Annotated in this window: 55 protein-coding genes (2 of these 55 cut by a window edge); 31 read left to right on the forward strand and 24 right to left on the reverse strand. The window is 38.4% G+C overall.

Annotation, left to right across the window (positions count from 1 at the left end; genetic code table 11):
- Both AC2INI_RS15060 and yddG read right to left on the reverse strand, forming a co-directional pair.
- Positions 1 to 704, reverse strand: the 5' portion of a protein-coding gene (locus AC2INI_RS15060) for an AI-2E family transporter (RefSeq protein WP_486306285.1). The gene continues 370 nt to the left of window position 1, outside the view; the window shows 704 of its 1,074 coding nt (coding positions 1–704); it begins with the start codon at positions 702 to 704; its stop codon lies off the left edge, out of view.
- Between the two features lie 62 nt (positions 705 to 766).
- Positions 767 to 1,654: an aromatic amino acid DMT transporter YddG gene (gene yddG, locus AC2INI_RS15065; protein ID WP_486306286.1), complete on the reverse strand. Its 888-nt coding sequence runs from the start codon at positions 1,652 to 1,654 to the stop codon at positions 767 to 769.
- A gap of 251 nt (positions 1,655 to 1,905) precedes the next feature.
- Here yddG and AC2INI_RS15070 point away from each other — a divergent pair, with 251 nt between their 5' ends.
- Positions 1,906 to 3,792 carry a methyl-accepting chemotaxis protein gene (locus AC2INI_RS15070; protein ID WP_486306287.1) on the forward strand — a complete coding sequence of 629 codons (1,887 nt, stop codon included), beginning with the start codon at positions 1,906 to 1,908 and terminating at the stop codon, positions 3,790 to 3,792.
- Between the two features lie 28 nt (positions 3,793 to 3,820).
- Here AC2INI_RS15070 and AC2INI_RS15075 read toward each other — a convergent pair whose 3' ends face one another.
- Positions 3,821 to 3,991: a hypothetical protein gene (locus AC2INI_RS15075; RefSeq protein WP_151653347.1), complete on the reverse strand. Its 171-nt coding sequence runs from the start codon at positions 3,989 to 3,991 to the stop codon at positions 3,821 to 3,823.
- 370 nt (positions 3,992 to 4,361) lie between these two features.
- On the opposite strand from AC2INI_RS15075, the gene AC2INI_RS15080 reads away from it, so the two are divergent.
- Positions 4,362 to 5,249: a LysR family transcriptional regulator gene (locus tag AC2INI_RS15080; protein WP_486306288.1), complete on the forward strand. Its 888-nt coding sequence runs from the start codon at positions 4,362 to 4,364 to the stop codon at positions 5,247 to 5,249.
- Positions 5,250 to 5,255: 6 nt separating this feature from the next.
- Here AC2INI_RS15080 and AC2INI_RS15085 read toward each other — a convergent pair whose 3' ends face one another.
- On the reverse strand, positions 5,256 to 6,152 hold the full coding sequence (locus AC2INI_RS15085) for a LysR family transcriptional regulator (RefSeq protein ID WP_122032266.1): 897 nt from the start codon (positions 6,150 to 6,152) through the stop codon (positions 5,256 to 5,258).
- A gap of 126 nt (positions 6,153 to 6,278) precedes the next feature.
- On the opposite strand from AC2INI_RS15085, the gene AC2INI_RS15090 reads away from it, so the two are divergent.
- From AC2INI_RS15090 to AC2INI_RS15130, 9 genes are all read left to right on the forward strand, one after another.
- Positions 6,279 to 6,713, forward strand: a complete 435-nt coding sequence (locus AC2INI_RS15090; protein WP_486306289.1) for a carboxymuconolactone decarboxylase family protein — start codon at positions 6,279 to 6,281, stop codon at positions 6,711 to 6,713.
- An 85-nt stretch (positions 6,714 to 6,798) separates the two neighbouring features.
- Positions 6,799 to 7,338, forward strand: a complete 540-nt coding sequence (locus AC2INI_RS15095) for an NAD(P)H-dependent oxidoreductase (RefSeq protein WP_486306290.1) — start codon at positions 6,799 to 6,801, stop codon at positions 7,336 to 7,338.
- Between the two features lie 470 nt (positions 7,339 to 7,808).
- Positions 7,809 to 9,047: a ferredoxin reductase family protein gene (locus tag AC2INI_RS15100; RefSeq protein WP_486306291.1), complete on the forward strand. Its 1,239-nt coding sequence runs from the start codon at positions 7,809 to 7,811 to the stop codon at positions 9,045 to 9,047.
- A gap of 216 nt (positions 9,048 to 9,263) precedes the next feature.
- Positions 9,264 to 10,316, forward strand: a complete 1,053-nt coding sequence (locus tag AC2INI_RS15105; RefSeq protein WP_486306292.1) for an ABC transporter substrate-binding protein — start codon at positions 9,264 to 9,266, stop codon at positions 10,314 to 10,316.
- Positions 10,317 to 10,325: 9 nt separating this feature from the next.
- Positions 10,326 to 11,144, forward strand: coding sequence for an alkaline phosphatase family protein (locus tag AC2INI_RS15110; protein ID WP_045104438.1), 819 nt, complete (start codon positions 10,326 to 10,328; stop codon positions 11,142 to 11,144).
- Positions 11,144 to 12,031, forward strand: a complete 888-nt coding sequence (locus AC2INI_RS15115) for an ABC transporter permease (RefSeq protein ID WP_486306449.1) — start codon at positions 11,144 to 11,146, stop codon at positions 12,029 to 12,031. The genes AC2INI_RS15110 and AC2INI_RS15115 overlap by 1 nt, the downstream gene beginning before the upstream one ends.
- Entirely contained in the window at positions 12,018 to 12,803 is a 786-nt protein-coding gene (locus AC2INI_RS15120) for an ABC transporter permease (protein WP_045104439.1), read from the forward strand. Before AC2INI_RS15115 ends, AC2INI_RS15120 begins: the two co-directional genes overlap by 14 nt.
- Positions 12,803 to 13,822: an ABC transporter ATP-binding protein gene (locus tag AC2INI_RS15125; RefSeq protein WP_486306293.1), complete on the forward strand. Its 1,020-nt coding sequence runs from the start codon at positions 12,803 to 12,805 to the stop codon at positions 13,820 to 13,822. Before AC2INI_RS15120 ends, AC2INI_RS15125 begins: the two co-directional genes overlap by 1 nt.
- 1 nt (position 13,823) lies before the next feature.
- Positions 13,824 to 14,486 carry an HAD family hydrolase gene (locus AC2INI_RS15130; protein WP_486306294.1) on the forward strand — a complete coding sequence of 221 codons (663 nt, stop codon included), beginning with the start codon at positions 13,824 to 13,826 and terminating at the stop codon, positions 14,484 to 14,486.
- A gap of 38 nt (positions 14,487 to 14,524) precedes the next feature.
- Here AC2INI_RS15130 and AC2INI_RS15135 read toward each other — a convergent pair whose 3' ends face one another.
- From AC2INI_RS15135 to AC2INI_RS15145, 3 genes are all read right to left on the reverse strand, one after another.
- Entirely contained in the window at positions 14,525 to 14,734 is a 210-nt protein-coding gene (locus AC2INI_RS15135) for a hypothetical protein (RefSeq protein ID WP_045104442.1), read from the reverse strand.
- A gap of 291 nt (positions 14,735 to 15,025) precedes the next feature.
- A complete protein-coding gene (cspE, locus tag AC2INI_RS15140) occupies positions 15,026 to 15,235 on the reverse strand; it encodes a transcription antiterminator/RNA stability regulator CspE (RefSeq protein ID WP_012552262.1) in 210 nt (69 codons plus the stop codon).
- A 345-nt stretch (positions 15,236 to 15,580) separates the two neighbouring features.
- Positions 15,581 to 17,098 (reverse strand): DUF1254 domain-containing protein, encoded by a 1,518-nt coding sequence (locus tag AC2INI_RS15145; protein ID WP_486306295.1) that lies wholly within the window; start codon positions 17,096 to 17,098, stop codon positions 15,581 to 15,583.
- A gap of 231 nt (positions 17,099 to 17,329) precedes the next feature.
- On the opposite strand from AC2INI_RS15145, the gene AC2INI_RS15150 reads away from it, so the two are divergent.
- Positions 17,330 to 18,256 (forward strand): LysR family transcriptional regulator, encoded by a 927-nt coding sequence (locus AC2INI_RS15150; RefSeq protein ID WP_122032275.1) that lies wholly within the window; start codon positions 17,330 to 17,332, stop codon positions 18,254 to 18,256.
- Between the two features lie 120 nt (positions 18,257 to 18,376).
- Positions 18,377 to 18,592, forward strand: coding sequence for a hypothetical protein (locus AC2INI_RS15155; protein WP_122032276.1), 216 nt, complete (start codon positions 18,377 to 18,379; stop codon positions 18,590 to 18,592).
- 61 nt (positions 18,593 to 18,653) lie between these two features.
- Here AC2INI_RS15155 and AC2INI_RS15160 read toward each other — a convergent pair whose 3' ends face one another.
- Together AC2INI_RS15160 and AC2INI_RS15165 are read right to left on the reverse strand one after the other, a co-directional pair.
- Positions 18,654 to 20,258, reverse strand: a complete 1,605-nt coding sequence (locus AC2INI_RS15160) for a mechanosensitive ion channel family protein (protein ID WP_486306296.1) — start codon at positions 20,256 to 20,258, stop codon at positions 18,654 to 18,656.
- Positions 20,259 to 20,554: 296 nt separating this feature from the next.
- The gene (locus AC2INI_RS15165) at positions 20,555 to 21,076 is read right to left on the reverse strand and encodes an NADPH-dependent FMN reductase (RefSeq protein WP_486306297.1); all 522 of its coding nucleotides are present in this window, start codon (positions 21,074 to 21,076) and stop codon (positions 20,555 to 20,557) included.
- Between the two features lie 177 nt (positions 21,077 to 21,253).
- On the opposite strand from AC2INI_RS15165, the gene AC2INI_RS15170 reads away from it, so the two are divergent.
- Entirely contained in the window at positions 21,254 to 22,156 is a 903-nt protein-coding gene (locus tag AC2INI_RS15170) for a LysR family transcriptional regulator (RefSeq protein ID WP_122032279.1), read from the forward strand.
- Between the two features lie 9 nt (positions 22,157 to 22,165).
- Here AC2INI_RS15170 and AC2INI_RS15175 read toward each other — a convergent pair whose 3' ends face one another.
- Together AC2INI_RS15175 and AC2INI_RS15180 are read right to left on the reverse strand one after the other, a co-directional pair.
- Complete coding sequence (locus AC2INI_RS15175) at positions 22,166 to 23,005, reverse strand: TPR end-of-group domain-containing protein (protein WP_122032280.1); 840 nt, start codon at positions 23,003 to 23,005, stop codon at positions 22,166 to 22,168.
- Between the two features lie 101 nt (positions 23,006 to 23,106).
- Positions 23,107 to 23,694, reverse strand: a complete 588-nt coding sequence (locus AC2INI_RS15180) for a LysE family translocator (protein WP_122032281.1) — start codon at positions 23,692 to 23,694, stop codon at positions 23,107 to 23,109.
- Between the two features lie 108 nt (positions 23,695 to 23,802).
- Here AC2INI_RS15180 and AC2INI_RS15185 point away from each other — a divergent pair, with 108 nt between their 5' ends.
- Positions 23,803 to 24,246 carry an Lrp/AsnC family transcriptional regulator gene (locus tag AC2INI_RS15185; protein WP_122032282.1) on the forward strand — a complete coding sequence of 148 codons (444 nt, stop codon included), beginning with the start codon at positions 23,803 to 23,805 and terminating at the stop codon, positions 24,244 to 24,246.
- On the opposite strand, the gene AC2INI_RS15190 is transcribed toward AC2INI_RS15185, so the two are convergent.
- Entirely contained in the window at positions 24,227 to 24,913 is a 687-nt protein-coding gene (locus AC2INI_RS15190; RefSeq protein WP_486306298.1) for a cation efflux transmembrane domain-containing protein, read from the reverse strand. The two genes, AC2INI_RS15185 and AC2INI_RS15190, sit on opposite strands and share 20 nt — an antisense overlap.
- Positions 24,914 to 25,062: 149 nt before the next feature.
- Between AC2INI_RS15190 and AC2INI_RS15195 the strand changes: the two genes are divergently transcribed.
- Both AC2INI_RS15195 and AC2INI_RS15200 read left to right on the forward strand, forming a co-directional pair.
- On the forward strand, positions 25,063 to 25,947 hold the full coding sequence (locus tag AC2INI_RS15195) for a LysR family transcriptional regulator (RefSeq protein WP_122032284.1): 885 nt from the start codon (positions 25,063 to 25,065) through the stop codon (positions 25,945 to 25,947).
- A gap of 104 nt (positions 25,948 to 26,051) precedes the next feature.
- Positions 26,052 to 26,669 (forward strand): LysE family translocator, encoded by a 618-nt coding sequence (locus tag AC2INI_RS15200; protein ID WP_122032285.1) that lies wholly within the window; start codon positions 26,052 to 26,054, stop codon positions 26,667 to 26,669.
- An 88-nt stretch (positions 26,670 to 26,757) separates the two neighbouring features.
- On the opposite strand, the gene AC2INI_RS15205 is transcribed toward AC2INI_RS15200, so the two are convergent.
- Together AC2INI_RS15205 and AC2INI_RS15210 are read right to left on the reverse strand one after the other, a co-directional pair.
- A complete protein-coding gene (locus AC2INI_RS15205) occupies positions 26,758 to 27,432 on the reverse strand; it encodes a hypothetical protein (RefSeq protein WP_486306299.1) in 675 nt (224 codons plus the stop codon).
- Between the two features lie 53 nt (positions 27,433 to 27,485).
- Positions 27,486 to 27,917: a c-type cytochrome gene (locus tag AC2INI_RS15210; protein ID WP_486306300.1), complete on the reverse strand. Its 432-nt coding sequence runs from the start codon at positions 27,915 to 27,917 to the stop codon at positions 27,486 to 27,488.
- A gap of 132 nt (positions 27,918 to 28,049) precedes the next feature.
- Here AC2INI_RS15210 and AC2INI_RS15215 point away from each other — a divergent pair, with 132 nt between their 5' ends.
- From AC2INI_RS15215 to AC2INI_RS15240, 6 genes are all read left to right on the forward strand, one after another.
- Positions 28,050 to 28,688: a cytochrome b/b6 domain-containing protein gene (locus tag AC2INI_RS15215; protein ID WP_486306301.1), complete on the forward strand. Its 639-nt coding sequence runs from the start codon at positions 28,050 to 28,052 to the stop codon at positions 28,686 to 28,688.
- 5 nt (positions 28,689 to 28,693) lie between these two features.
- Positions 28,694 to 29,119, forward strand: a complete 426-nt coding sequence (locus tag AC2INI_RS15220) for a MarR family winged helix-turn-helix transcriptional regulator (RefSeq protein WP_486306302.1) — start codon at positions 28,694 to 28,696, stop codon at positions 29,117 to 29,119.
- A 252-nt stretch (positions 29,120 to 29,371) separates the two neighbouring features.
- Positions 29,372 to 29,905: a diaminobutyrate acetyltransferase gene (gene ectA, locus AC2INI_RS15225; RefSeq protein ID WP_045104461.1), complete on the forward strand. Its 534-nt coding sequence runs from the start codon at positions 29,372 to 29,374 to the stop codon at positions 29,903 to 29,905.
- A gap of 25 nt (positions 29,906 to 29,930) precedes the next feature.
- Positions 29,931 to 31,196, forward strand: coding sequence for a diaminobutyrate--2-oxoglutarate transaminase (ectB, locus tag AC2INI_RS15230; RefSeq protein ID WP_486306303.1), 1,266 nt, complete (start codon positions 29,931 to 29,933; stop codon positions 31,194 to 31,196).
- 14 nt (positions 31,197 to 31,210) lie between these two features.
- Entirely contained in the window at positions 31,211 to 31,597 is a 387-nt protein-coding gene (locus tag AC2INI_RS15235; protein ID WP_486306304.1) for an ectoine synthase, read from the forward strand.
- 102 nt (positions 31,598 to 31,699) lie between these two features.
- Positions 31,700 to 33,127, forward strand: coding sequence for an aspartate kinase (locus tag AC2INI_RS15240; protein WP_486306305.1), 1,428 nt, complete (start codon positions 31,700 to 31,702; stop codon positions 33,125 to 33,127).
- Between the two features lie 42 nt (positions 33,128 to 33,169).
- Here AC2INI_RS15240 and AC2INI_RS15245 read toward each other — a convergent pair whose 3' ends face one another.
- Positions 33,170 to 34,069, reverse strand: a complete 900-nt coding sequence (locus tag AC2INI_RS15245; RefSeq protein ID WP_486306306.1) for a LysR family transcriptional regulator — start codon at positions 34,067 to 34,069, stop codon at positions 33,170 to 33,172.
- A gap of 139 nt (positions 34,070 to 34,208) precedes the next feature.
- Between AC2INI_RS15245 and AC2INI_RS15250 the strand changes: the two genes are divergently transcribed.
- Positions 34,209 to 34,646 (forward strand): PACE efflux transporter, encoded by a 438-nt coding sequence (locus AC2INI_RS15250; RefSeq protein ID WP_486306307.1) that lies wholly within the window; start codon positions 34,209 to 34,211, stop codon positions 34,644 to 34,646.
- 210 nt (positions 34,647 to 34,856) lie between these two features.
- Entirely contained in the window at positions 34,857 to 35,180 is a 324-nt protein-coding gene (locus AC2INI_RS15255; RefSeq protein WP_486306308.1) for a Fis family transcriptional regulator, read from the forward strand.
- 121 nt (positions 35,181 to 35,301) lie between these two features.
- Here the strand turns inward: AC2INI_RS15255 and AC2INI_RS15260 are convergent, their stop codons facing one another.
- Entirely contained in the window at positions 35,302 to 35,640 is a 339-nt protein-coding gene (locus AC2INI_RS15260) for a cytosolic protein (RefSeq protein ID WP_486306309.1), read from the reverse strand.
- A gap of 812 nt (positions 35,641 to 36,452) precedes the next feature.
- Here AC2INI_RS15260 and AC2INI_RS15265 point away from each other — a divergent pair.
- The gene (locus tag AC2INI_RS15265; RefSeq protein WP_486306310.1) at positions 36,453 to 37,472 is read left to right on the forward strand and encodes an HlyD family secretion protein; all 1,020 of its coding nucleotides are present in this window, start codon (positions 36,453 to 36,455) and stop codon (positions 37,470 to 37,472) included.
- Positions 37,473 to 37,491: 19 nt separating this feature from the next.
- Positions 37,492 to 39,042, forward strand: coding sequence for a DHA2 family efflux MFS transporter permease subunit (locus tag AC2INI_RS15270; protein ID WP_486306311.1), 1,551 nt, complete (start codon positions 37,492 to 37,494; stop codon positions 39,040 to 39,042).
- An 81-nt stretch (positions 39,043 to 39,123) separates the two neighbouring features.
- Here the strand turns inward: AC2INI_RS15270 and AC2INI_RS15275 are convergent, their stop codons facing one another.
- The 5 genes from AC2INI_RS15275 to AC2INI_RS15295 form a co-directional block, all read right to left on the reverse strand.
- A complete protein-coding gene (locus AC2INI_RS15275; protein ID WP_486306312.1) occupies positions 39,124 to 39,921 on the reverse strand; it encodes a Cof-type HAD-IIB family hydrolase in 798 nt (265 codons plus the stop codon).
- 204 nt (positions 39,922 to 40,125) lie between these two features.
- The gene (locus AC2INI_RS15280; protein WP_486306313.1) at positions 40,126 to 43,278 is read right to left on the reverse strand and encodes an efflux RND transporter permease subunit; all 3,153 of its coding nucleotides are present in this window, start codon (positions 43,276 to 43,278) and stop codon (positions 40,126 to 40,128) included.
- Between the two features lies 1 nt (position 43,279).
- Positions 43,280 to 44,398, reverse strand: coding sequence for an efflux RND transporter periplasmic adaptor subunit (locus tag AC2INI_RS15285; RefSeq protein ID WP_486306314.1), 1,119 nt, complete (start codon positions 44,396 to 44,398; stop codon positions 43,280 to 43,282).
- A 177-nt stretch (positions 44,399 to 44,575) separates the two neighbouring features.
- Positions 44,576 to 45,538 (reverse strand): 23S rRNA (adenine(1618)-N(6))-methyltransferase RlmF, encoded by a 963-nt coding sequence (gene rlmF, locus AC2INI_RS15290; protein WP_122032301.1) that lies wholly within the window; start codon positions 45,536 to 45,538, stop codon positions 44,576 to 44,578.
- Between the two features lie 144 nt (positions 45,539 to 45,682).
- The gene (locus tag AC2INI_RS15295) at positions 45,683 to 46,039 is read right to left on the reverse strand and encodes a YibL family ribosome-associated protein (protein WP_122032302.1); all 357 of its coding nucleotides are present in this window, start codon (positions 46,037 to 46,039) and stop codon (positions 45,683 to 45,685) included.
- 86 nt (positions 46,040 to 46,125) lie between these two features.
- Here AC2INI_RS15295 and arfB point away from each other — a divergent pair, with 86 nt between their 5' ends.
- The 3 genes from arfB (at position 46,126) to AC2INI_RS15310 (ending at position 50,208) form a co-directional block, all read left to right on the forward strand.
- Positions 46,126 to 46,539, forward strand: coding sequence for an alternative ribosome rescue aminoacyl-tRNA hydrolase ArfB (arfB, locus tag AC2INI_RS15300; protein ID WP_122032303.1), 414 nt, complete (start codon positions 46,126 to 46,128; stop codon positions 46,537 to 46,539).
- A complete protein-coding gene (locus tag AC2INI_RS15305) occupies positions 46,539 to 48,458 on the forward strand; it encodes a RecQ family ATP-dependent DNA helicase (RefSeq protein ID WP_486306315.1) in 1,920 nt (639 codons plus the stop codon). The genes arfB and AC2INI_RS15305 overlap by 1 nt, the downstream gene beginning before the upstream one ends.
- A 109-nt stretch (positions 48,459 to 48,567) precedes the next feature.
- Positions 48,568 to 50,208, forward strand: a complete 1,641-nt coding sequence (locus tag AC2INI_RS15310; RefSeq protein WP_486306316.1) for a DUF342 domain-containing protein — start codon at positions 48,568 to 48,570, stop codon at positions 50,206 to 50,208.
- 95 nt (positions 50,209 to 50,303) lie between these two features.
- Here AC2INI_RS15310 and punC read toward each other — a convergent pair whose 3' ends face one another.
- Positions 50,304 to 51,497 carry a purine nucleoside transporter PunC gene (punC, locus tag AC2INI_RS15315; protein WP_122032306.1) on the reverse strand — a complete coding sequence of 398 codons (1,194 nt, stop codon included), beginning with the start codon at positions 51,495 to 51,497 and terminating at the stop codon, positions 50,304 to 50,306.
- Positions 51,498 to 51,627: 130 nt separating this feature from the next.
- On the opposite strand from punC, the gene punR reads away from it, so the two are divergent.
- Positions 51,628 to 52,536: a DNA-binding transcriptional activator PunR gene (punR, locus tag AC2INI_RS15320; RefSeq protein ID WP_122032307.1), complete on the forward strand. Its 909-nt coding sequence runs from the start codon at positions 51,628 to 51,630 to the stop codon at positions 52,534 to 52,536.
- A 60-nt stretch (positions 52,537 to 52,596) separates the two neighbouring features.
- On the opposite strand, the gene pdxH is transcribed toward punR, so the two are convergent.
- Positions 52,597 to 53,232 (reverse strand): pyridoxamine 5'-phosphate oxidase, encoded by a 636-nt coding sequence (pdxH, locus tag AC2INI_RS15325; protein WP_122032308.1) that lies wholly within the window; start codon positions 53,230 to 53,232, stop codon positions 52,597 to 52,599.
- 114 nt (positions 53,233 to 53,346) lie between these two features.
- Positions 53,347 to 57,671, reverse strand: the final stretch of a protein-coding gene (locus AC2INI_RS15330) for a hypothetical protein (protein WP_486317280.1). 14,218 nt of this gene lie beyond the right edge of the window; 4,325 of the gene's 18,543 nt are visible here — the last part of the coding sequence; its start codon lies beyond the right edge, outside the window — the gene reads right to left on this strand; the stop codon is at positions 53,347 to 53,349.

Raw genomic sequence — 57,671 nt, forward strand, 5'->3', positions numbered from 1 at the left:
GCCATACCAAGTCCGGCCATAGTCGTTTGTATCACGGCAACACCAATAACCCCTTGAACGACACTTCTCACCGTCGTTTTCGATAGTTTAGTTAGCGCTTCACCATGCTCTCCGGTTAAGCGATTTGAAATAAGAATGAAGGCACGCTCGCATTTAGCGGCATTTGCCATGAAAACACCCGCAATGATGGTTGAGATAATAAACTGAATAAAACCACCACCAAGAGAGCCGACTAAAGAAGCAGCCTTACTCGCAACGACTTTCACTTCTGCGCTGTATTTAAATAACAGGCTTTCAAGATTTGAAGACGCAAGAGACATAAACGAATACGCCTCGTGCCCAATAATTGGCCACTCTTGCATGCTCTCTTTTGGTTTAGGTATCGCAATAGTCCCATCCTGATATCCTAAAAATAACTCCGTTCCACTGGTATAAATTCCCGTAGATAGCGCGACTAAAGGAATAAGCAGTAATGCGACACCAATAATGGTTAAGAGTATGCTCAACTTACTTTCACTGATTGGCGTTTTTTTACCAAGATAAGCAACAATTGGGTAGAGAGCAGTCGCAATAATACCGCCCCACACCATCAATAATAAGAAAGGCTTAAGAATAGAAAAGCACCATAAGACCAGAACAGAAAGAGCGCTGATCTTAATAAACGCATCAATAGCTTGGTTGGAGAAATTGTGTCCGAGTTTCATAAACATTCCTTGTTGCAAATAAAGGGCTTCACTTACTATGTATAGCTTATATTTACCAATAATTACTTTTGTTCTCGAGTAAACCACCAACATATTAATGACGCTAATGTCACCATTATAACGCCTTGCCAAAACTGCATTGTTAGCTCAATGTCTAGAATCCACGCAGAAAAGAACGTTGAAAAGATAGGAGTAAAATATGAGAACGTTGCTAACAGTACCATGTTGCCGCCAATAATCCCGATATTCCATAACGCATAGCCACTGCCCATCACTATTCCAGCGAGCAATAAATCAATTATGGCATCACTCGTCATCACGATTGCACCTTCATCACTGATTGCGTATTTGCACCACAAGGAAACTGCCGTTGCGATAAAAAACCAAGTAATTGCATTTTTTCCATTAGCTAGTTTTTTAGTGACATTACAATAAATGGCCCAAAGAAATGCGCCCGTAAATGCCAACATATAGCTGATAGGATTGGTTGCTGCATTAGCCATTAGTTGAGAAGCAGATAAACCTTTATCGCCACTCAATGTCCATGCAACCCCAAAAAAAGACAATAATATTGCAGGATAAATCACCTTACTTACGGGTTTATTGCTCACAAGCACAGCAAAGAGCACCGTTAATGAAGGCCATAAATAATTAATAATGCTCATCTCAACGGCTTGATTACGACTGTTTGCCATACCAAGCGCTAGCGATAAACACATTTCATAACTAACAAATAGACCACCACCAATCAGCAAATAACGCGGTGAAAACAAACTAAGTTTTGGTAACCCAATAACAATCATTAAAAACAGCGAGCCAACACTGTATATCATTGCGGCACCGCCAATCGGCCCTAATTGCTCGGTCACATTACGAATTAACCCAACAATTAAACTCCATAATAAAATGGCAGAGCAACCTGCTACGGTGTATTTATATGAAGTATTCAACTTAACAATATCCTAATGAACAAAGAGAGAAACTATATTTTACCATTGAAGTCATCCATATATTCAAAATAAAAATGGAAACGGTATGAACAATGCTTAATGATTCACAATAGAAATACTTCTTTCGCCACTAATATTATCTTCAATATACTATTTGTGTCATTATTTATTTCGAAGCTAAAAATTATTACTAAAATATTAAATACACATTATTTATATAATTATCATTACAACAAAAGATGAAACACATTATGCTAAAAAATTTATCGCTAAAAAATAAACTCGCAATTTCAGCCAGTGCGGCCATTATACTTGGGGGAGTATTAGTTGAAGCTTTATCATTTAAAGCCTCTTTAGATCGTTTAGATATCGAAGTAGAACAACGCTTAGAAAGTACAACTGCATCATATAATCAATACGTCACTGATTGGATTTTATCAAAAGAACGAGCCATCACAGCACTTCCTCAAGAAGCCAATGCTGACACTATTGAAGTGCATTTAAAACAAGTCCGCGACTCGGCAAAATTTGATAACGTTTTTCTTGCGTACCCAAATGGTTCTCAAGCTAATGCGAATGGGGTGATCCTACCTCCTGGTAATGATGACCCAAGAAAGTGGGGGTGGTACACAAACGCAGTTGCCACACCGTCAAAAGTATTTATGGATAATCCAACCATTGCTGCTGCAACTGGAGCAAATGTTGTTTCTTTAGGGAAGGCATTAAGCCTTCACGGTCAGCAAGTGGTTCTTGGCGCAGACGTTGAGATTACTGATATCTTAAACAGCATGGAAAAAGTAATTATTCCTGGTTCTGGGTTTATGTTCATTGCTAATGATAAAGGTAATATTTTTACACACCCGAACACAAAATTACTAAATAAATCAGTTTCTACTTTAGGCTTGGATTTCTCCACCATTCAAAAAGCAACAAATAGTCACTCTAATATCTCTATTGAGATAGATGGTGATGAATACATTATGTATGCTCAAAAAATTGAAGGCACAAGTTTAATCACTATTAGTGTAATTAATTATGACTCGCTAGTTGTCCCTCTATTTGATGCCGTATCAGGACAGGTTCTAGTCACAGCGATTGTCGTCATTATCTGTACGTTACTATTCAATTTACTGTGTAGTATTTTATTCCGTCCATTAAATAATGTCTCTCAAGCCCTTACTCAAATTGCCAATGGTAGTGGAGATTTAACTCAACGAATTCATGTTGAAAATAAAGATGAAGTTGGTGAACTAGCTAATAACTTCAACACATTTGTAGAGAGCCTTCAGCAACTAATTCAACATATCCGTTTACAATCGCAGCAACTTACTGAAGGTTCAGAACAAAGTACTAATCGTGTAAATAATTCAGTGAAAGAATTAAACCTTCAACAGCAAGAAATCACCATGGTTGCTACCGCTGTAACTGAAATGGCATCAGCTACGCGTGAAATTGCGTCTCACGCGGAACAAACGGCAGAAGCTGCACAAAACTCATCAAGCAGTACCCAAAAAGGTCATTCTCTTGTTATTGAAACAAAAGCATCAATCAATAACCTAGCAAATGAAGTGAATGAAGCCAGCATGGTAATCAGTGAGCTTCAGCAACACTCTCAAGAAATCAATACTGTATTGGCGACGATTCAAGGTATTGCAGAACAAACGAATTTACTTGCGTTAAATGCAGCCATTGAAGCCGCACGAGCAGGAGAGCAAGGGCGAGGTTTTGCTGTTGTTGCTGATGAGGTTCGAGTGTTATCTCAACGAACTCATACATCAACAGAAGAGATTAAATCGACAATTGATATCCTTCAACAAACAACAAGTCGTGCCGTTAACTTGATGAAAAGTAGCTCTGATCTGGCAAATAGCTCTGTAGAAGACGCAGATAGAGCAACACTAGCACTCGAAGAAATTAGCTCGTCAGTTACTTTAATCAGCGACATGGCGACTCAAATTGCGACAGCCGCTGAAGAACAAACTCACGTAACTGGTGAGATAACTCAAAATGTCACATCCATTAAAGATGTGACAGACCTACTTGTTATCGATTCAACAGATAGTTTAGATCAATCCCATTCACTCAAAGAGCAAGCCGTTAATTTAAGTGAAAAAGTAGCTACCTTTAAGCTTTCATAATAATCAGTCTAAATGGTAGGAGTGATGCTTAACTCACCACTTCTACCGTTTTATGTTGAGGACCTAAATACGTCCCTTCATCTATCAGATAACGTAGCGATTCTTCACACTCTGGACATTCAAAAATCTCATTCGGCTCAATGGCTTCTTCTTCAACCCATTCCCAGCCAATATGTTCTTCACAACTTGGGCAGTCCATTTTTTATTCCTCTTAACTATTTTCGGCGAGTATAATTAACCTCAACTCGGGATAGGAAAGTCGAGAATATATTTTTCATACACTTAAATTAAACCAATAAGTCAGTAATGTTAATTTAGATGCGTAACAAGGCAAAATCATAAGTCAATAGCTTGCCTATTGCGTTGATTTTAACGTAGTTAGGCGCTAAAGAAACAGTGCTGAATGGCTTAGATTATCCCGAGCTGAGGTTAAATCACCTAAAACAAAAAGTCATCACCTTACAGACGAAATAAATCGCACCACCCTCTTATCAAACTAGAAATTATCAATTACTCTTAATCTAATAATCTTTTGTTATCTTTTTTTAGTCTCATTTTCTTGGTGATTTATGCTTAATCCTCTTTGGCTCAATACCTTTTGTACTTTGGTTGATATCGGCCATTTTACTCACACGGCAGAAAAACTCTTTATGACTCAGCCTGGGGTTAGTCAGCACATTAAGAAGCTAGAACTGGCGTGTGGGTATGATCTGTTAAAGCGAGAGGGGAAAAGCGTCGAGCTCACCGAGCAAGGCCGCCTAGTATACAATTATGCACACCAGCAGCGACGCGATGCAGCCAACCTAGTTGAAGCATTAAGTTTTGATGACCCATATAAAGGATTGTGTAAGTTTGCTTGCTCAGGGGCCTTAGCATTATCTCTGTACCCAGAATTTATCAATCTACAAAAGAGTCACCCTGATTTAGTAACTCATGTTGAAGTTGCACCAAATAGTAAAATATTAGATGAGGTCCAACGCGGACAAATTGATATTGGTATCGTAACTCATCAACCAACGCCCAATCTATTCCGTAGTGAGGAAATTAGTAAAGAGCCACTCTGCTTAGTATTACCAAAACACCATAAAAACACGGTCATAACTTGGGATGCCTTACTGGCATTAGGATTAATAAAACACCCCGATGCAGAGCATTATCTATCACTTTATTTTGATCTTTGCCAAGATGTAGCCCTAGAAAAAGGCAATGTGAATGAAATTCCAGTAACCAGTTACATTAATCAATTAAGCCAAATCCTGTTACCTATTGCTCAAGGGATTGGCTTTACGGTTCTTCCACAAAGTGCGATTGATGCTTTTCCTTACAAGCAGGATCTACATATACATCAACCAACAACCCCGGTTTTAGAGAGCTTATTTTTAGTACAAAAGAGAAATAGAGATTTACCGAAGAGATACCAAACTCTGATTCAAAAGCTTAAAGAAACACTGAGATAAGTTGAATTAGTTTTCTTTCACTTTCTCAATGATGAAATCCAAAAAAGCACGAATATATGGCTTAGGATATTGAGCGCTTTTGTAAATCGCAAAGATTTCACCACTGCCATTTTCGCCATGAGTCACTGTCCACTTAGGCAATACTGGAATTAATACACCACTTTCAATGTAATCCGCCGTCATCCAATCAGAGAGCAGCAGTACCCCAGTCCCTTTTAGTGCAGCGTTCAATAGTGGCGAACCTCCTTTTGAGATTAGATTCCCCGAGACTGTGACCTTTTTCGATGTATTTCCTTTTTTAAAATACCAGTGGTTTCTCTGCCTTTCATGAGTAATAAGTAAGCAATTATGATGAATCAAATCATCCGGCTTCTCAATTGTCTCATGACTCGCTAGGTAATCAGGGGAAACCACTAAAGATGTGTTATTTTCCATTAACTTACGAGCTTTCAAACGGCTATCTTGAGGGGTGCCAATACGTATCGCTATATCGATATTTTCACTATTAAGATCCACCAAGTTGTTATCTAGTTCTAACTCTATCTGTACTTTTGGATATAAAGATAAAAACTCAGGAATTAAAGAAGCGAGTACTAAATTACCAAAGCTTTCAAAGACAGAGATACGTAACATACCTTCAGGCTCTTCATTATGCCCCTTCATTTCACTCAATAACTTATCACTCTCTTGCAGCAACTTAATTGATTGTTGGTGAAAATAAAGCCCCTCTTCAGTCAAAATTAACTGGCGTGTACTTCTTTTAAATAATGTCGTCTGCACCTTATTTTCAAGGTTATCGATGTTTCTCGCAACCGATGATGGCGCCATATGTAACGCATGGCCGGCTTGAGAAAAACTACCAGACTCTACCACCTGATCAAATACTCGAATTAAATCTAACACACTCCCACCTTTGCGTTTTATGCAAAATTATTTCAGCTTTAATGACTATTCTCTCTTTTTATCGAATTATGCACAATACACACATCGCAATAAAGCGCTAACAAAAAACATAAAGAGAGATTAATTATGACTACACGTATTGATATTGCAAAAATCCAACCAAAAGCTTTAAATGCAATGCTTTCTATTGAATCTTACCTAGCTGGCGTGACGTTATCTGCTGAATTAAAAGAGCTAATTAAGATCCGCGCTTCAATGATCAATAAGTGTGCTTACTGCATTCAAATGCATGTGCCAGAAGCAGAAAAAGCAGGTATAGAAGCACAAAAACTGTTTGCTCTAGCAGCATGGAAAGAGTCACCACTATTCAACGCAACAGAACGTGCTGTATTAGCATTAACAGATGACATGACACTAATCGCTCTTGATGGTGTTTCAGATACAGTCTATCAAGAAGCTTTAGAGGTTCTAGGTAAAGAACAACTAGCACAAGCAATGATGCAAGTAATCATGATTAATGCTTGGAATCGCTTTGCATTAGCAACACAAATGACGCACTAATCAGCCACATTACTGCCCTTCTAGTCATGTTCGTTGGTCATTCCAATGATCATGGCTAGCTTTTTCGCCATAAAATGAGAACATCATGAAACGTATTTTAGTCTTACTTGCCCACCCTTTAATTGAAAGCTCTACGATTAACCGCACGCTGGTAGAAGCATTATCTAAGCATGAACAAGTGACTACACATAACTTGTACCAAACCTACCCAGATTTCCAGATTGATGCAGAGAAAGAGAAAGAGTTGCTGCTTTGTCATGATGTTATCGTGTTTGTATTCCCGATCTATTGGTACTCTAGTCCGTCTTTATTAAAAGAGTGGCAAGATTGCGTTTTAGAATATGGGTTTGCTTATGGTTCTAAAGGCAATAAACTTCACGGTAAAACGTTATTATGCATGACAAGTACAGGCAGCCCGCTTTCAGCTTATCAACCAGATGATAGCCAAGAGTCAATCCTGAAAACCTTATTAATGCCTATTGAGAAAATGGCTCAAGATGCAGGATTAAATTATCTCGAGCCAATTACTCTATATGGTTCAAGAACAGCAGTAGAAGAAGGTCGATTAGCCCCTCACGTTACTCATTGTATGGATAAAATAAATGCATTGTTGTCTGAAGAATAAAAGAAAGGTTTATTATATCGAGCGTGGGTATTTCAGCAGTGTCTTAATGTTTTACAAAGCCCTAAAACCAAAAAACTCCTGACCATCAGGAGTTTTCTATTTTTACCACTTTTTAGCCGTGTCTTTTGCAGTGTCTTTCCAATATTGAATTCGCGCACGTTGCAATTGGGCTTTTCTTGTTCTTTTCATAAAATACTTCCTTTAATCACTCGCTCATCTTTGAGCTGCTGTCATAATTCTTAATGACCTATTCAATCTATAGTAGAGTTGAGCTCTTTGCGAGGATCAAGATCACGTAATTTTAAACGTACTTCGTTTTTTTACTTATATTTTATGATCTATGTAACAATTTTTATGCTGTCTTCTTAAAAGAAGATAACCACATTTATTATAACTTGATGAATAATCCATTCACCTTTCATTTACATTAAATGATATATCATACAATAAAATGCCTTAGGAATTTTATTATGAATACATTAAAACGATTTTTATTTCCTTGCTTTATCATCATAGCATCCATTGGTTTATGGTTTTTACTCCCTGATAATCTTGAGTTAGTAAGAAAAATCCCTGCCTTTTTTGCTGCAATCTCAATGATCTGCATGGCACTTGCTATGCTTATAAGTGCTCGTCCTAAATGGATAGAACCGATTACTGGAGGAATGGATAAGGCATATGTATGGCATAAATGGTTAGGTATTACAGGCTTAATTGGCGCTTCATTTCATTGGCTATTAGTCCCAGGACCTGCTGGCAATGGTATAAACCCTCAGCTAGCAGACATAGGAGAAGAATTCGGTCAATTCGCTATGTATGGTTTATTGCTGCTAGGTGGTATTAGCATGGTCAGAAAAATTCCATATCGCTTATGGTTTTATACTCATAAATTAATGGGGCCTATCTTTTTAATCTCGGTTTATCATACCTTTTTCTCTGATGTTCCTTTTGAATTTAATAGTCAAACAGGCATCGCTTTATTCATTGTCTCTTTGATTGGATGTATCAGTTGGATATATAAAACTTTATTTAAAAAACGAACAGTCAAAACCTATCATGTAAGTAAAATCACACCATTAGATGATGCTATTGAAGTGAGTCTAATAGCTCATAAAGAATCAATTCAATATCATTCCGGCCAATTTGCTTATCTTGATTTTGGCTTTGATAGTATTGAACATTATCATCCATTTACCATCACTTCTGTACCACATGAAAGAGATTTAAGCTTTATTATTCGATCTTTAGGTAAACATACTTCTGAGCTACAGCAGCGAGTGACCGTAGGACAAACAGTAAAAATTGATGGTGCTTATGGGCGTTTACATACAAAAAGAGACATGAATAAACCACAAATCTGGATAGCGGGAGGAATTGGTATCACCCCTTTTGTTTCTTGGTTAAAACAAAGCCAAACGACAAACCAAGAAGTTCATTTATTTTATACGGGGCGTGGCAAGTTATACGACATTATGCTGGCTAAGCTCACTGCACTGATCACATCAGATAAAGTGAAATTGAATAAACAAGAAAATGAAAATGACTTTTTAACAGGAGATAAAATATCTACTGTTATTAATCAGGAATTGACCCAACACCAAGTTTTTGCTTGTGGCCCCACTCCTATGCTAAAAGCATTAAAATCTCAGTTAAGTAAAAAAGGTATGAAAGAGACCCAATGGCATAATGAAAATTTTGCCATGCGTTAAATACCCATGAATACTAAACGTGAAACTATACTGCTTACTTTTATGAGCAGTATAATTTAATGCTTTTCAACAAACATAAAGACTTTCTTTACTCTACAGTGAAACATTAATGACATTAAAATTCACTAAAACTGTCAGAAATCCGCCTCAAAACCGTCACAAACTCTCTCTAGGATGACAATCAAATTATTGATGTAGTCCAAAGGATAGAGACAAATGAAAACATTATTAACTGGTGTCACTTTAATTACAGCAACATTATCAACGCAGGTATTGGCCAAAGATACAGACATACAATCTCTGGTGAATGCGGCAAAAAAAGAAGGCCAAGTTTACAGTGTAGGCATGCCTGGAAGCTGGGCAAACTGGAAAGATACATGGAATGATCTAAGCAGTATCTACGGTTTAAAACATCAAGATACTGACATGAGTTCAGCTCAAGAAATCGCAAAATTTGCCGCAGAAAAGAAAAATGCCACGGCAGATATTGGTGATGTGGGCTTTGCATTTGCACGAGTTGCTGTAAAAAAAGGCGTAACACAGCCATACAAACCAACAACGTGGAACTCAATTCCTGATTGGGCAAAAGATAAAGAAGGTCACTGGGCATTAGCTTATACAGGCACAATCTCTTTTATATCTAACAACAAATTAGTAAAAAATGCCCCAAGATCTTGGAACGACTTATTAGAAGGTTCATACAAAGTAAGCATCGGTGATGTTGGTGTTGCTGCCCAAGCAAATAATGCCGTACTCTCGGCTGCTTTTGCAAACGGTGGCGATGAGGCCAATCTAAAACCTGCAATTAAATTCTTTGCTGAACTAGCAAAACAAGGTCGCCTTTCTTATACCGACCCAGGCTTAGCAAACTTAGAAAAAGGCGAAGTTGAAGTGGCAGTATTATGGGATTTTAATGCTCTTAATTACCGCGATAAACTAGGTCGTGAACGATTCAGTGTCAATATTCCTCAAGATGGTTCTGTTATTTCAGGCTACACCACCATTATCAATAAATTCGCAAAAAATCCAAACTCAGCAAAACTGGCTCGTGAATATATCTTCAGTGATCAAGGACAAATCAACTTAGCTGAAGGCTATGCGCGTCCAATACGCAGTGATGTTACGTTGCCTCAGTCTATTCAAGATAAATTAATTCCTAACGACCAATACACTAACGTTCATCCTGTTGCTGACTTCAAAGCATGGGAAAAATCAGCAAGAAAACTGCCTCGTCAATGGCAAGAAAACGTATTAATTAACCAACAATAAGAGATCACAATGAGCAGTAAGACGATTCTTGTTGTTCTCGATGGCCTTAATTACCAAGTAGCCCATGATTGCATGGGTTACTTAACTGGGTTAATTGAGCACCAAAGAGCAACACTATATAAAATTCAATCAGAGCTACCCTCGATGTCACGTCCATTGTACGAATGCTTGCTAACAGGCGTATCACCAGTAAACAGTGGCATTGTGAATAACAATATTGTGCGCTTATCTAATCAAGATTCCATATTTAGCTTAGCTACACAACAAGGCAGAACAACGGCAGCAGCGGCATATCATTGGGTTAGTGAACTCTACAATATTTCCCCTTATCATGCTGTTCGTGATCGCTTTACTAATAATAAAGCTCTCAACATTCAACACGCGTGTTTCTACCATTGGGATCACTACCCAGATGAAGCGCTCTTTTTGGATGCAGAGCACCTTCGCCAAACACATCAGCCTGATTTTCTATTGATCCATCCGATGAACATCGATGATGTAGGACATAAATTTGGTTTAGATTCTCGTCAATATAGAAACAGCGCACGTACCGTTGATATTATTTTATCCAACTACATTGATACTTGGGTTAACGATGGCTATCAAATTCTTATCACCAGCGATCATGGCATGAACAACGACTTATCACACGGTGGTATTTTACCAGAAGAGCGCGAAGTTCCACTCTTTGTTATTGGTAATCGCTTCAGTCATCAAGACCCTACGCTGAAAGATATGAAGATTAAGCAAACAGATATTTGTGGTGCAGTGTGTCAATTATTAGCACTTGAGCACAATAAATCATACCCTCAGGAATTATTAGCATGATGAGTAGTTCAGTTGTCACTCAATCTAAACGAACATCAATTAGCTCGCCCAAAAACAGGCTAAAAAAACTCAAACCTGCAATTTGGTTAGCTCCTCTCGCCTTGTTTTTCTATCTATTTCAACTTGCTCCCATGCTGTGGGTGTTCATTAATAGTTTTATTTATGAAGATGTGTTCTCGTTAGAAAACTATCATGAAATACTAGATTCCAGTTTTATGCTGCAAGGGTTCAGTAACAGCTTATGGTTAGCGATATGGTCTAGTTTCATTGGGCTTTCTATTGCTGCCTTATTAGTCTCATCGCTTCGAAGAATAGATAGCAAGATCCGAGATGGCGTTATCGCATTTACTAATATGAGTAGTAATTTTTCAGGCGTACCACTCGCTTTTGCTTTTATTATTATTCTGGGCGTTAATGGCGCATTTACTTTATTACTAAAACAATATGGTTTGATTGATGATTTTAATCTCTATGGAAAATGGGGATTACTTACTTTATATATCTACTTTCAAATTCCATTAGCTGTGTTACTACTCTATCCTGCTTTTGATGCATTAAGTGACGATTGGCAAGGCGCTTCAGCCCTTCTTGGTGCGAAAACATGGCAGTATTGGTTCAAAATAGCATTACCCGTGTTATCTCCAGCATTACTAGGTACGTTTATTATTCTCATTGCCAACGCGATTGGTGCTTACGCTAGCGTATACGCCTTAACTAATGGTAACTACAACGTTATTACCGTTCGTATTGCTAGCCTTGTCTCTGGAGACTTATTCCTAGAACCAAACTTAGCCGCTGCAATTTCTGTTATTTTGATGCTGATTTTAGCCTTTATTACCATCATTAATCAGTGGCTTATCGCTAGGAGTTATCATGCAAAACGTTAATTCTATATTCCATAAATCAATCGTCTATTCTATTGTGGGGATCATGATAATCCCTATTATCGCCACTTTAGTTTACTCTCTTTCTTCACGTTGGGGCGCAACCATATTACCTGATGGTTTTACCTTCTCGTGGTACGGTCAACTACTAACAGATCAACGCTTTATTGCAGCCTTTGGACGATCACTCTTCATTGGCATTTCAGCGTTAGCGCTAAGTGTTGTTCTTATTATTCCTGCTATTTTTGTGGTTTTTTATTACTTCCCCAAGCTAGATAAAGTAATGAATATACTTATCTTATTGCCCTTTGCTGTTCCGCCTGTCGTCTCTTCCGTTGGCTTATTACAACTCTATGCCGACAGCGCAATTCCATTAGTTGGTACTCCTTGGATACTGATTGGAACCTACTTTACAATTGCACTTCCTTTTATGTATCGCGCCGTAGCAAACAGCTTTGAAGCCATTAATCTAAACGATCTTATGGATGCAGCCCACTTGCTTGGTGCAAGTACGACAAAAGCATTTCTCTTGATCATTCTTCCGAATTTAAAGAAAGGATTAATGGCATCGATCTTCTTATCCTTCTCCTTTTTACTCGGGGAGTTTGTTTTCGCCAACATATTAGTTGGTACTCGTTACGAGACCTTACAAATTTACCTTTATAACATGCGTCAAACCAGCGGGCACTTTACGTCTGCTTTAGTGATGACCTATTTCTTATTCATCTTTTTACTGACTTGGTTAGCAAGTCGTTTTAGCCGAGGCATTAAATAATGAGCTATGTAAGCGTAAGTCAATTAACGAAATCATTTGGTGATAACACTGTCTTTGAAAACATAAATTTCAATATAGAAAAAGGCGAGTTCATAACACTGTTAGGTCCAAGTGGTTGTGGAAAATCAACTCTACTTCGCAGTTTAACAGGGTTAGATCCTCTCAATAATGGCGAAATCTGGGTTAACGGTGAAAATATTACAAACCAAACACCACAACAACGTGGCATTGGAATGGTATTTCAATCTTATGCATTATTTCCAAATATGACGGTAACAGAAAACATCGCTTTTGGACTAAAAATGAAAAAAATTGATGCAAAAACCGTTGAAAAAGAAGTAAATAAAGTCATTGAATTAGTAGATTTAAACGGTAAAGAAAATCGCTACCCACATCAATTATCAGGCGGACAGCGTCAACGAGTGGCATTGGCTCGTGCATTAGTCGTCAAACCAAGAATATTGTTATTAGATGAGCCTTTATCCGCACTAGATGCCAAGATCAGAAAACGCCTTCGTCAACAGATTCGAGACATTCAAAAAGAGCTGAATTTAACCACAATTTTTGTCACTCACGATCAAGAAGAAGCCATGATCATGTCGGATCGCATCTTTTTAATGAACCAAGGTGAGATAGTGCAGCAAGGATCACCCGAAGAGATCTACACACAACCAGCTAATGAGTTTGTTGCTGGATTCATGGGACATTACAACTTAGTTGACGCACCAAAGGCCAAGCAATTATTTAATATTGAAACCGAGTGGAAAGTCGCTATTCGACCAGAATCTATTTATGTAAAAGAAGAGGGACGCTATTATGCCGATCATATATCAGCTCCTAAACAGGGCATTATCAAAAATCACCAATTGCTTGGAAATGTAATACGGTATCAAGTAGAAGTGAATGATTGCAGTTTGACTGTTGATCTACTCAATCGCTCATCAGAAAGACTATTAGCCGCAGGAAGTACACTAGACTTACTCTTCAACCTTAATGAAATTCAACCAGTGAGAGCTTAGTATGACGCAACCATTATACGTTTTTGATATGGACGAAACCTTGATCAACGGCGATTGTGCCATGATTTGGAATGAGTTTTTAGTTGATAAAGGAATAGTGACTGATCCCGACTTTCTAGACGAAGATAAGCGCTTAATGGCTCTATATTCTCGTGGTTTGATGGATATGGAAGATTATTTATCCTTTTCAATGCAGCCATTAAAAACAATACCAAGAGAAAAAATAGCACAACTTACTCATGAATGTGTCGAGGAACGGATTTTACCTCTATTATTTCCAGAGGCTAAAACGCTTATTACTCAATTAAAACACGATAATATCGACATGATAGTTATCTCTGCATCTGTCGCTTTCTTAGTTAAATCTGTCGCAGGCCGTCTTGGTATAGAGCATGCTATTGGGATTGATTTAAAAGAAAAAGGGGAACTCTATACACGTCATATATTAGGTGTTGCGAGTTACAGAGAAGGAAAAGTAGAACGTTTATCAGAATGGTTAAGTGGAGGGGATAAAACCTATTCTGAAATACATTTTTATACTGATTCTATTAATGATTTACCATTATGTTTGTACGCGAGCCATACGTACTTAGTAAATCCTTGCGAACAGTTGGCGGCTTATTCAGATAAAAAGAATTGGCCTATATTGCTTTGGGGGGAGTGAATAACCCAAATACTGTGATTATAAAGAATAATAATTGATTAATAAGCAATCGAAAAATTGCCAATAGCCTGGTTATTGCTGTTGGTAATATTTCCTTCACCAGTCTCTTCACAGTATGAAAAACCGATATCAAACGAGTCTAAATTGCCCTTCATCAGAACATTTCGTAATAAAACATCGCTGTTTAGTTGGTGAATTAGTGCATTCCATGACACATTATTTTTAAAAATAGTAAAATTTACTTTCATTGAGTACCTTTGATTTTATAGATAAGAAAAATAGTTAATTTTGAGCTCATAGATTTAAGATAAAATGAGGCTAAAAATTATTTAATATAGAGTAGTTGATAAATATTACAGAAAAATGATTGGATTAAAACTAAGATGGTAGAAGTAACTAAGAGATTTTTTGACAAGTACAAAACAGGAGCGGATGTTTGAAATGTTGATATCTTACAAAGTAGAACTAAATCGAGTATTAATAGAACATTTAAAAGTAGCGCAAATGGTACTAATACCACCTGCGCAACTTATTTGAAATTAAGCAGCTACAACGTTAGCAGCTTGAGGGCCTTTTTGGCCTTGCTCAACTTCAAAAGAAACTTTTTGGCCTTCAGCAAGAGTTTTGAAACCCTCTGAAGCGATAGCACGGAAATGTACGAATACGTCAGCGCCGCCGTTATCTTGAGTGATAAAACCGAAACCTTTCTCTTCGTTAAACCATTTAACGATACCAGTTGTTTTAGACATGTAATGTCCCTTATATTTAAATTCATAAAAAATCGCATAATGCGATGTGCTTAGAGCTTGAATTATTAAATGTGACGACAAAGCTAAGGGAAACACTGAGAATAACGACATTACGAAGAAATACTAAGGCTTACTTTACTTGATGTTCATTAACAACTCTGAGCAACAGAGCGAGATGAATAATACCTTAGTGCTAAAAATTGTAAAGTACTTTCTTTAGTTATTTTAACGTTTCTTAGGCCTGAAGCCATAACTCAAATAAATCAGTCTCATACAAATACCGCCGATATCTACCAACAAACCCGTAACATTAAAGGCGGCATAATCTTGTTTTTAAAGTCTATTTCAATCAATCAACTCGATATCACTGGGTTTCCATGTTTTATCGTACCATGCCTCTTCAGGGCCATATAAACGCAATAACGTGAACCATCCTTTCCCTGGCACAGTTTGTATCCAATTCTCTTTTCTTTGTTTTGGCGCGGTTGGGCCAAAGAAAATATCTACCGAACCATCAGGATTCTTCACAAAATCATCCCTTTGATTATTCTTACTTGGCAATGATTGAGTTGTTTGTAATTCAGAGCGAGTTTGAGGATCATAAACCACAACCGACCAAAAATTCTTCGCAGGCACATTCGCAGGAATATTCAATGTATAATGTTTACCACCATCTAAATACTCGCCACCTTTTGCTTTATCAACCATGGCATATTGAGATCCTTTGCCTATCATTTTTAATGCCATCGCAGGAGTATTAACCGTAGCCATATAGAAGAAGTAAGTACGAGCATCTAGATTGCGCCCACCTTCTCCTCCATCAATTAGCCATTGATAATCTTTCCCGATAAATGCTGTTTTCCATAAACGGTCTTCATAGATATACGCTTTTTTATCTCTTGGCTGGAACATCAAAGTACGAGCGGTTGCATTTCCTATCGCTACGCCATCTTGCAAGATCTCTTGCATCCTTTCATCTGGCATAAATGGTTTACTTTTTTGGATGCCAATACTTGCCATCAAACCTCTTAATTCAGGGTCAAGAAAACTCACTGGTTCTTTATCTAATACAGGTTTAAGCTCCGCATAAAAATGAGCGTCGTTAGCATGAACCGTATTAAATGATTTATTACTACCAGAGATAAATTCCATTTTTGGTTTTACATTTTTTTTCGCTAACGGATAAATTTTTAACTTATTTTTATATGCATTTACCGCTGAATCCGTTTTCCCATCTTTTAAGAAACCACGCGCGATAAACCAATTAGTATAACTTGTTGATTGTGATACAAAGTACCCTTTAGGTACCTCTCCTTTATAATTTGGTGGCAAAATAAGGTACTTCCCTCCCTTACCTTTATCAGGACCAACAATACCTAGGTCTGTCACAAATCGAAAAAACGCATCATTAACCGTGGTCGGTCCCATACCTGCAGGAACTTCAATGACCGTAGGGCCATCTCTCTCTAAATCCAAAAAGGCTGATGCATAAACAGTATCGGTATTCCCTGTCAAAAATAGTGGATTTGAATCCATCAACTTATCAAAGAGAACCACTTGATTTGATTTAGTGACTCCTAACTCTTCATGGCCAAGCCTTAATGCCTCTATTGAAGCCATAGGAACCGCATTTAAAAAAACCTCAGTAGCACGAATAGTATCAAGGTTGTCGTAAATCTTTTGAGTCGTTTCTAAACTTGGTGCACCATCTTTAAATTCAAGCTCACCAATACTGGTTTCTACGCTATCTGGCGTCATTATGCTTTTAGGAATATCAGTATTATAGTTCTCCGTAGATACCGCACTGCTTGAAAAAACGATCCCTGTAAATAATGCCAGAGCCTTCAACTTAAATGTCATCATATTTTTACCTCAATCATTTATATTCGCCCCAAAATTATTAATTACTACAGTGGCGCTCACGTTACATAAATCTTAGTTCACTATCGATAATCTGCTGATTATTATCGCTACTTCTTAATAACTGAATTTATCTTAATCAATTAATGAACTCATTTTTGATAATGAACGATTTTAAATTTGAGTTTTGTGCCATACTAATTTTTAAGGATGCCAATTAAAAAGGACGCGCAGATGACAAGCAGTATTGATTTAAATCTATATCGATTTTTAACCACGCTTTATCAATGGAAAACGGGCGATAAAACTATACATAAATTGGATATCAGCAAGGCCACTTTTAATCGGCATTTGTCTGATTGCCGAGATTTATTTGAAAATGAGCTATTTATTGCAGAGAAAGGGAAGTATGAACCCACAGCATTCATGGTTAATCTGCATAAGGAAATAGAAGAGCCATTAAATTTTTTAAATGATATCAATGGAATATCAACCACTCTTTATTCCAAGAAAAAGAAAATCGAGTTGGCTTTTTATTTGCCTACAACCTTAAATGAAATATTCTCTCTGCGGTTGATAGAGCATGCCTTAGAGCAAGATCCTGAAGCTAAATTAGCTTTTCAAGACTGGGCTTTAAATGATATCGAATCTCCAAAAAAGAATTCGTTACCTGTTGGAATTACTGGATACCCACAAACCGTCAATCATCGTGTGATTGATAAAAAACTAGGAAGCTTAGCGCTTTTTGTTTATTTACCTAAAAAGCATCCATTAGCAGATAATTCATTTATTGAGTTAAAGAAACTAGAAAACCAAGCAACCGTTAGAATAACGATGGGAAGTGTTGATACACATCGTTATTATCAACGAATATTTACTGAAACAGGCATCCGATTACAACAGAACCTCACCGTAGCAAATACCTCTATTGCTTTAGCGTGCGTAGCTAAAGGTCATCACATTTTTGTCTCATTTGATTCATCAGATACAGAGTTACCAACAAACGTAGTAAAAGTACCATTAAAACTCGATGGAAAAAGAATGAAGTTTGATTTAGGTATGCAGTACCACCGCTCTTATTACCAACATCCAATCATTACACAAATAGAAACAGTTATTAAAAACGTAATAAAAAATCATTTCCCCAAAAAAAATGAATAACCTCGCTGCGCAAAATCGTAATCTAACATTACCGATAAAAACGATTAAATTACGCTCCGCTTTGGTTATGATAACTTTATTAATTAAACATCATCATCCCATTGAGCGGAGCATTAACGCATGAAAAAAATTGTCCCATTTATCTTACTCGCCTTTTTCAGCCTGCGCTTATTTGCTTCTGTCGGTCCTCATATTCAGCAATTAGAGCACGATAGCTTCACTATTTTACGCTCAGCTCTTATTGTTGGTGCTATCTGTTTTGTTATTTCACTCATCGTTAAGAAATTCAAAAAAACAACACCGATAGCAATAAAATCTGAAGACAACCTAGATTAATACCAAAAAAAAGAGTGACCGTTTGGCCACTCTTTTTTATTACTTCTACTTCACTATATGTTTATGCATCGTGCTTATAAACATGAACATCGCGTTGTGGGAATGGAATACTTACACCTTCAGCATCAAAACGTTTCTTAACCGTTTCTGTTACTTCCCAGTATACATCCCAATAATCGTCTGTTTTCACCCAAGGGCGCACAATGAAATCAACTGATGATTCATTCAGAGTATGTAACTTCACCATATGCTCTGGTGATTTTAAAACTGCAGGATGGTTACTTAAAATGTCATTAAAGATAGCTTTCGCTTTTTCAATATCATCTTGATAGCCAATACCAAACACCATATCAACACGGCGCACAGTTTCAGCTGTCACGTTTTTAATCACATCACCCCAAATCTTATTGTTTGGGAAAACCAATTGTTGGTTATCAATGGTTTTAACGGTTGTTGACACCAAGTTCATGTGGCTCACTTTACCAGTAATGCCAGCTATCTCAACTAAGTCATTCACATCAAATGGACGGTAGATCAAGATCATCATGCCCGATGCAAAGTTAGAAAGGGTATCTTTTAAGGCAAAACCAATCACGACACCCGCAACACCGAAACCAGTAAGCAATGGACCTAAATTAATGCCAACTTGAGAAAGGGCAATTAAGATACCAATCATCATGACAAACTTAGACCCCATTGATACAAAGAAATCTTGCATCAAATGACTAAATTTCATCTTTGAATGAGAAACACTCTTTTTAATCGCTGCTTTTGCAACACGAGAAAGAATTCGAGTAACCCAAAGAATAATAATAAAGATTATAAGTTTAACGATGATCGACGGTGCATTTTCTACTGCCCAATCTTTAAAGCCTGTAACCCACTCTTCAGTCAAACCATAAGCAACACTAACGTCCAATACATCACTATTAATATCACCCGTAATAGAGAATATTAATTGCTTATATTTTGTAATATCAACGCCATTTTCTTCCATTAACGTCGTGGTTGCTTCTAAGCTCGCGACCATTAATGAAATACGTTCAGTCATCGTCACTGCTGTTTGCTTTAATGTCTCTTTTTGTTCAGTAGAAGCAAATTTCAAACGCTGAGCAATATCATTTCTTTGGGAATCAAGATAATGAATCACATTGAATAATAGATCTGCACGAGTTTCTAACTCTTTTAAAATCGTTTGTTCTTCATTGGTGAAATCAATATTTAATGATTCCCCCCACGTTAACGTTTCAAAGGCCTCAACATAATACTGGTCCATCATCGTTAGACGTTTTTGGGCTGCAAATTCTAAATCTGCTTTTTCATCACCGCTTGCTTTTCTTGATGCCTTAGTAATACGTACAAGTTCTTTTTGGCTATAAGATAATAATTGATTAACTAATACCATTTCAGAACGAACTGCAGCAACTAAACCTGGGGTTTTACTATCACTTTGAATTTTTACAGCGATCTCATTTCTAATGTCTTCATTTTGACGACGAAGTACATCTTCAAAAAAAAGTTTATCGGCGGGATCAGCTGTAGATAATTGAACTAAACGCTCTTGTAAGTTCTGTTGTGTTACTTTCATTTCATCAATACTTTGAGCATACGTTGGCGCGATAAAACTCACCATCAGTAGCAACAAAGCCACATATTTCTTAATCATAAAAAACGTCCTATTTAAATCATGACCATATAATAATCTAAGCTTATCTATTCTGTTCTATATCTCTTCTTATTAATAGCGTTAAATGCTGAAAACTCGTTCAATTGTTGATTTTTTGTGAAATCAAAAGAACTTATCTGAATTGAATTCTAAAGTTTATTGTTTCTATTTATCATCTTTTTTATTGCTATATTCTTTGATAGATAGCGACAAATAAAAAACGCGTTCAACTATTTTTATTATTAAAAAATAGAATGAACGCGCTTTCGTGTTGGGTTGTAACTAACTCAAAGCAACTATAGAGCAGACATTACTGCTGTTAATTGTGCTGCAAGTTCTTCGTTACGTAGCTCACCTTTTTCCATATCAAAGTTATCGTAGAAACTTGGAATAGAAAGAGAGCCTTTCACATCAGCAGCAAAGTAAGGTGCAGATCCTGTTGCAGCTGCAAGTACTGTCGCTGCGCCACCAGGGCCAGGTGATGTTGCTAGCATAATTACAGGCTTGCCTTGGTAGACTTTCATATCGATACGAGAAGTCCAATCAAACACGTTTTTAAATGCCGCAGCATAAGAGCCATTGTGTTCAGCATAAGAGATAACAACGGCATCGGCTTCACCAATTTTCTGGAAAAAACGTTTTGCTTGCTCTGGCTGTCCTAACTCTTTTTCTTTGTCTTCACTGAAGATAGGCATTTCGAAATCATTTAAATCAAGAACCTCAACCTCAGCATTTGCGGCAAGGCCTGCTGCATACGTTGCTAAGCGTTTGTTAATTGATGTTGAACTGCTACTTGCTGCTAATGCTAAAATTTTCATAGGGCTACCTTCATATTCTATTTAAGTAAAAAGAGTAGTTAATGCTCTGCTCTTTTCAAATTTATTGTTCTTGTTTGCGATGGAGTAACTATAGTTCATCCACAAACTTTAATTAATAACCTAAATGTGCAATGATTATTTCCATATGACTCGTAATTAAAATGTGAGTAAGTAAATATGGCCTTTAATTCAGCATTATTTGATGGCATGGTTATTTTTGTTGAAGTTGTTACTAGTAGCAGCTTTACGCAAGCAGCATTAAACAGTGGGCATTCGACCTCTTACATTAGTAAAGAGATCGGAAAACTAGAAGAGCGTTTAGGCGTACGTCTGCTTCACCGCACGACTCGAACTTTACGTCTAACTCCTGAAGGTGAACTTTATTTTCAACAATGCCAACAACTTATCGAAGATGCACAAATGGCTGAAAATGCGATTTCCGGACAGCAAGAAAAGCCTAAAGGTCGATTAAAAGTCAGTTGTCCTGTTGGCTTTGCCCTTTCTCGTTTACGCCCTATTCTTGGTAAATTTACGGATTTATATCCAGACATCACGCTTGAGCTAGATTTAAATGATAGAAAAATTGATATTGTGGCAGAAGGATTTGATATGGCGCTCAGAGCATCACATCAACTTGAAGATTCTAGCTTAATCAGCCGTCGATTCTTACGTTCAAGAGCCATCACTATTGCTTCTCCAGATTATCTAAAAAAGCATGGCGCACCATTGCACCCTAATGAACTATCAGAACATAAAACCATTGGTTATGCGTATGTAAAACAAGGAGCTGTTTGGGATTTTGTAGATAAAGACAACCAACCTATTGCTGTACCATTGCAATGCCAGGTCATCACCAATAATTCATTTATGGAGTTATCATTATGCTTGGCAGGACAAGGAATCACTCGTATCCCTCAATTCCACTTAACTGATGAGTTAGAAACGGGAAAGCTAGTTGAACTGTTTTCAGATTATCCCAAACTTACGATTGATGTGTTTTTTGTGTATCCAAGTCGTAAACATATGTCTGCCAAGGTGCGCTGCTTTTTAGATTTCATCACTGAACACCTTGGAGAATAATGTATAAATTTACTCTTCTAACAAGGCTTCAAATCGTTCAAGGCCTCGTAATGGGTCAAAATCTGTTTCTTCAACAACAAGCTCACGCATTGAAGAACTTGCATTAATAGAACGTTGTAAATCATCAATGGCCTGAACTTCTGCCCCCAATTGAGCATACGCACACGCACGTTGAAATAGTGCATGTGCGTTTTGGTCATCCACTTCTAGCACTCGATTACACAAGTTTAATGCCCAATGGAACTCACGCATTTCCATTGCTGCATCCGCTTTATACGTTAATGCTTCTAAATCACCCGGTCTAACCGTTAAGATCTCATCATAAACATCCATTTTCTGTTCGGCCGTTTGAACACTTTGAGCTCTCAGCCATAGATTATGCACTTCATTGATAATTTCAATTTCACGATTATTCTCGGTAATAATTCGAGTTTTTCGCTTTAAATCTCGCTCTAAGGCAACAAACTTCTTTTCATAATCTTGGGCAATTTTATTAAGTTGCTTATCTGCCATCTCTCTCGTATTTTGCTTCATTTCCTTTAGAGATTGCCAACCAATCAAGGCAACCAAAGAAGCCACGGCTGCAATAACATAGAAAAAATAGGTCACGGTTACATTAGAATAATTAAGAGACTTATCCGCAACAGCAAGCTCTCTGTCTGTAATTTGGATAATCATTCTTTTTTCTAAATCTTGCTGATCTGTTCGTAATGCTTTTAATTCATCAAGAATGTAGCGCTCCATTAATGGACGATCTAAGTACTCTTGTTCTGAGTAACTCACTTCTTCAGCTTGAATTGAAAGCGAGGTAAAAATAAGCATGGCAAGCAGAAAGAGAGGTCGAATCATAAAATTGGCCTTATTAATCGTGTAATTACGGATTGATATATTTAAAGATAACATATCCAAGTCGCTTACATTGTCTTAACAAGGCAATCAGCTAGAAATAATTAAAATCCCATCACCATAGAACCAACTAACAACCCTGCCATGCTGTAGTTAAACATTTTCAAATGACTCGGTTTCGTTAATCTTTTTTGTAACTGCTTTCCTGCGGCAGTCCAAAAGCTAACGGTTGGCACATTAATACAAATAAACACGAATGCGATTAGAAACACACTAAACATATCAGCACTGGTCGCGTAAATACTCATTACCGATAACGCCATTGACCAGCCTTTTGGGTTGATCCACTGAAAGCTCGCGGCTTGTAAAAACGACATCGGTTTATAATCGCCATTAATATTATCTACAGGCTTACTGCTCGCAATTTTATACGCCAGATATAATAAATAAACAGCACTGATAATTTGTAATGCTTTCTCTAGTTGTGGATAGGTCTGAAAAATTTGAACCAAACCAAATCCTACTAATATCAGCATAAACGCAAAACCGAAGATCACACCCAGCATATGAGGAATAGTTCTCACAAAACCAACGTTCGCCCCAGAAGTCATCAACATGATGTTATTTGGACCAGGCGTAAACGCGCCAACAAAAGCAAATGTGGTTAAAGCAAGTAAATAGGTGTAATCCATAATAAACATCTTATAAAAGTAAATTCTGCTTGTATCTTAATGCGAGACTGAGTAAATTTTCTGTCTATATTTGCTTAAAATAAATTTAATACGCAAGGATTAGTCGCTATGGATAGGTTTGACGAAAGAATATTGCAAGAGTTAAAAAGGAATGGTCGATTAACTAATGTTGAGCTGTCAGAGCGCATTGGATTATCACCATCAGCCACACTTCGACGAGTGCAAGAATTAGAACGAAATGAAACGATTCAAGGCTACCGAGCAGTATTGAATCCAAAAAAATGCGGAGTGGGATTTGTTGCGTATGTGACGATTGGATTATCTAATCACAGTAAAAAATCACAAAAAGATTTTGAAGCTCAGATAATGGAATCTAAAGAAGTGACAGAATGCCACAATATTACGGGAGCAAATGAATATCTATTACGTGTTGAGACTGAGAGCCTCTCATCTTATAAGCAGTTTCATTCAAACGTACTTGGAGAGATCTCTCAGGTCAACTCAATCGGAACCTTAGTTGTTATGGACTCCCCTAAGGACGAGCGAACTTAGTGGTTACCAATGAATGGTTTTTTAATTTATGTAACTCTTTTACTGAATTAATAACCATTTTTACAGGTACGATGATGAAGTAAATTGAAGCCAATACCACCATGATTGGATCGGCTAGTTGAGCATAATGCGCGTGTGATGTTAGTAATAATATTTTCGCAATCATAAAGCCAACAAAAACGGCGGCACTAATAACGGTATCCATTAACCATTGCTTTGCTTCTGCATCGATTAATGCCGAATTAACCTCTTCACCTTGGGTTTTCATTAACCAATAGCTGCCATAACAACCGATCATGCTAAACACACCAAAAGCGAGTGCGACACCAGTATTTACTTCACGACCACCTTGCATTATCGCTTGAACTGCAGCAATAAATGACAATACACACATTAAGGTAATTGCGATCCCTTTAACTAAAATCACAGTAGACTCAATTACCTTAACGCGCTTAATGTTTTTCGCTACCTCTTCTTTTCGAATGTAGAACACCGCACCTAATGACACTAATGTTAAAAATAAACTAACTAATGAATAAACACCATCAAACACAATAACTAATGAATGGATCAGTGTACCTAATACAATTCCTATCATGGCAAACAACAACGCTGAAAACGTTGAGGCCAATAATAATTGCCTTTCTTTCTTAATTGAATATGACATTTTTCTCTCCATCGACTTATTTTTCGTCTTTTTTATTTATACAACGCATCATATATCTAAAATTGGTGATAGGATAATCAGTCAGCGTCGACTTATTCGTCGCTAGTATTTTTTCATCTTTTTATTGTCCTCTTTATCGGGTATACATAATGAAAACCAGTCAAATTGAGATGTTCTTATATGCTGTTGAGCTTGGGTCAATCGCAGAAGCGTCACGTAAGCTTCAGAAAAGTCGTACCACTGTCAGTGCAGCGCTCAATACTCTCGAGGACGAATTAGGCGTTACTCTGCTAAATCGCACAGGTAATCGAATTACTCCGACGGAAATTGGAGAGTCTTTAGTTCACGATTTTCAACGAATTTCACTCATCAGTAATGACATCGAGAATAAATGCTTTCAATATAATCATGGGGTTGCATCAACCATTCGAATTGTGCGTGACGATGCTTTACCTGAAACGATTTGGCGTCAGATCTTAGGCCGAATGAGTCGTAAATTTCCAAGCACCAGTATTTCAATCTATGTTGCTCCCTCTCCTGAATTGGAAGAAATGGTTGAGCAAAATATTGTTGATGTCGCTTATGGTTTACTGCCAATTAATAATGAGTTGATGCATGTTCAACAAAACGAACTAGGCCAGATCCGTTTAATGTCTGTTGCACATAAAGATCATCCATTAAGCCAACTTAGAAAAGTCAGTAGAACCGATTTAGAAAGTAATACTGAAATCATAATGAACTACATTGATGAAGATGAATTAATGGTGACTGAACCTAAATCAAGTAAGTACATTGCTCTGACTTTTTATGAGCATCTACGAAATGCAGTATTAGATAAAACAGGGTGGTCATCAGTTCCTGCTTTATTAATTAATGAGCATTTACGTGATGGTACTTTGAAAGTGTTAAAGCATAATCGAGCAATGAACTGGCAATCTTTTGCAGAAATGACAAAAACAAGTATGCCTCGTGGCGTAATTATTGATTGGTTATCTGAGCAAGTTGAAGATTATTTACTCGAAGTGTCAGAATAACGGTTTATATATTGCTCAATAAGAAGTAAATTAGCGGCAATTCTCAAGCTCAGTTGAGCTTTTTAGAAAACATACATCTTTAATACCTAGATACATGGATCATTATGAGCATTGAAACCTATCTTCTATTTATTGCTGGCATGTTCGCATTTTGCGCAATGCCTGGCGCTGATTTCTTTTTTGTCCTTTCAAGAGCCTTAGGAGGCGGAGCTAAAACTGGTATATATGCCGCTTTCGGTGTCGCTACTGGGGTTCTATTTCATACCTTTTTAGCTGTTATTGGTTTAAGTGCTTTATTGCTATCGTCAGCGACGGCTTTTACTGTCATTAAATACATTGGTGCAGCTTACTTATGCTATATCGGCTTTAAAATGTTTACCGCTAAAGGTGGGATCGGTGAAGTCGAAGAAGCTAATCGTGTTTCAGACTTAAAAGTATACCGCCAAGGTATACTTACTAATGCGCTAAATCCTAAGGTTTGTCTGACATTCGTGGCTTTTATCCCACAGTTTTTAACGCCTGAAACCTCATCGCCTTCGATGATAGGAATGCTGGGAATAACAACCGCTATCATTGCGCTAATGTGGTTTATTTGCATTGCTGTTTTTGCAGCTAAGTTCAGAACCGTAATAGCAGAAAGCAAAGCATTTTCTAACTTACTTAAGTATGGCTTAAGCTCTTTATTAGTTGGTTTTGGGGCTAAGTTAGCACTGACTAACTAATACCGCTCTAAAACGCTTAAAGGGTTGAAGTGAGCATATCTTCAACCCTTTTTTTCTATTTTTAATATCTACTTTTATTATCGTTACCTTATAATCCAGCCATATTAATTTTATGACCTAAGTACATAACGTCCACTTTTGCGTACCCTAATGCTACTGCTTCAAACTTCTGGCTTAACTCTCGAGCATGTACTTCATCTTTTGCCATGATAGATACAGAATAAGTTGGACGAGTAGAACCATCTTTCACTGTTTGAGTATTAATATACGACGAAGTCACTAGGCCCGATGCATTCAAAGAAACCACACGCTGTAAATCAATCCCAATGACACGATCCATTTCCATCACATCAATATCAGTATTCCATTCAAACATCAGTGCATAGTTTTTATTTACCGGAGTGTTATCTAACCACTTACCCCCTAACAACTGAATATTAGAAATCTTAACGATGTTTTCTTTATAAAAAGGAAGTGATGCTAGTTTACTTTTAACCTCTTTTTCACTATCTGCTTGGATCACAAAGCGAAGAATACCCATTGGTTTTCCGTCAATATCACTTTCAGAAATAAACATATCTTTAATTTCTTTTTGCTTAATTAATTCTCCGAATGCGGAACGTTGAGCACTCATTAACTCCAGTACTTTTTCAACATTGGTTGTATTCCAGTTTAATGAAACACCGTAATCAGCTGCTTGTGTTAGCGTTGAAAATCCAAATAGTGATGCGATCAATAATGTTGATTTAATTAATTTTTTCATGACTTTACTCTCTCTAATTTAATGATTTTTGTATTGTTCTAATCAGGGATTACTTAAAAACGTGAGCGGTAAGAACGGTGACACGCATTACAAGTATCTTGTGCTTGCTCTAAACCTGCTTCTGCTAATGCTTTATCTTGTTGTTGGCTTGCTAGATAAAGTTGAACAAAGCCACTATCCATCTCTTGCATCAATTGATTAAACTTTTCAGGTTTATTCCATATCGCTTCTTTTGCTTTACTGCCATCTTGGCTACCTTCCGGAAATGCTGTAGTTAGTAATTGGCTATGTTTAGAAAGTTCATGGCTGATCAATTCAATTTCGTTCCACTTAGGTGCATCTTCATCAATCATGCCTTCAACTTGCTCTGATTGATTTTCGATATGTACAAAAGCCTGTTGTCTTGTATTAATGAGGTCAACACTCGCTTGAGCAAATGCAATATTTGGTAGTAAAACACATAAACTAAGTACTAATTTTTTCATTATTTTCTCTCTAATAGATGTCTGTCTCGCTTCAAGTTGCATTTAATTTACATCACAACAGTTGCTTATGCAACTATTGTGATGTAAATTATTCTCCGTTAGTTAAAACATCCATCAATTAGGAACAAGAAAATGAAGATTTGGGATTTACCAACACGCATATATCATTGGCTTCAAGCACTGCTTTTTATCGGATTAGCCGCAAGTGGCTTTAACGGTGAAGGGCCACATATCTATTTAGGTTTAGCGCTATTTACTCTTATTATGTGGCGAATTGTATGGGGATTTATCGGCAGTGATACGAGTCGTTTTAAAAAATTTATTGCTTCCCCAAAACGTACCATTCGTTATTTATTAGGAAAAGAACCATCAAAAATAGGCCATAATCCAGCAGGGTCTTGGATGGTTATCGGATTAATTTGTACCTTACTTATTCAATGTATTACCGGCATAGCGTTAGCGGGGTTATTCGATCACATCCCTTACGCTGATATCGTCTTAAATGATGATGTCTTTGATGTTTTCGTTACCCTGCATGGAATATGTGCACGTTTACTACCGGCATTAGTCATCTTGCACTTAATTGCTATTCTCTTTTATAAACTACGCTCAAAACCACTTGTTTGGGCAATGATCTCTGGCGTACAGAAGAAACTGACAGAAAATCAAGCCTCGTCGAACCTGATGTTTGTATCAAATAGACGTGCATTATTGGTGCTTATTGCCACCGGATTAGTTACCATTGCAATAGTTGTAAGCGCAGGAGTTTAAACACAATGGAAGAATTTGATCGTCAAAGCAGCTTTGGATGGATGATTAACGTTATTGCCAACCAAGCCTCAAAGAATTTCGAAGCAGAATTAAAACAGCACGGTTTAACTGTTGCTCTTTGGCCAACCATGATGTGTTTATGGGAAGAAGAAGGAGTAACTCAACGTGATATTGCTGAAAAATCAAAAGTGGAAAACTCCACAACAACACGAACATTAGATAAATTAGAAAAACTTGGCCTTGTTGAGCGACAAGCAGATCCCAACAGCCGTCGTTCATTTCGTATTTACCTCACAGATGAAGGCCGAGCATTAAAAGAAACACTTTTGCCGATCCCTATGAAGGTGAATAAAGAAGTGCTTAGCTCTCTTGATCTAAAGGAGCAAAAAGAGATGATTCGATTACTGCAGAAAATGGTCGCTGCTGTATAAATTATCTCTAATAAAACACGATAAATAGCCCACTAGAATGGGCTATTTTTTTATAAAAAAAACATGAAATTGATCTATTTCACACAACAAAATACATAGAACTCTAACTAAATAAAAACATAAAAGTGAGATCAATGTCGCATTAAACGGCTAAGAAACACGCTTTTTTTGTGATTAGCTTGCCTTTGCATCTCTAAAAATGCCCATAATAAAAAGGAATTTAATTAGAGTACAAAGGATATGTATTTACATATGACTATTGCAGCGCCCAGAATATTGTGTTCAAGCATGGATATTGAACCCAGCAAAAAATGGACATTTAGAGAACCATCAAGGACAGACGGTGACGATGTTTATGCATTGATCACCGAGTGTCCCCCTCTTGATATCAACTCTTCATACTGTAATTTCCTTCAATCTACACATTTCAGTAAGACCTGCGTTTTAGCAGAGAAAGACGGCAACCTTGCTGGTTTTATCTCTGGTTACCATAAGCCTGATGACCCAAAAACATTATTCATCTGGCAAGTCGCGGTCTCTCCTCGCTACCGAGGTAAAGGTTTAGCTTACTCCATGCTAAATGAGCTTTTACAGCGAAAAAACCTCAAGCACACAGAATTCTTAGAAACGACGATCACCAAAGCCAACGACGCCTCTTGGTCGCTATTTAAAAAGCTGGATGCCGAGCATGGTGACCGAGGTGAAGTGACTACGTTTCTAGACAAAGAAGCTCATTTCAAAGGCAAGCACGATACTGAATATTTGTATCGTATCGCTCTAAAATAAAATAGGAATCATAAACGGACTCATCATGAATATTTTCAAGAAGCAAGAATCAAAAGTACGTTCATACTCAAACAGTTTTCCAGTTATCTTTCAAAAAGCAAAAGGATGTTGGCTAGAAACCGAAAGCGGCGAACGTTACTTAGACTTCCTTGCTGGAGCCGGATCACTCAACTACGGTCACAACAATCCAGTCTTAAAGCAAGCTTTACTTGAATACATCGAAACAGATGGTATTACGCACGGCTTAGACATGCACTCAAGTGCAAAAGCCACTTTCTTGAATGCATTGAATAACTATATTCTTAAACCTAGAAATCTAGATTATAAGGTTCAGTTTACCGGTCCAACCGGAACCAATGCCGTTGAGGCCGCTTTAAAACTGGCACGTAAAGTCACCAATCGAACTAACATTGTCGCCTTCACTAATGGTTTCCACGGGTGTACTGCAGGAGCATTAGCAGCGACAGGTAATCAACACCATCGCCAAGGTGCAGGTTTTAGCTTAAACAACATCACTCGCATTCCTTTTGAAGGTTATGCCGATATCGATGGCCTTAACCTGTTTGAAACCATGCTATCTGATAATTCAAGTGGTTTAGATAAACCTGCTGCTGTGCTTTTAGAAACTGTACAAGGTGAAGGTGGATTAAACGTCGCATCAAATCACTGGTTACAACGTTTAAGCAAGATTTGTAAAGCCAACGATATTCTAATGATTGTTGATGATATCCAAGCTGGCTGTGGTCGTACTGGCACCTTCTTCAGTTTTGAGCCATCAGGTATTAAACCAGATATGGTTACGCTATCTAAATCTATTGGTGGCTACGGCTTACCAATGGCGGTTGTCTTACTAAAACCAGAATTAGATGAATGGAAACCAGGTGAGCATAACGGTACTTTCCGTGGTAACAATCACGCTTTCATTACTGCTGCAAAAGCACTAGAGATTTACTGGTCAAATTCAAATTTTGAAGAGCATATTAAACAGATCTCTCAAAAAGTCAGTGATGTCATTCTTCGTGCCGTAAAACGCTACCCTAAGCTGTTTGTTCAGCAAAAAGGTCGTGGCATGATGATTGGTATTGAGTGTAAAGACGGCATTATCTCAAGTGATATCGCTAAAGATTGTTTTAAGAACGGCATGATCATTGAAACTGCTGGTCCATCTGATGAAGTTGTTAAATTCTTCTGCCCACTGACGATCACAGAGTCAGAGCTAGAAAAAGGCCTAACCATCTTTGAAAACGCAATTGACAATATTGCCGAAAAACACTTCAAAAAAGCATCTTAATCAGGGACGAAACAATGATTGTTAGAACACTAGACGAATGTCGTGATAGCGAACGACGCGTAGCATCAGAAACATGGGAAAGCGTAAGAATGTTGTTGAAGAATGACAACATGGGTTTCTCTTTCCACATTACGACTATTTATGAAAACACAGAAACTCACATTCACTACAAGAACCACTTAGAGTCGGTATATTGTATGAGTGGTGAAGGAGAGATCGAAATTATTGGCGGCGAAACCTACCCAATAAAACCAGGCACTTTGTATATTCTTGATAAGCATGACGAACACTTCTTACGTGCTTATAAAGACAAAGAAATGGTCATGGCGTGTGTCTTCAATCCACCGATCACTGGTGCTGAAGTTCACGATAAAAACGGCGTTTACCCTATCTTAGATTAAACACTAAATCCCCTTAGTATTTATTTAGGATGGTATAAATATCAACTTGGATCCATAAAGATCCAAGTTGATACTCTCTTTAAAGTCAAAAAGGACTTCTTCATGACTTATACCGTAGAAAAAATCGGCGGTACTTCTATGACTGCGTTTGACGCCGTTTTAGACAACATCTTTCTTCGCCCTCAAAATCCATATAACCGTGTTTTTGTTGTATCTGCCTATGGCGGCATTACCGATTCATTACTTGAATGTAAGAAAACAGGCAAACCAGGTGTTTATAAGCTTATCGCTAAACGTGATGATAGCTGGGATGAAGCATTAGAGTATGTGAAAAATCGTATGCTATTAACCAATGAACATCTATTTATTGACCCTTTGAACCGATTAAGAGCTGATAAATTCATTTGCTCACGAATTGATGAAGCTAAAACGTGTATTTCTAATATTCTTGAAACCTGTCAATACGGTCAGTTTTCATTACGTCGTTATTTACCTCAAGTTCGTGAATTTCTATCTTCTATTGGTGAAGCGCACAGCGCCTTTAACACGGCATTAAAGCTAAAAACCGTTGGAATTAACGCGAAGTTCGTCGATCTCTCTGGTTGGGACAACCAAACTCCGAGAACATTAGATGAAACCATCACTGATGTATTTAAAGATATAGATGTCACCACAGAGCTGCCAATTGTTACTGGCTATGCCTATTGCAAAGAAGGCTTAATGGGCACATACGATCGTGGTTACAGTGAAATGACCTTTAGCCGCATCGCCTCACTTACTCATGCTGATTTGGCGATTATCCATAAAGAATATCACTTAAGCTCAGCTGATCCGCGTGTTGTAGGCACAGATAAAGTATTCCCAATTGGACGCACCAATTACGATGTTGCTGATCAATTAGCAAGCTTAGGAATGGAAGCTATTCACCCTAATGCAGCGGCAGGGCTTCGTGAGAGCGACATTGAAATTCAGATTAAAAATACGTTTGAGCCAGAGCACAAAGGCACATTGATCTCATCAGATTACCAACCAGAAACCAACAAAATCGAAATCATTGCAGGTAAAGAAAAAGTGTTTGCCTTACATCTGTTTGATCAAGCAATGGTCGGCCAAGTGGATAATGTCGGTTATGAGTTAATGGAAATTATCTCAGACGCACAAGTTAGTTTAATTGGTAAAGAAATGAATGCAAATTCAATTACTTATTATCTTGGCGGTAGCACTGAAAACCTGAATAAGTTGTTATACAAAGCAGAAAAACGCTATCCAAACGCCTCTATTAAAGGTCGTATGGTGGCATTAATTTCGGTGATTGGTTCTCAGATTGATACCAACAAAGCATTAGCAAAAGGGGTTTTATCATTGATGAATAATGACGTCACCCCTGTAGCTCTACACGCTTCTATGCGTAACGTAAACGTGCAATTTGTAGTAAGCGATCAAGACTATCAAAACGCTATTCGAGCACTACACCACGAGTTTTGTGAAGATATAGCCACCACACAAATAAAAACCGAACAAGTCGCTTAAATTCCGTTTTACAGTGTAAATAAACCCTCAACCGCTAGCTCATTAATGATGAGCGGGCGGTTTTTTTTGGCTAATCGCTTGTAAAGAGGACAATAACTCTTCTAATACAGGGCCAAAAACATGACTGCGCGATACCAAGCAACCCATTGGGGTAAACCAACCATCAAATTCATGAGCAATCGGCAGCGCCACTAGCTTATTTTGATCTAGCAAACTCATTACGCTGTGTTCTGGTACTATCGTCCAACCAACCCCTTTACAAGCAAGATCCATCAAAGTTTGATGCGTATTGGCGTACCACAATTTTGAGCTTATCCCATAACTGAACCACAACTCTTTACGCTTTGAACTACGATGTACTAATTGTCGATGCCCTTTCAATGCCGCATCATTCACTACAGGCAAACTGGCTAGATCATGCTCTGGAGACACTACCGTCAGAAAGCGCACATGACCTAGAGTAAAGAAATCCATGTCCACTTTTAGCTCGCCATCTGCATAGACAATCCCTACTTGAGCTTTGCCTTTTTTTACTAACGCTTCAACATCAAAGGTTGAGGTTGTGATGATCTCAAAATCCGTCACAGGAAACTTATCCGCCAATGCTGCCAATATTTGTAATACATCGTCATTCATTAAGCTCTCATCAATAGCGATGACTAACTCATATTCGTGCTCTCTTTCTAACGATTCCACTTTTTGGTCAAAGTATTTTTGTTGATGCAAAATAGATTGAGCAATCGGCAATAACGCTCTGCCTTTCTCTGTTAGCACTGGTGTGTTTTTATCACGATTAAACAACTCTTGGTTAATTGAGATCTCTAAATTGGCAATAGCCTGACTCACACCGGATTGAGCGCGCTTTAATTGGCGAGCGGCAGCAGAGAAAGAACCGCACTCACACACGGTGACAAAAATTTTCAATTGCTCAAAACTGTACATGGCATTGGCTTAGTAATTGGATTAAACACCCAAACTATCACGATTCGTGATGGCTGTTAACTTTATCTCTTTTATTCGCTCTCTATAATCGCTGATTCATTATTTTTAAATGTATCAATAATCATTAAGAGCCATCGCTATGAAAACAACTGAACGTATTTTCCACGCTGTATTATTTGAAATATTGGCAGTATCTCTGTCTATTCTTGGGTTAGCTATTTTTACTAATCATGACGTTACTGCCCTATCAGGAACCATGATAGTCGTTGCCACTATCGCGATGATCTGGAACTTTATTTATAATTGGATTTTCGATCAATTCTTCACTGGCGAGAAAACACAACGCACCCTGTCTTTGCGTATCTTCCACGTTGTTTTGTTTGAATTAGGATTATTGTTCGCAACTGTGCCTGTGATGGCTTACCTATTAAACGTAGGCATCTGGGAAGCGTTTGTGATGGATATTGGCGTGACTATTTTTATCACCATTTACGCATTTACCTTTAACTGGGTATATGACAATGTAAGAGCAGTGTTGGTGAGAAGAATGGCGAGAGATGAGTCGATCGCTGCATAATGCATTGAAGGTGATGTAGAGAACCAGATAGTAAACAACCCGCTGATTGGTGGGTCGTTTTACTTGACCACTACAATTACACCTCCCCACTGTGTGACTTTAAAGTGTTACTATAAATACTTTACATTTGAAACAGCCACAGTGCTCAATATCGTTTAAGACAATGTTGACCGAAAACTTTTTAAAAATGTTGAATAGGAGGTTTGCTTTATGCGTAAATCAGATAAGAAGATAGAAAATCAAATTAGAGATGTATTAACCGAAGTTTGTGAAGATACGTTAAAAGGCTACGATGGTTTTCTTTGGGTGACTCATACGGTCAAATTTTCTTCTTTTCCAGAGAGCTTAAAAATCGTCTGCGTATTCGAAACGAATCAAGATAGAGCAAATTTTTTGATGGGAGAAGACCAGCTTCATGTTTCAACCACTATCCAAAAGGCGTTTAATAAGGCTGGAGTCCAACTAAAGAACGTAGATAAGCACATCAGTTACGATACAAAGGAAAATCACGAGGGCGCTCATCAAAGAAAGTGAATCGAGTTTCTAGTGGGGAGCTAAGGCTTTATATTACGAGTTTTGATATAAAGCCTGAAGGCTAATGTCAGCCCTCTGAGTAAGGGTGCCAATTCACCGATTTCAACTTACTGAATAATTTTCAGTCCATTCTTGTAATAAAGGTTTGCTCGTCATCCACAAAAGCCACAAAGCCGCCGTGATAGATAAATACTCGACCGCGCCCCTCAACTAGGCAAGCAAGCTGTGGAAGCAAATCTTCTTCGTTATCCTGACTTTGAAAAGTGCCTGTATCGGTGATTACACCACTGAATGTAGGCAAATATCCATAAGTGCGCTTAGCTTGATCAATCAAGCTCAATTCACTGGTGGTAGAGAAGCAAGAGGGGATCGCACCGGCTTCTTCGATGAACATCGTTTTCAGTTCTTCAAAAGCGGTAATCACCAGCCAGTCGATGTCGTTAACATGATGGATAAACATAAAGTTTCTCGGTTATTCTGGTGCGGAAATTGTATCACTATCAGGTGAGATCGTAGTAGATATTTAGTTGCTAAAGGCAGTAATTCTGTGCCATTTCCGGACATTAGCTAGGCCATCTGAACAACAAACACAAGACTAACGTAAGAATTTAACTGCGAGATCAACTTTCTTCATTTTCAAAAAATAAGATACCAATATAAACGTTTGCTTTATATTATAGGGTACAAGTTTTTTATTTACCAAGTGATAACTTAAAATCTTATTTATATTTATCGCTAGACATTTTGCAAAATGAGGAACATTCTAAATAAAGAATCAGAAACCTAACCTAAAAACATAAATAATATGAACATGAAAAATAATACAGCAGAAACCTATTTCTTGTTTTATCAAAGAACATTCCTATCCAAGGTTTTCACCTAAAATCACCAGTACCACATAATCACTTCAGAACGAAAAAAACGTCAGAAGCACTGCTACACCTGACTGTTAACACATCAAAAGTGATACTTAACTCTTTATTATTAAATGAATTGATACTCTTTTATCTAAGACTATTCATAGTTTATATATAGGCTGCGGTTAGTTAAACCAAGCACTTTATTCATATCCATTTAATAATATACAGATTCTAGAAGTTACACATAATTTAATTATTAAAAATAATATATAACAACAATAAATATAATCAATCTTATATGGATTTACTATTCACTTTAAATTAACAACATGTTTAACCTTATATTTATTCATGATGTTAATATTCCGTGATTTATTCCTAAATAAGAAAACACAGTAAGTTAGGATTTAACATGAACAATAAAAACACTCATTTCGCTCGAAACTTACTTGCTGCTGGCTGTATCGCAGCTGGACTAATTACCGCCGGATACTTCTACGTTAAGCATCAAGAACAATTTCCAAGTACTGATGATGCTTATGTTCATGCCAATATTGTGTATATGGCACCACAAGTCAGTGGCAAGATCATCGCTAGCAACGCGACTGATTATGCCTCGGTAAGTAAGGGCGACTTATTAGTACAAATTGACCCTGCCCCATACCAAGCAAAACTCGATGAAGCAAAAGCAGCCTATGAGATGGCAACATCAAATAACGCTGCAACAGATGACGCAATATTAGCTGCCAGTGCCGATGTAAAAAGTGCAATGGCAACCCTTAGCGACGCTCAGATTTCATATAAAAGAATCAAAGAATTAGCGGCGAAAAATTTACTGCCTGAACAAAACTTAGATGATGCCCGTCAAAAATTATCATCCGCAGAAAACAATGTTACCGCAACAAGAGCACGCATGTCTCAGCTTATCAAATCTCAAGGTGCAAAAGGTAATGCATCACCTGAAGTTAAAAAAGCGGCAGCCGCATTAAGTCAGGCCAGCTTATCATTGTCTTACACAAGTATATTTGCAGATCACGATGGTACGCTTGGTAAAGTTCAAGTTCATCCTGGTAGTGTTGTGGTTCCTGGGCAAGCTTTAACTCCTCTTGTCGAAGCAAACTCTTATTGGGTACAAGCTAACTTTAAAGAGACTCATGTTGGCCGTGTAACAAAAGGCATGAAAGTCACTATCACCTTAGATCTTTATCCTAGCGTTGAATATGTCGGGGTGATTGAGGCTATCTCTCCTGCCAGTGGCGCTTCGTTTTCATTACTACCACCTGAAAATGCAACGGGCAACTGGGTAAAAGTACCGCAACGCTTCCCGGTTCGCATAAAACTTGATAATGACCAAAACAAACTGAAATTTCCTTTACGTGTTGGTGCTAGTGCATCGGTAACGGTTGATACATTAGCGCCTCTAGCGAAATAATCGGCAAAAGGAAACCATCATGACTAATGTCATTACACCGGCAGAAGAAAGCTTGAAGAATAAAGGTGATTCTAAACGAACTTTAGTCACCCTCGCGATTATGCTTTCAGCCATCATGGTATTGCTTGATATGACGATTGCTAATGTTGCCCTTCCACACATGATGGGCGCCTTAGGAGTCACTTCAGAGCAAGTCACCTGGGTACTAACTTCCTACTCCATGGCTGAGGCTATCTTCATTCCTCTAGCCAGCTTTCTCGCGCTAAAAGTCGGGGTTCGAAAACTACTCTTAATTTCGGTGTCTGGTTTTATTATCACCTCTGCGTTATGTGGTCAGGCTGATTCATTGGCTGAAATGGTGACGTTTAGGATCATGCAAGGGGCATTTGGTGCCTCTGTTATTCCATTATCACAGTCGATTATGATCCAAATTTATCCTCCAGAACAACGTGGTAAAGCGATGGCGTTGTTTAGTGTTGGGATATTACTCGGCCCCATTCTTGGCCCAACATTGGGTGGGATAATTACTCAGAATATGGATTGGCGTTGGATATTTTATGTCAATCTCCCTGTTGGTCTTATCTGTTTATCTCTGATTTTCTTTTATGTGAAGATTGAAAATAAAGGACCAACAAAGATCGACTGGCCGATTGTGATTGGTATGGCACTAGGGATTGGTTTATTGCAAATGGTGCTCGATCAGGGGAATGAAAAAGGCTGGTTTAGCTCTAATTTGATTTTATTCTCTTCAATCATTAGTGCTATTTCTATTGCTTATTTTGTTCGCCGTTCGTTTAAAATCAAAGGGGATATTGCTCCCGTATGGTTATTAAAAGACCGTAACTTAGCCGTATCATGCTTAGTTATGGGCGCTTTTGCTATGGGAATGTTTGGTATTACCCAGCTGCAACCAATGATGTTAGAGCAATTATTAAACTACCCTGTTGATACTACGGGTCTTGCTATGGCACCACGAGGGTTAACCTCTGCCATTGTGTTAGTGATGCTCGCCGGTTACATGGATAAACTGAATGCGAAAGTATTGATTGTCATTGGCTTACTGCTCAATGCTTACGGTACTTATTTAATGATAAAATACTCATTAAATATCGATATGTTTTGGATTCTATTCCCAAGTATTATTCAAGGCGCAGGTATGGGTTTGGTGTTCTCGCCATTAAGTCAATTGGCGTACTCTACGCTATCAAAACAAGATGCGGTGAGTGGCGCGGTGGTGTTTAACCTGTTCCGTACCATTGGGGGGTCATTTGGTATTTCAATAGTGAATACTTACTTCAGTCGTATGGAACAACAGGAATGGAACGCTTTAGGTGGGGATCTAACGCTCAGTAATCCGGCATTACAGCAAGCGGCTCACTCTCAAGGGCTTCAAATAACGGATCCTTCGTTCTTAGCGCACATCCAAGCATTGTTGCACCAGCAATCGACAATGATGGCGTTTGTTTCTACCTTTGGTTTTATCTTGGTCTCTTATTTACTGCTTATTCCTTTTATAGCATTGTTTAAGAAGAAGATGGTAAACCAAGAGCAAGAAATAAAAGAAGCCTGATAATTCAATAAAAAATGCCATAAGTTGATGAGTATCAACTTATGGCATTCTATTCAATCCATACTATTCAAATTCTGATTTTTATAGCACTTTCTCTTTAATCACCGTAAACACGCCAGCGTCTTTGTTACTTGGTGCCATAAAGCGGGCCGTCTCTTTTACTTGTTGATGCGCATTTTCCATCGCATAAGAATAGTAGCTCTCTTGCAGCATTTCTAAATCATTTAAGTAATCACCAAAGCTCATTGTCTCTTCAAAACTAAAGCCAAGTATGTTTTGTAGATGTTTAATAGCGGCACCTTTTGAAGCTTCAGCATTCATTATATCTAACCAAATTTTAGCACTCACCACCACTTGGTGAGTCTCTCCAAATTTAGCGTTAATGGTTGGATAAACATGTTCTTCTGTGCCATCAAAATGACAAATTGCTACTTTGATAAACTCGTCATCAACCGCAAGAAGATCGCCTACATACTGACAACGTTGATAATATTTTGAAAACTCAGCCAACGCTTTTGGATCTTGGGTTTCAATATAGGCTGAGTTTTTTCCACAAAGTACAATCTGCGTACCTTCGATTGAACGCGCTGTTTGAATGATATTAATGATCGACGGTATGTCCATCGAGCAACTGTATAGCTCTTTACCTTGATGCATCACTAGCGTGCCATTCTCTGCAATAAACATCATGCGATCTTTCACTGGCTCAAAGGTTTCTAATAAGCTGTAGTATTGACGTCCAGACGCTGCGGCAAACATAATGCCTTTGTTTTCTAGTTGTTTATACAAATCGAAGAAACTTGGGTCTAATTGGCTCTGTTCATTAAGTAGCGTACCATCCATATCGGCAGCAATAAATTTTACGTTGTGTTTTTGCATTGATTAATACTCAGAATAAATTGGGAAATTGAATGCGCTGAGGCGTGATAATGACAAAAGAGTATATACCTTCGGATTATTTGAACCGAACCACTCTAGTGCAAAATGAGAGGTTAATATCACTCTTTTTGTAGATAAAAAAGGAGCCTCGAAGGCCCCTTTTGATTTAATCGTATAATGCGTTAATTTCAATGTATCGTAAAATCACTCATCATCAATATGAACAAGCTTGGTACTTCCACCATGCAGTTTCTCACGACGGCGTTGTACCATGGCATAGAAACCAGGGATAAGTAATGTACCCACCAATAGCACACACAGTAGACCGCCAATCAGTGACACACCCAGAGAGTTTTGACTGATGTAACCCGCACCTGATGCAAACACCAATGGCAAAATACCTAAGATGAATGACCACGATGTCATGTTAACCGCTCGGAATCGTAGACGACCGCCATTTACTGATGCGCTATCCAAATCCGTCTCTTTCTCTTCACGCTCGTTTTTCGCAAACTCTACAATCAAGATTGCATTTTTTGCGGCCAAGGCGATCAAGAGAACCAAGCCAATTTGAGCGTATAGATTCAATGGCATTCCGGCTAAATTCAATGCCACAAAGGATCCTAATGTCGCCACAGGAACCACTAGAATAATCGCAAGTGGAATACTCCAACTCTCATACTGTGCCACCATAAATAGATAGATAAAGATCAGGGCTAAAGCAAATGCATAAATCGCTTGGTTACCCGCTTTCACTTCTTGGTAAGCCATGCCTGTCCACTCGTATTGGTATCCATGAGGAAGCACTTCAGCGGCAACACGCTCCATTGCAGCAATTGCATCACCACTTGAGTAACCTTCAGCAGGCTGCCCTTGAATAACGGCTGAACGATACATGTTGTAACGCCACGCTACATCGGGTTCAAATACAGTGTCATAAGTCACCAATGTACTTAGTGGCACCATTTGACCTGAACTTGCACGCACGTGGAATTTATCCAAATCATCCATGCTGCTACGGTACTGACCATCTGCTTGCATTGTTACGCGGAAGTTCTTACCAAACATGGTGAAATCATTGACGTACATCGACCCTAAATTACCTTGTAGCGTTTGGAAAATAGAACCAAGCGATACACCAAGTTGTTTGGCTTTTTCACGGTCAATATCTACATAGTAGTGCGGAACATTGGCACGAAACGTACTGAATGTGTATTGGATTTCAGGCTGCTTATTTGCTGTCTGGATCACCTCATTCATTACATTAGCAAGATCAGTACGATTACGACCTAACGTATCTTCCAGCACAAATTCAAAACCAGAGGCTGCGCCCATACCCGGAACGGCGGGAGCACCCATCGCAAAGATCACTGCTTCTGGTAATTCCATAGCAGCACGACCATTAATGCGATTGGTAATGGCGAATGAAGAGTTATCCCCATCCATCTCATTACGAACATCCCAAGGCTTTAATTTAATGAATAGAGAAGCACCATTAGATGCCGCTGCACCCGTTAAGAACGCATAACCATTGGCGATGGTAACGCCATCTACACCCTGCTCTTGCTCTACAATCTCTAGTAATTTTGCAGACACTTCTTCAGTACGAGAAAGTGATGCAGAATCTGGCAACTGCACGTTAACCAGTAAGATCCCTTTATCTTCTTGAGGAACAAATGCCGTTGATGTGTTTTTCGCAAGGTACGTTACCGAGCCAAGCGCTACAGCAAAGAACATCATCAATATCATTGTTTTTCGAACAAAAAATCCAGCAATATCACCATATTTATTGGTCACTTTATCTAAGCCACGGTTGAAGGCTTTAAACCAACGAGCGGTATTATCACCACCTTGTTTAAGCACCAAAGAACACAATGCAGGAGACAGTGTTAAGGCATTAATCGATGAGATAATTACCGCAATACAGATGGTTAATGCGAACTGGCGATACATAATACCCGTAATACCCGGAAGCATTGCTACCGGAATAAACACCGCAAGCAGAACCAAGGTAGAGGTAATGATTGGGCCGGTTACTTCTTTCATCGCGATTAACGTCGCTTTTCTTGGGCTTAACGAGGGATCACGCTTCATGATAGTATCGACGTTTTCGATAACCAAAATGGCGTCATCCACCACGATACCAATGGCCAAGATAAGACCAAACAAGGTCACGGTATTAATCGTAAATCCGGTCATAAGCATGACTGCAAACGTACCAATTAACGAAACAGGAATGGCAACGACTGGAATTAGAGTGGCACGCGCACTTCCTAAAAACAGATACGTTACCGCGATTACCAATAAAATCGCTTCAATTAAGGTTTTAATAACCCCTTTAATTGATTCTGCAACAAACAAGGTCGTGTCGTAACTGGTCTCATACGCTAAGCCTTCAGGAAAAGTAACGCTGAGTTTATCCAGCATCTCCATTACGGCTTTTCCACTCTCTAATGCGTTAGCATCGGATTGCAGAGATAAGGTTACGATAGAGGCATCTTTTCCTCTAAATTGACCATTACCATCGTAGAATTTTTTACCTAACTCAACACGAGCAATGTCTTTTAGATAAACTGATGAACCATCGTTATTTGCACGAAGTACGACGTTTTCAAACTCTTCAACTGATTCTAAACGTCCTTTTGTCACCAAGTTAAACTGCACATCTTGCGCACTGGCATAAGGCGCTGCACCAATTTTACCTGCAGCAACCTGTACGTTTTGCTCCGCTAGTGAGGCATGTACATCAGAGGTTGTTAACCCTAAGTTAGTCATTTTATCTGGGTCGAGCCAAACACGCATTGCGTATTCACCACCACCAAGAACACCCACTTCACTGATCCCGGTAACACGCGCTAACTGATCTTTGATATTCAAATTAACGTAGTTAACCAAGAACTGATCGTCATACTTACCCTCTGGCGAGTAGAAGTTCAGTACCATCAATAAGTCAGGTGAGCGCTTTTTAACGGTGACACCGACCATGCGTACTTCTTGTGGCAATTTAGACTCTATCTGCGCTACACGGTTCTGAACGTTAACCTGAGCCATATCTGGATCGGTGCCCACATCAAAGGTAACGTTAAGGGAGTACGATCCGTCATTGGCACTTTTCGAGGACATATAAATCATGTTCTCAACCCCATTGACCGAGGTTTCTATTGGATCGGCAATGGCCTGTTCTACTACCTCTGCACTTGCCCCTGTGTAGTACGCATTCACGCTTACCGAAGGTGGACTTATTTTTGGGTATTCCGCCACAGGAAGAATGGCTAGCGCAATCGCTCCGGCAAGAGTAAGAATAATAGAAATAACCAGAGCAAATTTAGGACGCTGTATAAAAAAACGACTTAACATATTAAGACTCCGTATTTTCTAAACGAACCTGAACACCATTTCGAACACGCTGTAATCCTTTAACCAGTACTTGCTCATTTGCTTCTAAGCCAGAGCTAATGATCACCCCTTCTGGTAACTGCTTGCCCAAGGTCACATTGCGTCTTTCTGCGATATTTCCTTCCGTTAATACCATCACAAAGCTGCCTTCTAAGTCACTTTGCACCGCTCGTCGAGGGGTAACAATTACATTAGTTGGTTTCTTTTCACGTAGGTTGACGTTGATATGTTGGCCGGGCAGTAATGTGAAATCAGGGTTTTGAACCAAAGCACGAAGGGTTAATGTGCCTGTCGTTTGGTCGATACGGTTACCAATATAATCAATCTTACCTAAGTGGTTATATTCTTTATCATTTTCAAGATTCAGTACCACTTCAACTTGATTTGATGCACCAGTACCATCGCCTTTTACTTGATCGATCCCCATCAATAAACGTTCACGCTCACTAATAGTAAAACGAGTATGAATTGGGTTTAAACTCACTAGAGTGGTTAATGGACCTGAAGCCGGAGAAACAAGATCACCAAGACTGACTTTACTGTCACTGATACGCCCAGAGAATGGCGAAATAATACGAGTATAAGAAAGGTTCACTTCAGCAATTCGTAGCTGGGCTTGAGCCGATTCAACTTGTGCTTCAGTACTTAATAGCTGTGCAGTTAAACCATCAAATTCAGCTTTACTAATATTGCCTTTTGGAAGTAGGTTCTGCCCACGTTCAAAATCTAACTGTGCTTTTTTGAGTGCCGCATTAGCTTGGGTTATACCCGCTTTGGCATTAGCTACTTGTGCTTCAAAAGTAGAAGGGTCTATTTGGAAAAGTACATCGCCCTTTTCAACCATTTGGCCTTCTTTGAACGAGCGAGACTGAATATAACCAGAAACTTGGGCAACAATAGACACATCTTCCATTGCTTCAATACGACCAATATAAGTTTTACCTTGTTGATATTGAATTGATTCAACGGTATGAGCTGCTACAAGAGGCGCTGGAGGAGCCGTTTTAGTCGTCGCTTCATCACTGCAGCCTACAAGTAAAGCTGCGCTAATTAAAGAAGCAAGAAGAGTTTTAGATTTCATAAAATAACCATTTAACTGTCGGATTCTGCATATTCTGACAGTTAAATGGTTGAAATTATTAATGTTAAATTGCAGAGATTGTTACTGAATGTGTCTGCAATTTACGTTTAGTCAAATTTAGAAACGATTTACAACTAACCCATTGATAGATAATGAATTAAATCGAAATCTAAAAGCTTACAAATTTACATTCGCTTGGAATGTCCAAGCAACAAAACGGCTTATTTTTTGGCCTTGAGCCATATCAACCGTCTTAATAGTTTTAACACCTAATCGTGCAAGCTCTTGATGTAAAGCTTCTACGTTTTCTTTCTTAGAAATCAATGTTGTAAACCATTGAACTTGCAGTGCAAATTCACAACTTTCTTTCGCCATTTGAGTAATGAAGCCAAGCTCACCACCTTCACACCAAAGTTCTGCTTTTTGGCCACCGAAGTTCAGTTTTTTCACGCCTTTTAATTCATTGTAAGCATGACCTTTCTTCGATTTGTTTGTCGCTAAGTTCTGTTGCTTACGCTCTGATCCTGCTGTTGCTTCTGCTTCTGATGCATGGAACGGAGGGTTACACATCGTGAACGCAAATTCATCTTGTGGCTTGATAACACCTCTAAAGATATTCTCTTCATTTTTTTGCTGGCGACACTCAATACCCTTCTTCAGGCTTGGGTTATTGTTCGCAATGAACGACGCCATTTTTAGTGCTTGAACATCAATATCAGAACCAACAAAGTTCCATTTGTATTCACGGTGACCAATGATAGGGTACACGCAGTTAGCGCCAACACCGATATCTAAACCACGAACGTTTTTACCTGTTGGGATCTCACCGTCATTAGTGATTGCAAGTAAATCAGCAATGTTATGAATGTAATCCGCACGGCCAGGAATTGGTGGGCATAAGTAACCTTCTGGGATATCCCAAAATGGTACATCATAGAAATGCGCTAACAGTGCTTTGTTCAATGCTTTAACAGCAAGAGGATCTGAAAAGTTGATTGATTCATTACCATATTGATTCGTTTCAACAAATGCTTTCAGTTCAGGAGATGTTGCAATCAACGCAGGAAAATCATAATTAGCATTATGTTTATTACGAGGATGCATCGGTGTTTTTGTAGGAGCAGATTTAGAATGAGTCATGTAAGTTTACTGATAATGAATAATAGCGGACATCATAGCTGATGTATGAATGAATTACTTAAAAAAATAGCCATGCTCTTATCGATATCATGGCTATTTATATTTCAACACATACTTGTGTTTTTAGTCTGAAATGAAAAGTTATTAGAACGCTTGTGGTGCGAACCCTGTCATTTCTTTAAGTCCTAGCTCTTTACCAAGCGCAGTCATTGGGTGCACAACAACTAAACCGCGAACTGATTTTTTCAGTTTACCCATATCAGCTTGTTCTGCTTTAGTAATTGCACGTTTGAACTCAAGGTTGCGAACTTCTGTTCCCTTATTACCTGTTTCAAACTGCTTTTTACCATTTAATTTTGCTACTTTCTTTTCTAGCGTTTGGATTTCATGCAAAAACTGTTTAACGATTGGCTGATCGTCACGCTTTCGTGCAGCATCTAAACGGTGCTTACAACGATCTAAACGGTTATGAATTTTTTGCAGTTCTTCTTTTACACTCATGAAATTACCTTTGTATTGAAAATGGTGCGTATCGACGCTACCTGATAGTATAACCTCTATTAGAACAACGATCATAGGTTTATTACATGTTAACCATTTCAAACCAAGTCGAATTAGCCGATTGGGAAATAGAGCTGACTGCGATTCGGGCACAAGGTGCGGGTGGACAGAATGTGAATAAGGTCTCAAGTGCCATTCACTTACGCTTTGATATTGCACGATCGACGTTACCTGCCTTCTATAAAGAACGACTATTAAAAATGAAAGATAGTCGTATCACTAAGGAAGGGGTAATAGTACTTAAAGCGCAACAGTTTAGAACTCAAGAAAAAAATCGAGATGATGCACTGGAACGTTTAAAAGAATTAATTCAATCGGCCGCTGAGACGCAAAAAGCACGTCGAGAGACAAAACCAACACGTAACTCTCAGCGCAAACGAGTAGATAACAAAACCCAACGCGGCCAAACTAAAAGTATGAGAAAAAAGGTAGATTACTAATGACGTATCAGCAGACATTAAAAGAGGTTTTTGGCTTTGATTCTCTTAGAGGCGGCCAACAACAAGTTATCGAGAAAGTGCTTGATGGTCACTCGTCTGCTGCTATTTTTCCGACGGGTTCAGGAAAATCTTTGTGCTATCAATTACCCGCATTATTATTGCCTAACCTCACGCTTGTTATCTCCCCTTTACTCGCTTTGATGAAAGATCAGATTACTTTTCTTAAAAGCAAAGGCATTTCAGCGGCGTCTATTGACTCGACTCAAACTCGTGAAGAGACCCAAGCCATCTTACAAGGGGTTAGAAACGGGGAGATTAAGATTTTAATGATCTCAGTGGAACGCTTGAAGAATGAACGCTTTCGTCAATTCATTGCTCAAATTAATATCTCTTTATTAGTGGTAGATGAAGCTCACTGTATTTCTGAATGGGGTCATAACTTTAGACCAGATTATCTTAAACTACCTCAAGATAGAGAAGCGTTAAATATTCCTCATGTTTTACTTCTGACGGCAACAGCAACGCCTGCCGTTATTGAAGACATGAGTAAAAAATTCAAAATTGCAAAAGACGATATTGTGATTACGGGTTTCTATCGTCCGAACTTAGATATTTCCATTATTCCTGTTGAAGAAGAACAAAAGCGCTCAGCTCTTTATGCGACACTTCAACAGAGACCAAATCAACCAAGCATTATTTATGTCACGTTACAACAAACTGCTGAAAACGTAGCTCAATGGCTGCAAAGTAATGGCATCCAAGCAAAAGCCTATCATGCAGGGTTAAAGCACGACATCAGAGAGACGATACAGCATCAATTCATGAATGGTGAGATCAATTGCATTGTTGCGACGATTGCTTTTGGTATGGGTGTTGATAAATCAGATATTCGTCAAGTGATCCATTTTGATTTACCTAAATCGATTGAAAACTACTCTCAAGAAATTGGGCGAGCAGGACGAGACGGTAATCCTTCTTTTTGTACTGTCCTAGCGAATACGTCTGGCTTAAACGTGTTAGAAAACTTTGTTTATGGTGATACGCCTGATAGAGAAGCGATTCAATATGTACTGGATGATATTTATAAATCTTCTGATACATGGGAAACCCAATTACTTCGTTTATCTAAAGACAGTAATGTTCGTCAGTTGCCTTTAAAAACATTACTGGTGTACTTAGAGCTCAAAAAGATCATTCAAGCAAAGTTCAGCTATTACGCGGACTATCGATTCAAAACCTTAATTCCAATTAATGACATTCTTGCTAAATTTCAAACAGAACGTCAGCATTTTGTATCGACTATTTTTCAGTGTTCGCCAAAAGCCAAAACATGGCACACAGTTGATTTTGATGCGCTTTGGATGGGATACCAAGGGGAGCGTAAACGCGTAATTGCAGCACTAGATTATTTCCATGAACAAGGTTGGATAGAACTTGAAAGCAAATTAATGACTGAGGTTTATCAAGTACTCAATAAAGTAGAAAGTACTCATGTTCTTTCTCAAGAACAACACCAACTGTTTAAAAATAAAGAAGAAAGCGAAATTAAGCGAATTCATGCGATGCTTGATTTCTTTGAAACTAAAACTTGCTTAAGTCATTCTCTAGCGAATTATTTTGCCGACTTTAATGCACCAGAACAATGTGGTCACTGCTCAGCTTGTCGCTCTGAAGGCGCTCATTTACCAAGAGATACTGCTCATTTTATTGCTGATGATGAACAAGTAAAACATTGGTGCCAAGAGCTACAAAACAACAGTAAAGACCCATTAGCCAATGCCGTTTTTGCTCGATTTTTATGCGGTATTCCAACACCACTGACGACTAAAATAAAAGCAAATAAAATGTCAGGTTACGCAAAATTTGAGTCTCAACCATTTTTTGAAGTGCTTGAATTAATTGGAAAACTGAATGGTTAAGTTTATAAATTGTGAGTCTGTTTGCACTTACAACACATAATGTAAACCCCATACGTTATAAGTGATAATATTCTCTTCAATAAACTATAAAGGTTTCTTTGGAGAGAATATGATTGAGCAGTTCTTAGTCTTATCAGATAACAAATCTACCGTACATTTTGCTCTTCCTGAACATACTGAATTACCCCACAAAATTGAAGCAAGTCATATTTATCAAGCCTTAAAAAATACAGGCACAAATAACTATTATCTCTTTGATAGTGAAATAGAAAATATAATTTCATCGATTAAAAATGGAAATATATCTAACGTGAATGGAACTCTAATCTCACAACGTTTAGATGCGCAGTTATCCATTGAGGTACAAGAAGATGAAATGACAGCAACAATGACAGTAACAGGTGCTTATGGAGGCGTACCATTACGCGGCCCATTAATAATAGAAGCACTAACAAATAAACAAATTTTAAAGGGTATTAATAAAGACAACCTCAAAGCATTATTACTAAAAAGCAAAGATCTCGCACCAGGAGAAACAGCTTCAGATATTATTGCTATTGGGCGTGAACCAATAGCAGGGCAAGACACTATTTTTAAATCACTTGTTCCTAATATTCTTGAACGTGTATTAAAGCCACAAGAAACCGATGATGGGCATGTAGACATGCGAAACCTCGGTGAGGTAATTAGCGTTAAAAAAAATACACCTTTAATGAAAAGAATCCCAGCAACTCCAGGGACAAACGGTCTTACTATCACAGGGAAACCCATCATAGCGACTTTTGGAATAGATTCTGATTTTCAACTTTACCCTGGTTCTTCTATCTCACCAATCAATTCAAATTTACTGGTTGCTGATATTGATGGTACACCTCTAATTCATGCCTCAGGTATCGCTATTGATAATCTTCTGACGGTAAAAAGTATTAACGCAACATCAGGTCATGTCTCATTTAACGGCAGTATTTTCGTTCAGGAAGATATTGAACCTGGCATGAAAGTATCCGCAGAAGGAAGTATTACGGTTGGCGGATTTATTGAAAATGCAGAAGTAAACGCAAAAGGTGATATTACCGTGATGAATGGCATCATTGGTCGACCTGTAGCGGACGAAGACCCACTAACTTGTAGTGTCACGGCTGAGGGGAAAGTAACAACAAAACTGGCTCAAAATGCGCATATAATGGCACACAACGACATTCATATTACTCTGCATGCAAACCACTGTATCCTTGAGTCCTTAGGCTCTATTTTTGTTATTGATAATACAGAAAAACACGGCACGATTAGTGGGGGAAAGGCTACAGCTAATGGTTTTATTAAGACTGCAAACTTAGGTATTGAAGGTGGGGCTTATACTAAAATCCATGCTTTCCACGATTTTAATACTCACAAAGAGACGCTTCACGCACTTCAAAAACGCTATGATGATGTAAGTTCACAAATCATAAAAATTGAACAAATTAATATTGAACGACAATCCCCTGAATTAGCAGAAAAAATCCTCCGTTCAAAAGAAAAATCCAATCAGGATTTACTGACGTTAAGATCGGCATTAAAACAAGAACAAACCTCTTTTAACTCTAACCTTAAGAAAAATAATATATTTGTGACGAATAAAATATTTCCACGAGTAGATATCCAATTCAATACAGAGCACCTAGTGACAAAAAGAGAATATAGCCCAAGTAAGGTTTCTTATTCTGGATATAACATTGATATTGAACCGGTGATGATAGGCAAAAAATAAACATCGTTTAGTATTCTACAAACAAAAAAATAGCATTGGCAATTACGCTCAATGCTATTTTTATTTACTCTAACAGGGTAGAAGTTCTAAGCAGATTATTGCCCAGCTAATACCATGTTTTCTTCTTTGTTTGATTTAAATACCAAAACCGCACCAATAAATAAGAATACTAATTGCAATAGCATCACGCTACCCATTGAGATTGGACCTAAATAACTAATGCTTGATACCATCGCACTTGCCGCTACACAAAATAGCATTTGTAAAAAGTTTAATAGACCTGAAGCCACTGCGCTGCCCTCTTTAAAGTCCATTAATGCATTGTTTACTACGATAGGGTAAACCGCGCCATTCGCTGCTGCTAAGAAGCAGAATGGGATTAGCATTGGAATGATTGATGTAGGTTCCATGCGCCATGCAATTAAGAACACCACGCTCACGCTTGCAATAGATAGCTTTAAGATCCAAGGAAGTACCTTTTGGCTTTCAAAACGCTCTAGAGCCCAACGACAGCCATAACCACCAACAATAAATGCAATTGTCTGTGGAATGTAGCTCAAACCGATATCAGCACCTGAATAACCCATTTGAGTCATAACAAAAGGTGATCCAGTTAACCATGCAAAGAAAATTGCAGAGCTTGCTGCATAAATTAGCATATTACCTGTGAATTTTTTTGACTTGATAACATCACGGAAAGTAATTGTTTTCGCATTAGAGCTTACTACTTGAGCTGGCTCTTTATCCGCAAACGTTCTTACTGCTAGGCCAACACCAATAATAGTTAACGTAACAAAAATCATCGACCAACCATAAAACTTCTCAATAGCTGCACCCAGTAAAGGAGCCAATGCTGGAGAAAGAGCAACTAGTGGCATAATCGTTGCGAAAATACGTTGAGATGTTTTTGCATCATAACGTTGGATCACCATTGCTTGCCAAATTACGTTAGCACTACAAGCACCTAATGCTTGAAAGAATCTCGCAACAAGTAACATTTCGACACTGGTTGAAAATGAAGCAGCCAAGCTACTGATTGCAAAAATGCTTAAACCAATGATTAACGATTTTTTAGTGCCTAGTTTTTGCGTCAAACGACCGTAAAAAAGTTGACCTATCGCCATACCGAACAAGAAAATACTAAGGGTTAAACCAATCATACTTTCGGTTGTTGCCAAATCACCACGAATAATATCGAATGCAGGTAAATACATATCTGTTGCTAAAAATCCCAACATACTTAGGCCAGCAAGCCAGATATAAGGAATAGATTGTTTTTTGTTTTCCATGTTCTTCTCCAAAGCTGAACATATTTAAAATCCGTTGCATTCTATGTGCTAGTTGCTACTCTTGTGAAACGATATAATTTGCACTTAGCATCAATATTTTTGATGTGTTCAATTCACCATCAGGTTTTCTATGTTTTCTTATCATGAATTAATCACAATTGAGTCCGTTGCTCGTCTTGGTAGCTTCAGTCACGCAGCTGAAGAGTTACACAAAGTACCAAGTGCAATTAGCTATACAATTAAGTCTGTAGAAGACCGATTAACGGTGACTCTTTTTACTCGTTTACATCGCAAAGTCGTATTAACTGCTGCTGGTGAGTATTTTGTAGAACAAGCAAGAAAGTTACTTAAAGAGATGGAAGATATCCGTTTAAATACACAACGAGTCGCTAATGGATGGCAACAAAGTGTGTCGGTTGCTTTGGATAATGTGGTTCGTGAAGATAGTGTAAATCAATTAGTACGTGATTTTTACGCTACTTTTCCTGATATCGAGCTACAACTCACCATGGAAGTATTTAATGGAGTGTGGGATGCCTTAATGACAGGCAGAGCGGATATTGGTATTGGAGCGACGGCAACTATCCCTATTGGTGGTAATTTCTCTTATCGTCCTATGGGAGAGCTTTCGTGGGATTTTGTCATGAGCACTTCTCATCCTCTCGCAGATTATGATGGTGCGATTCCAGATTCTGAATTAATGAAGTACCCCGTAATATGTTTAGAAGATACATCCCGTATGCTGCCAAAAAGAACAACCTGGCAATTGGATAATCAACGTCGTTTAATCGTTCCTAACTGGCACAGTGCTGAGCAATGTTTTATTGATGGTTTAGGTGTTGGAGTAATGCCAAGCCATAAAGCTAAGCGCTTACTCTCGACTAGAAAGATTATTAATAAACAAATTGAAAATAACATTGCTCCAAGTCCGTGTTGCTTAGCGTGGAATACAAACAATCAATCTATTGCGATTCAGTGGTTATTGGATTATCTCGGGGAAACAGAGAAACTGAATACTGAATGGTTAAAAGAGATATAAAAATGCCGATGATCTTATGATCATCGGCATTTTTCTTAAATCATAGCGATCACGTCAAGATCATGGCGCTAATCTGTCGATCACCCATTCACTTTGATCTTTACTGTATATGAATCGATCATGCAGACGATGATCACCACCCTGCCAAAACTCTATCGATTCTATATTAATTCTAAAGCCGCCCCAAAATTTAGGAACAGGGATCTCGCCTTTAGCAAACTTCTGCTTAAGCTCAAGATACTTGCCTTCAAGCGCTGAACGAGCGGTTAATCGGCTACTTTGTTTACTAGCCCATGCTGCAATTTGGCTCTCCTTTGGTCTTGAAGTGAAATACTTCATGTTTTCCAATGCTGAAAGCTTCACTGCCGTACCAGTAATATGAACTTGTCGTTCAAGAGGATGCCAAGGAAAGTGCAAAGAAATCTTACTGTGATCTTCCAGGTGCTGTGCTTTTCGAGAAGCAAGATTGGTATAAAAAACAAATCCTGTTTTATCAAAATGCTTCAATAGCACGATGCGTTGAAAGGGTTGTCCATTTTTATCAACCGTCGCCACAGTCATCGCTGTTGGATCAGTCAATTTTGCTTCTACCGCCTGCTTCAACCACAGTTCAAATAAATCAACGGGCTCTTGCGGTAAATCAGCTCTACGTAAGCCTCCAAGGCTGTAATCACGACGAATATCTTCTAATTCCATGTAAATCTCACTTCGACTTGTTTGTTGAAATTGTGCTCTTTTGAACGCCTTTAAACAAGGGGATAAAATAAAAAAGGGCCAAAACAGGCCCTTAATTTAAGATTGATACACTAATTAAGTAATATCATCTAATTTGAACATTTGATCGTTCAACAACTTAGTCAGTATTTCTGATTGATTAGAGAAGTTAGCGTCTTCTAATCCAAATGAATCAACTGCACCTTCAACAATGATTTCATGAGCTTTACCTGCATCGTCTGTAATGGATAGAGTTAGATCATCTCCGCTTTCAGAAACAGTAATGTGGGAAAGTAGATCTTCCATATTAATAACGTCATCATCGCCACCGATAATTTCGGTTAGGTCAATTAAGTCCTCACCAACAGTAAAATCTTTGATTGTATCTGTACCGCTGTCAGCCCCTTGATCAACCCACTTAAAGATATCTTCACCTGCGCCGCCCACTAAAATATCGTCACCTAATCCACCAATTAAAATGTCATTACCTTCGTGGCCTAAAATAATATCCCTATTATCCGAACCGATAACTACATCATCACCAGTAGAGGCATTAAGGCTAGAAGTAACAGCAGCATTTACTTCTCCACTAGGGCTTATATTTAAAGTTACAAGTTGCTCATCTTCTACACCATTATCATCTACTGTCGTATATAAGACTTCAAAAGCGACTGATTTTCCTGATTCAATTTCAGGGGCTGATAATGATGGTTGGAAATAATAAGACCCATCTTCTTCAATACGAAAATCACCATATTCAGTATCAATAAGCAGTTGATTACTATCCTTACTAACGACGTAGGTTGTAATTGAAATTGCACCGTTTTGATCAATAACTTGCAATACTTCTGTTTTGGTTTCATCAATAATAATGGCTGCAGCATCTAACCCAATGATCCCCATAAGTAGTGCTCCTGCTTGCCCAATAGTAGGGCGAAGCTTTGGCAACTCTGTGAGCAATTGTCCATCGGTAAGATAAACCACTTTATCAGAAATCTGATTTAGCCCACTTAGCGTTGTATTTGCATCTCTTACAATACCAATAGCAGTAACATCTTTGCCTATAATAAAATCTTTCCAAATATCTTTCGGTCCGTTATTACCACCTTGCCAACCACCATCATTATTACCGTCACTAAAGAAGTAAACTACATCATTGGTTTCTCCTGTAATATCGATAACTTGAGAGTCTTGATAGCCCGAAATTACCGCGTAGATACCTTCTTCGTAATCAGTACCTCCTTCTGGATAAAAATCTTCATCGTCATCTTCTTCCGCAATATTAATTAAAGCAGCATTTAATGCATCAATTGCACTTTGGACGGAGAACCAACCAAGCGACTCTACATCTTCATCCTCACTGTTATTTTTTTGGTTATCAAAATCAACCAATTGAACTAGAACCTCTTCAGAACCCTCCTGATACTTAACATTACGAAGCATGGCAATGGATGCTTCTAAAACTAGTTCCATTCTTGTTTTATCTTGATCTGGATTTGAGTCATCAGATTTAAACGGTTTGTGATCCATACTACCGGATGAATCAAGAACTAAAGAAATCAATGTTGTCGGTGTTTCCCCCCCTTGATCTGCATGTATATCTTGGCTAGGTGAAGCATTAACAGCTGTTGTCGCTTCTGAATTATTTGAAGATTCTTTTGCAACTACTGAAACATCAATATCAAGAGTTTCTGCCGATGGATAACGAACAACTAAATTATCGTAATTAATCGTTTGAGTATCTTGGCCGGCAATATCAATCACCCAAATTTGCTCGCCGTTGATCTCTTTAAATTCTCCAAGAGGTCGGTTGGAGTCTTTATCAAAAATTTGAGCCCCTGCAGGAAGACCCGAGATATTAATAGTATCTAAATATTCACTACCATCTGTATCCATTACAGATGCGGATAAATCTAGTGTCGTTTCTGTCTCTTGTAGAATCGTATACGTTCCATCAGAATTTAGCTCAACAATGGCATCAGAAAAGATTAATCGCTCGATTTGATATAACTGATCACCATTATCTTCAGGTGCTGTATGGTCATATCCGGTATCTCTACCTAATGTATCTGTTACAACCCAATGATCGACACCTCCACCATGTGCTCCACCTTGGTTTACGATTAAATATTCACTTATTTTTCCACTATATATAACGCCATCAATACCAGAATCAAGGGGTCCTGTTCCTCCATAGATTGAATCGTTATTAGATCCACCAACAAAAACATCGTTACCAGTGCCTGCAACCGAATCACCAATCAAATTATTTACAATACCAGTACCAATAATTAAATTGTTACCGTCATCACCAAGCACCATTTCACCGCTATAAACAACATTCCCTATACCAGGTATAGCTCCGCCATTAACAAAGAAGTCTTTAACTGAATTTACATCACTTGTATCAAAACCAGGACCAGTAATTACTGATTCACCCAGCACAACAGATAAGGTTGGTTCATCCGCTATCGCATTAACTATAAGCGTTGCTGTTCCTTTTGATGATTGATATCCGTCGGTCGCTGTTATTTCAAATTCAACCGCATTATTACTATCAAAATGTACATTTTCTGCAGGCGTAAATTGAGCACCTATAACTTCATCATCATTAAAAATAAGATCTAAAGAACCAAATGCTGGATCAACCGTAATATTAGTTAACGTTACATCATCTCCATCCAGATCTGTTATCAGCAAGTCGTTTAAATTTAATGGGATAGCGACATCTTCATACGTCGCATTAAATACTGAATCGTCAATGATTGGGGCATTATTTATCGCACGCTCAGTACTATCAGTTGAAACGGTAATAACACCAGTATCGGTAGCATCATCACTATCTGTTGCTTGATAAGGAATATCTTCACTCACCATAGCATCAACGACTTCAACACCTTGCAATGTCACATTCGAATTTGACGCAGTGGAACCCTCTCCATGAACGGTATAAACCCGAATTTGGTCAAAGCCGCTATCAAGCTGAATATTAGCGGTAAACTCACCGCTACCATCATAAACATTATGAGTTTCATCACCGAAGGTATAAGGGCTTTCTCCAACAAGAACTCCATCTTTAAATAATAAGATATGAATTTCAGCATTCGCATTACTATTTTCTGAATAATTACCAAAGACACTACCAAAATCAATATTAACTTCTTTAATATCAATATCTGTTGTATTTGTATTTCCTACATTAGTAAAGTCCACTTCAATATAGTCTTGCGAATTTACATCTATTTCACTACTGCCAACACCAAGCCCAGTCTCGTTAACTGCTGAATCATAATAAAGTTCATCTGCCACTAATGTACTTGTCGTATCAGGTCTTGTTCCAGAATAAGTTCCCCCAGACACAATAACACCGCTAGCTAAAGTGAAAGACGTCACCATCCCGTTATTATAGTTAGGAGCAAAATCTTCTGTTGCATTAAAACTCAAGTCATCGTTTATTGCATCGTTAAGTTCATATTCAATTTGAGAATCTTCAGTTAATACTGTTGTTGCTGTTATTTCAGTACGAATGTCTCCATCAACAAGATAAAGCGTACCGAACTCAGGAGAATCTGTTATCGTGATATCTACAAATTTGTTATCAGTATCACTTGCATCATCTTCGAGATCACTTACATGCGGTTCAAAAGAAAACTGAGTACTTGTTCCATTAGTTAGCTTGATTTCAAAATCATCTGCGATTGGATCTGTGTTAGGTATAATAGTGTCTTTCACGACCGTGTTTGTCTTATCGGTGGTGTTGCCGTCCACGTCGGTGCTGCCCGCGGTGACCGTCAACTCGCCATCGTTCAGACCACTCACGTCTACGTCCACAACGCTGTAAGTGCCATCCTCATTGATGGTGACATTGTCGCCCGTAAGGTCGATGGTGATGCTGGTGCTGCCGTCACTGATGACCAGGCTGTCCAGCGTCGCGCCGCCCTCACCGATTGTGCCGGTGATGGTCGCTTTTTCTGTCTTGTTGATGACTTCCGCGCCATCGTCGTTGACGCCACTGTTGTCCGTGATGCTCACGCTTGCTGGCGTGATTTCATCGCCAGCATCGTCGCCGTCTTCACCGTAAGTCGTGTCTTTCACGACCGTGTTTGTCTTATCGGTGGTGTTGCCGTCCACGTCGGTGCTGCCCGCGGTGACCGTCAACTCGCCATCGTTCAGACCACTCACGTCTACGTCCACAACGCTGTAAGTGCCATCCTCATTGATGGTGACATTGTCGCCCGTAAGGTCGATGGTGATGCTGGTGCTGCCGTCACTGATGACCAGGCTGTCCAGCGTCGCGCCGCCCTCACCGATTGTGCCGGTGATGGTCGCTTTTTCTGTCTTGTTGATGACTTCCGCGCCATCGTCGTTGACGCCACTGTTGTCCGTGATGCTCACGCTTGCTGGCGTGATTTCATCGCCAG

The organism is Aliivibrio friggae, assembly GCF_057368515.1.

Coding starts and splice junctions, on each gene's coding strand:
- AC2INI_RS15070 (WP_486306287.1), top strand. CDS start 1,906: ATGCTAAAAAATTTATCGCTAAAAAATAAACTCGCAATTTCAGCCAGT.
- AC2INI_RS15075 (WP_151653347.1), bottom strand. CDS start 3,991: ATGGACTGCCCAAGTTGTGAAGAACATATTGGCTGGGAATGGGTTGAA.
- AC2INI_RS15080 (WP_486306288.1), top strand. CDS start 4,362: ATGCTTAATCCTCTTTGGCTCAATACCTTTTGTACTTTGGTTGATATC.
- AC2INI_RS15090 (WP_486306289.1), top strand. CDS start 6,279: ATGACTACACGTATTGATATTGCAAAAATCCAACCAAAAGCTTTAAAT.
- AC2INI_RS15095 (WP_486306290.1), top strand. CDS start 6,799: ATGAAACGTATTTTAGTCTTACTTGCCCACCCTTTAATTGAAAGCTCT.
- AC2INI_RS15100 (WP_486306291.1), top strand. CDS start 7,809: ATGAATACATTAAAACGATTTTTATTTCCTTGCTTTATCATCATAGCA.
- AC2INI_RS15105 (WP_486306292.1), top strand. CDS start 9,264: ATGAAAACATTATTAACTGGTGTCACTTTAATTACAGCAACATTATCA.
- AC2INI_RS15110 (WP_045104438.1), top strand. CDS start 10,326: ATGAGCAGTAAGACGATTCTTGTTGTTCTCGATGGCCTTAATTACCAA.
- AC2INI_RS15115 (WP_486306449.1), top strand. CDS start 11,144: ATGAGTAGTTCAGTTGTCACTCAATCTAAACGAACATCAATTAGCTCG.
- AC2INI_RS15120 (WP_045104439.1), top strand. CDS start 12,018: ATGCAAAACGTTAATTCTATATTCCATAAATCAATCGTCTATTCTATT.
- AC2INI_RS15125 (WP_486306293.1), top strand. CDS start 12,803: ATGAGCTATGTAAGCGTAAGTCAATTAACGAAATCATTTGGTGATAAC.
- AC2INI_RS15130 (WP_486306294.1), top strand. CDS start 13,824: ATGACGCAACCATTATACGTTTTTGATATGGACGAAACCTTGATCAAC.
- AC2INI_RS15135 (WP_045104442.1), bottom strand. CDS start 14,734: ATGAAAGTAAATTTTACTATTTTTAAAAATAATGTGTCATGGAATGCA.
- cspE (WP_012552262.1), bottom strand. CDS start 15,235: ATGTCTAAAACAACTGGTATCGTTAAATGGTTTAACGAAGAGAAAGGT.
- AC2INI_RS15145 (WP_486306295.1), bottom strand. CDS start 17,098: ATGATGACATTTAAGTTGAAGGCTCTGGCATTATTTACAGGGATCGTT.
- AC2INI_RS15150 (WP_122032275.1), top strand. CDS start 17,330: ATGACAAGCAGTATTGATTTAAATCTATATCGATTTTTAACCACGCTT.
- AC2INI_RS15155 (WP_122032276.1), top strand. CDS start 18,377: ATGAAAAAAATTGTCCCATTTATCTTACTCGCCTTTTTCAGCCTGCGC.
- AC2INI_RS15160 (WP_486306296.1), bottom strand. CDS start 20,258: ATGATTAAGAAATATGTGGCTTTGTTGCTACTGATGGTGAGTTTTATC.
- AC2INI_RS15165 (WP_486306297.1), bottom strand. CDS start 21,076: ATGAAAATTTTAGCATTAGCAGCAAGTAGCAGTTCAACATCAATTAAC.
- AC2INI_RS15170 (WP_122032279.1), top strand. CDS start 21,254: ATGGCCTTTAATTCAGCATTATTTGATGGCATGGTTATTTTTGTTGAA.
- AC2INI_RS15175 (WP_122032280.1), bottom strand. CDS start 23,005: ATGATTCGACCTCTCTTTCTGCTTGCCATGCTTATTTTTACCTCGCTT.
- AC2INI_RS15180 (WP_122032281.1), bottom strand. CDS start 23,694: ATGGATTACACCTATTTACTTGCTTTAACCACATTTGCTTTTGTTGGC.
- AC2INI_RS15185 (WP_122032282.1), top strand. CDS start 23,803: ATGGATAGGTTTGACGAAAGAATATTGCAAGAGTTAAAAAGGAATGGT.
- AC2INI_RS15190 (WP_486306298.1), bottom strand. CDS start 24,913: ATGTCATATTCAATTAAGAAAGAAAGGCAATTATTATTGGCCTCAACG.
- AC2INI_RS15195 (WP_122032284.1), top strand. CDS start 25,063: ATGAAAACCAGTCAAATTGAGATGTTCTTATATGCTGTTGAGCTTGGG.
- AC2INI_RS15200 (WP_122032285.1), top strand. CDS start 26,052: ATGAGCATTGAAACCTATCTTCTATTTATTGCTGGCATGTTCGCATTT.
- AC2INI_RS15205 (WP_486306299.1), bottom strand. CDS start 27,432: ATGAAAAAATTAATTAAATCAACATTATTGATCGCATCACTATTTGGA.
- AC2INI_RS15210 (WP_486306300.1), bottom strand. CDS start 27,917: ATGAAAAAATTAGTACTTAGTTTATGTGTTTTACTACCAAATATTGCA.
- AC2INI_RS15215 (WP_486306301.1), top strand. CDS start 28,050: ATGAAGATTTGGGATTTACCAACACGCATATATCATTGGCTTCAAGCA.
- AC2INI_RS15220 (WP_486306302.1), top strand. CDS start 28,694: ATGGAAGAATTTGATCGTCAAAGCAGCTTTGGATGGATGATTAACGTT.
- ectA (WP_045104461.1), top strand. CDS start 29,372: ATGACTATTGCAGCGCCCAGAATATTGTGTTCAAGCATGGATATTGAA.
- ectB (WP_486306303.1), top strand. CDS start 29,931: ATGAATATTTTCAAGAAGCAAGAATCAAAAGTACGTTCATACTCAAAC.
- AC2INI_RS15235 (WP_486306304.1), top strand. CDS start 31,211: ATGATTGTTAGAACACTAGACGAATGTCGTGATAGCGAACGACGCGTA.
- AC2INI_RS15240 (WP_486306305.1), top strand. CDS start 31,700: ATGACTTATACCGTAGAAAAAATCGGCGGTACTTCTATGACTGCGTTT.
- AC2INI_RS15245 (WP_486306306.1), bottom strand. CDS start 34,069: ATGTACAGTTTTGAGCAATTGAAAATTTTTGTCACCGTGTGTGAGTGC.
- AC2INI_RS15250 (WP_486306307.1), top strand. CDS start 34,209: ATGAAAACAACTGAACGTATTTTCCACGCTGTATTATTTGAAATATTG.
- AC2INI_RS15255 (WP_486306308.1), top strand. CDS start 34,857: ATGCGTAAATCAGATAAGAAGATAGAAAATCAAATTAGAGATGTATTA.
- AC2INI_RS15260 (WP_486306309.1), bottom strand. CDS start 35,640: ATGTTTATCCATCATGTTAACGACATCGACTGGCTGGTGATTACCGCT.
- AC2INI_RS15265 (WP_486306310.1), top strand. CDS start 36,453: ATGAACAATAAAAACACTCATTTCGCTCGAAACTTACTTGCTGCTGGC.
- AC2INI_RS15270 (WP_486306311.1), top strand. CDS start 37,492: ATGACTAATGTCATTACACCGGCAGAAGAAAGCTTGAAGAATAAAGGT.
- AC2INI_RS15275 (WP_486306312.1), bottom strand. CDS start 39,921: ATGCAAAAACACAACGTAAAATTTATTGCTGCCGATATGGATGGTACG.
- AC2INI_RS15280 (WP_486306313.1), bottom strand. CDS start 43,278: ATGTTAAGTCGTTTTTTTATACAGCGTCCTAAATTTGCTCTGGTTATT.
- AC2INI_RS15285 (WP_486306314.1), bottom strand. CDS start 44,398: ATGAAATCTAAAACTCTTCTTGCTTCTTTAATTAGCGCAGCTTTACTT.
- rlmF (WP_122032301.1), bottom strand. CDS start 45,538: ATGACTCATTCTAAATCTGCTCCTACAAAAACACCGATGCATCCTCGT.
- AC2INI_RS15295 (WP_122032302.1), bottom strand. CDS start 46,039: ATGAGTGTAAAAGAAGAACTGCAAAAAATTCATAACCGTTTAGATCGT.
- arfB (WP_122032303.1), top strand. CDS start 46,126: ATGTTAACCATTTCAAACCAAGTCGAATTAGCCGATTGGGAAATAGAG.
- AC2INI_RS15305 (WP_486306315.1), top strand. CDS start 46,539: ATGACGTATCAGCAGACATTAAAAGAGGTTTTTGGCTTTGATTCTCTT.
- AC2INI_RS15310 (WP_486306316.1), top strand. CDS start 48,568: ATGATTGAGCAGTTCTTAGTCTTATCAGATAACAAATCTACCGTACAT.
- punC (WP_122032306.1), bottom strand. CDS start 51,497: ATGGAAAACAAAAAACAATCTATTCCTTATATCTGGCTTGCTGGCCTA.
- punR (WP_122032307.1), top strand. CDS start 51,628: ATGTTTTCTTATCATGAATTAATCACAATTGAGTCCGTTGCTCGTCTT.
- pdxH (WP_122032308.1), bottom strand. CDS start 53,232: ATGGAATTAGAAGATATTCGTCGTGATTACAGCCTTGGAGGCTTACGT.